Source organism: Pantoea sp. PNA 14-12 (assembly GCF_004364735.1).
In the GTDB taxonomy this organism is placed as follows: Bacteria; Pseudomonadota; Gammaproteobacteria; order Enterobacterales; family Enterobacteriaceae; genus Pantoea; species Pantoea stewartii.
Genome location: NZ_SOAJ01000008.1, coordinates 57,672 through 114,958, shown reverse-complemented (window position 1 = coordinate 114,958; position 57,287 = coordinate 57,672). Strand labels below are relative to the sequence as shown.

Genomic DNA, 57,287 nt, shown 5'->3' with positions numbered 1-57,287 from the left:
CTCTGTGCTACCGTCCGACTTGCATGTGTTAGGCCTGCCGCCAGCGTTCAATCTGAGCCATGATCAAACTCTTCAATTTAAAGTTTGATTTGCTGAAACCAGTTCAGCGATGCTCAAGGAAAACGTCGTAATGAATTTCAATACGTGTTCACTCTTAAGACTTGATATTTTTTACGTCCGGAGACGCGGATATCAATCCTGCGAGTGCCCACACAGATTGTCTGATAAATTGTTAAAGAGCAGTGCCACACTTCTCTGTGGCGCGGGCTGCATATATTACGCTTTCCGCTTTATGAGTCAAGCACTTATTTTTGCTAAACTCATCGGTTCGAATGATTCTGAACCTTACTCAACCCGGCGCTTCGTATTCCGTTGTGCCGTGTCAGTGGAGGCGCATTATAGGGAGTTCTTCGAAGCTGACAAGGGCTAATTTCAATTAATTTTCCGAGTGCTGTTTTTTTCAGCGAAAACCCGCTAAAGCGCCAGTTTTTCAAGCAACGGGAAGCCATAACGCTGTAAAACCGGCGATAATTGCGCCGCCTCTTCATCCAGCTCAGTGCAAAACGCCATGTTTTGATCCGGCGAGCGGACTTCGGGTGCTTCATTGTCCAGTAGCCAGGCAGTACGTCTGGCTATTGCGGCACCGGAGTCAATTAAACGCGTACCTTCAGGCAGGACGTGCTGAAGCTCATCGCGAAGTAAAGGAAAGTGCGTGCAGCCTAATACGACAGTATCCGGTGGCTCCGTCATACGTAACCAGGGTTGCACAATGCGCCTGACATCACCCAGTGAAACCTTATCGCCATGAAGCTTGGCTTCGGCTAACTCCACCAGCTCGGCTGAGCCCAGCATTTCAATCTTGCAGGTTTTAGCAAACTGCGACACCAGATCATGCGTGTACGAACGCCGGACCGTTGCGCGCGTCGCCAGCAGCCCGACCACACCGTTACGTGTAAGGCGTGCAGCCGGTTTGATTGCCGGTACAACGCCGACAACCGGAAAGGCAAATCGCTCACGTAATGCAGGCAAAGTGACGGTGCTGGCGGTATTACAGGCAATAATGACGAGAGAAATGGGATGACGGCGAGTAATGGCATCAACCATCGCAACAACACGCTCGACAATAAAGGTCTCGGTTTTCTCACCATAAGGAAAACCGGCGTTATCGAACGCATAAAGATAATGCAGGTCCGGCAGGAGTTGCCGAACCTCATCATAGACAGAAAGCCCGCCTACGCCGGAATCAAACACCAGCACAGTCGGGCGCAGGTCAGAAGCTGTAGCTTCCGTTGAGGTAATACTCTCTTCCTGGAGTCTGGTAGCCATACGCTGTCTCGTAATCTTTATCGAACAGGTTGGCAATTCTACCACGAACGGTCAGATGTGATGTGACAGGATACGATACGGCGAGATCAACGGTGCTGTAGGCCGGCAAACGGCGCTGCTCACTCGTGTACTGGCTCGTGTTATTGTCATAACGCTTGCCAAAATACTGGTAAATAACATCTATATCAGCCTCATAAACCATTACACCCAACTGATATTTCATCTGTTGACGAGACCGGCGAGCCAGGACTTCATCATCCGAATCGCGTCGGGCATCAAGATAGCCTAAGGTGATTTGATGATGCAGGAAAGACGTATCGAAGTCTGCGGTGGCTTCAATACCTTTCATTGTCACCGCTTTCTGATTGAAATAGCCGCCCTGGAATGTCACCGGATCGGACGCATAGTCAATCAGGTTCGTGACGTGATTACGGTAGGCCGCCAGCCGCCAGTTAACGGGGCCACTTAACCCTTCGAGCGCAGCTTCCCATTGTTTTGATTTCTCAGGCTGCAAATCGGGATTGGCGCTAATGCCAAAATGCTTTTGGCCATAAAGCTGCCCCAGCGTCGGTGCCTGGAAACCGGTGCCATAGGAGAGCGATGCCTTATAACCCGGCACAAACTCCCATCCAGCCGCCGTTTGCCAGGTACCATGACGACCATAATCCTGGTTATCGTCCCCCCGGACAGCACCTTCAAGCGTAACAGTGCCCAATTGCTGCTGCGTCGTCAGATATGCCCCGGTATTATCCTGCTTATAGCGGTCCGTTTCTCTGGGCTGGCCAGAAAAGAGTTGGCCTACTGAGCTCAACGCTTGCCGCTGCCAGTCAATCCCGGTACTCACCGTGCCATAACCGACTGCGAAGGCGTTCCCCCATTGAAGGTTGCGCTGATCCATATCATCCAGCGTATTGGAGTCTGCGTAACGTCCCTCAGCGCCAACATAATTATATATTTTGTACTTTTGGTAGCTGGCGACCAGTTGAGAAGAATAATCACCTTTAGTAAAGCGCAGGCCGGTATCAAAGGCGTGGTTATAAATCTGCTGCTCATCCGATCCGCCCGGGAAGCCAGCATCGTAGTCAGTATTCGCCGCATAACCATAACCACGAAAGAAACCGGAAAACATGTCATTGAACTTATGCTCAACCCCTGCCCAGAACGCTTTGTTGCGCCAGCCATCACGATCGCGATCGGCTGGAGACGTCGAATCAGGCTGGATGTTATAGCCATTGGTTGCCTGATAAGAACCGGCGACGGTAAGGCGGGTTTGGTCGGTCACATTCTGGTTTATGCCACCGCTGTACTCCTGATATCCCTTTGACCCCATGCCTGCAGAAAGCACATTGTGATTTTGTGGATTTTGAGTAATCACGTTTACCACTCCGCCAATGGCATCAGCGCCATAGACGGAGGAGCGCGGCCCGCGAATGAATTCAACGCGTTGTATAAGGGAGATCGGAATCAGATTGAAGTCCGCTGCACCGGTGATGCCCGGTCTGGCAAAGGGCACGCCATCCACAAGAATCAATGTCTGGCGCGCTTCAGCGCCTCGCACAAACATTGACGCACTTTGCCCAATCCCACCGTTCTGCGCAATATCCACGCCGGGCAGGCGACGAAGCACGTCTACCAGATTTTTTGCCTGCCACAGGTCAATCTCATCCCGTGTCACCACCGAGGTTGAAGCCAGCACCGACGAAACCGGCTGTTGAAAACGATTAGCCGTCACGATGAGCGCATCATCACTTCTCTGTGCAAAGCCATTTTGCGCCCAGAGGAAAATCGCCGTTGCACTGAAGGTAAACAGCGGGGTTGTTGTTTTACTCATTTTTATCGCATCCAAAAGAAAAAGGATGCCGCAGGCATACAGTCGATAGCACGCGATGACTGTACGCGTGGCGACGTCACACCGGCAGGTCTTCGGGCTGGGAATCATAGCAGGTGATGACTTCCCATCCCGCAGGACAGTGTCTGCAATCGCAATCACCCTGACATTCCTTACCGCTGCGCGTCAGCTCCAGATTCACACTGGATTCCCTGTTAACTCAAGGTTGAGGCCGGTGCCCGCAGTCTACGAAGCGCGCACGGGCAAGTCCAGATCTGCACACCCCGACGCTCTGCTCGCGCGCAGGACTGGACATCAGCAGGTGAATCCCTACAATCGCCCGGCAAGCAGGCTATTAACCAGGATTAAACATGACACCCGAACATCTCCCTGTTGAACAGTATGACGCGCAGCTGGCGGAAAAAGTCAGTCGGTTAGAAACGATGATGACGCCTTTCGCTGCCCCCGCCGTGGAGGTGTTCCGTTCACCGGTCAGCCACTATCGCATGCGTGCAGAATTCCGCATCTGGCATGATGGCGACGACATTTATCACATCATTTTCGATCAGGAGACGAAACAGCGCATTCGCGTTGACCAGTTCCCGGCGGCCAGTGCCCTGATTAACCAGATGATGCCGAAAATGATGGCGGCCATTCGCGATAATCGCATCCTGCGCCATAAGCTGTTCCAGCTTGATTATCTGTCGACGCTAAGCAACCAAATCGTCATCTCCCTGCTCTATCACCGCAAGCTGGATGAGGAATGGCAGCAGGCCGCCACAACGTTACGCGATCAGTTGCGGGCGGAAGGCGTCGATGTGCAGCTGATTGGTCGCGCCACTAAGACCAAAATTTGCCTTGATCGGGATTACGTGGAAGAGCGTTTGCCGGTCGCCGGTAAAGAGATGATTTATCGACAGGTGGAGAACAGCTTCACGCAACCCAACGCGGCGATGAACATTCATATGCTGGAATGGGCGCTGGATGTGACAACGGGTTCCCGTGGCGATTTACTGGAACTCTACTGTGGTAATGGCAACTTCTCGCTGGCGCTGGCCAGAAATTTCCGCCGCGTGCTGGCCACGGAAATTGCCAAGCCATCCGTCGCGTCGGCCCAGTACAACATTGCCGCCAACCAGATTGATAATGTCCAGATTATTCGCATGGCGGCCGAAGAGTTTACCCAGGCAATGAACGGCGTGCGCAGCTTTAACCGGCTGGAGGGGATCGACCTGAAGAGTTATGACTGCGAGACGATCTTTGTGGATCCGCCGCGCAGTGGGCTGGATGAGGAAACCGTCAGGATGGTGCAGGCTTATCGCACGATCCTGTATATTTCCTGCAACCCGCAAACCCTGTGTGACAATCTGCTGGAGCTGGCGCAAACCCATGATGTCACGCGACTGGCCCTGTTTGACCAGTTCCCGTATACCCATCATATGGAATGCGGTGTGCTACTGACGCGCAAAGCGTAAAAAAACGGGAACCCAGGGGTTCCCGTTTTTGTGATTACCGGTTGCGATTGCGCTTGTAACGCAGGGCAATCCAGAACACCAGCCCGACCATAAGAATCGTGGGGATAAAGTTAGATCCGATATCCGGATATTCGGCACGCACTAATGCGCTGTACACCAGGATTCCCAGCAGGAAGAAGGCCGCAGCCAGCCCCGGAACCCCATCGGGCATACTTTTATTCAGGTAGCGTTGATGCAGGCACCATGCCGCCAGCCCCAACGCAATCAACGGGAAAATAGAAAAAGGAACGAAAGCACTAAACAGCACAGAGAACGAGCCGTTCATAGCAAGGCCGGTAATAAAAGCCAGTAACATCGTGCCTTTATCACGGGAGCTTGGGTGGGTCATGGCAGGGTCCTTATTCATAGCTCTTCAGGTTTATCCAGGGTTACCGCCAGGCGTTCTTGTTCCCGGCGATACCAGTAATACGCGCCCTTCGCGATCATACGTAACTGCAATACCAGACGATCTTCCAGCTTACGACGCTGCGCTATATCAATATCCAGCGCCTCGGCACCGGCACTGAAGACAATAGTCACCATCGCTTCAGCCTGCGCTTCGGTGAAGCTGCGCGGCATGCGGTTTTCGACCTCAAGATAATCAGCCAGTTCAGCAATAAAATGTTGGATTTCACGCGCAACCGCCGCACGGAAAGCCGCAGACGTCCCCGAACGTTCGCGTAACAGCAGCCGAAACGCATTGGGGTTATTTTCGATGAACTCCATAAAGGTGGCGATAGAGGTTTTAATGATGCTGCCGCCTTTCGCAATACGTTGACGTGCCTGTCGCATCAACTGCCGCAGCATCAGCCCGCTTTCATCCACCATGGTTAAACCCAGCTCATCGACATCTTTAAAGTGCCGATAAAAAGAGGTTGGCGCGATGCCCGCCTCGCGGGCAACCTCACGTAAACTCAGACTGGCGAAACTGCGTTCGGCGCTGAGCTGACTGAACGCAGCTTCAATCAGTGTACGTCGTGTACGTTCTTTTTGTTGCGCTCTGACGCCCATTCTCTCTGCCTTGTGAGGTTCTGAAACAGCACTATAACAAAATATTCAGCGTACAGTCCGGCAAACTTTGTGACGACGTGTTAAACCTCACTGAAAGCCAAAACGTGATGAAAATCGCTGTTAGAATTCAGAAGTGCGCGGCGAGATGTTAGAATCTCGTTGTAAAAATGTATAAATAATAGGACGTACCGGTATGCAAAAGTCTTACGATTACGATGTCATTGTGATTGGATCAGGACCAGGCGGTGAAGGTGCGGCGATGGGGCTGGTGAAGCAAGGCGCCCGAATCGCGGTTATCGAACGCTATCACAACATAGGCGGCGGCTGTACACACTGGGGTACGATCCCCTCGAAAGCCCTTCGTCATGCTGTGAGCCGCATCATCGAGTTCAACCAGAATCCCCTCTACAGTGACCATACCCGCCTTCTCCGCTCATCGTTTGCCGATATTCTCAATCACACGGAAAGCGTGATCAGCCAACAAACCGCAATGCGTCAGGGTTTTTACGAGCGCAATCGCTGTGAGCTGTTTCAGGGCGATGCGCATTTCGTGGATGCCAACACGGTTGAAGTGGAACATCATGATGGCACGCGCGAACAGCTGACCGCCGGGAAATTTATTATTGCCTGTGGTTCGCGCCCTTATCATCCGCATGATGTCGACTTTACCCATCCACGTATTTACGATTCCGATTCTATTCTCAACCTGCATCATGAACCCGGCCACGTCATCATTTATGGCGCGGGCGTGATTGGCTGTGAATATGCTTCCATTTTCCGTGGGCTCAATGTCAAGGTTGACCTGATCAACACCCGTGACCGCCTGCTGGCGTTCCTTGATCAGGAGATGTCTGACTCGCTGTCTTATCACTTCTGGAACAGCGGCGTGGTGATTCGTCACAACGAAGAGTTTGAGAAGATTGAAGGCGTGGATGACGGCGTTATCATGCACCTGAAATCCGGCAAGAAAGTCAAAGCGGACTGCCTGCTGTATGCGAACGGCCGTACCGGTAACACCGATTCACTGTCGCTGGAAAATGTCGGTCTGGAAGCGGATGGCCGTGGGCTGTTGAAAGTGAACAGCATGTATCAGACAGCGCAGCCGCACATTTATGCAGTGGGCGACGTCATTGGTTACCCCAGCCTGGCCTCCGCTGCTTACGATCAGGGCCGTATTGCCGCACAGGCTATCATTAAAGGCGAAGCCTCAGCGCACCTGATCGAAGACATTCCGACCGGGATTTATACCATTCCGGAAATCAGCTCTGTAGGCAAAACCGAACAGCAGCTCACGGCGATGAAAGTGCCTTACGAAGTGGGACGTGCGCAGTTTAAACATCTGGCGCGCGCGCAGATTGTGGGGATGAACGTCGGTAGTCTGAAGATCCTGTTCCACCGTGAAACCAAAGAGATTCTGGGCATTCACTGCTTTGGGGAACGTGCTGCGGAGATTATCCATATCGGTCAGGCGATCATGGAGCAAAAAAATGGTGGCAACACAATTGAGTACTTTGTGAATACCACCTTTAACTACCCGACCATGGCAGAAGCGTATCGCGTCGCCGCGCTAAACGGTTTAAACCGCCTGTTTTAGCGTGGTATCGAAATAGCCTTGCATATGTGTGCGGATTGCCTCTGCCAGTTGTTCATAACGGCTGCGCAGAGGTGAGCCGGGACGGTAAACCAGCGCAATTGTACGCTGTGGTACCGGCTTATAACAGGGCAGATAACAAACCCCATCACGCACACGCTGTGGCGGGACAGCCAGAGCAGGCAGTAACGTAATACCGCTTCCTGCCGCGACCATATTGCGCAACGTTTCCAGGCTTGTCGCACGGAAATGGGTATCTTCGTCTGCACCCGCTTCAAAACAAAAACCCATGGCCTGATCGCGCAGGCAGTGGCCGTCTTCCAGCATCAGCAGTTTTTCACCAGCCAGATCGGACATGGGCACAAGATCGCGTTCGCGCCACGGATGATCCTCATAAACCGCCAGCTTCATCGGTTCATCGAACAGCGGGACTTCAATAAAGGCTTCGCTTTCTTTGACCAGCGCCAGAATCGCGCAGTCCAGTTTGCCGCTGTCGAGCTGAGCCAGCAATTGCTGGGTCTGTGCTTCATGCAGGTACATTTCCAGCTTTGGAAAAGTCTGATGCAGCATAGGAATAATTTGCGGCAGTAAATACGGACCGGTGGTGGGAATCAGCCCAATATGCAGTGGTCCTGACATCGCTTCGCCCTGCTGACTGGCCATCTCTTTCAGCACTTTGACTTCACGAAGGACAGTACGCGCCTGGTCGACCAGCAGCAAACCGGCCTGCGTAAACAGTACTTTGCGGCTGGTACGTTCCAGCAGCATGACACCTAACTCATCTTCTAATTTGCGAATCTGCCCGCTTAAGGTCGGCTGACTGACATGACAGGCATCCGCCGCACGTCGGAAGTGACGATGTTCAGCAAGCGAAACCAGATATTCAAGATCACGGATATTCATTATTACCCTCCATTCCACGATAGCTCGTGGCGATAGATAGAATAGCAACCAACGATTGGCCCTATCAAGAGCGGATGGGAATAATGCCCACATCAAATTCAGACTCATCGCCACCCAGGGAAATGTTTTCTGAATCATAAAGACAGCGTTATCCGCTGTTTTTAGCTGACGCAAATCTTCTGGCAACGCTGATAAAACAAAAAACTGAACAGGCGAAGGCCAGACGACAAGCGTAACGAATCTGAACATCGGTCGGGAGCACCGATGGTCTGATGATGTGCCTAAAATAAAAGTAGTTTCTGAAGCTAGAGGTTGGCGGGCATGGTATGCCCGCTCTTTTTTTATCTGCGACTCAGGCTAAGCGCGCTTTGGCATCCGCAATGGCACGGGCAACCTGAGACGGTGAAACGCCTCCCTGCGCATTGCGCTTATCCAGGCAGGATGACAGGGCCAGCACCGGATAGACATCGTCTTCGATAACAGCACTGAACTGCTTAAGCTGAGATAACGACAAGGCTTCCAGTGCCACACCTTGCGCGATCGCTGCAACGACCGTTTCTCCCACGATATGGTGCGCTTCACGGAAGGGAACGCCTTTTGCCACGAGATAATCGGCCAGTTCCGTTGAGTTTGCGTAACCCTGTTCGGCCGCTTCCTGGCAGCGAGGACGTTTTACCTGCAAACCTTCCAGCACCAGCACGGACATATGCAGGCAGTCCAGCCAGGTATCCAGCGCATCAAACAGCCCTTCTTTGTCTTCCTGCATGTCTTTGTTATAGGCAAGCGGCAGGCCTTTCAGCGTCATCATCATGCCGGTTAACGCGCCCTGAACCCGCCCGCATTTTCCACGGATCAGCTCCAGTGCATCCGGATTTTTCTTCTGTGGCATCAGGGACGAACCTGAGGTGACTTTATCCGAGAGTTCGATAAAGCCGGCTTCGCCGGTATTGAAGAAAATCATGTCTTCCGCAAAACGTGAAAGGTGCACCATGCCGATTGACGCATCGGAAAGCAGCTCCAGCACATGATCACGGTCGGATACGGTATCCAGGCTGTTACGCGTTGCAGACGCGAAGCCTAACCAGCCTGCCAGTTGCTCACGGTCAATAGCGTAAGCCGTTCCGGCCAGTGCACCACAACCTAACGGGCTGACATCAAGACGCTTTAACGTATCCTGCAAACGGCTTTCATCGCGCGCCAGCATTTCAACGTAAGCGAGGCACCAGTGTGCAAACGTCACCGGCTGTGCACGCTGTAAATGTGTATAGCCCGGCATCACCGCGTCCTGATTGACTTCGGCAGTCGCCACCAGCGCCTGCTGCAGCTCACGTGTGGCATCCAGCAGTGCGGCAACCTGCTCTTTACACCAGAGTTTCAGGTCGGTCGCCACCTGATCATTGCGGCTACGGCCGGTGTGCAGTTTTTTGCCCAGCGCACCGACTTTCTCAATCAACTGGCCTTCAACCCAGCTGTGAATATCTTCGGCATCGCTTTGCAGGATTTGCTCAGGATTGGCACGAACCTCCTCCAGCAGTGCGTTCAGTGCGGCTTCAAGCTGCTGCTGCTCATCACTGCTCAGGACATTTACCGTCACCAGCGCTTTGGACCAGGCCACTGAGCCAATGATGTCCTGCTCTGCCAGGCGGTAATCAAAACGCAGCGAGTCGTTGAACTGTTTGAAACGTTGATCTGCTGCCTGGGTAAAGCGTCCACCCCAAAGTGCCATGTGAATCTCCTTCAAGTCGTTAAACCAGGGGCGGCCTGAAAGCCGCCCCTGATGTCATACTGAGAGGCGAGGCGATCCCCGCCTGCGATTACTTTTTCTGCTCGTTCAGCGCACGGATACGTGAAGAGAGTGAGAACAGACGAATAAAGCCGCCTGCATGACGATGATCGTAAACTTCGTCTTCGCCGAAGGTCGCGAACTCTTCGGAATACAGGCTGTTAGCTGAACGCTTCTGCGTCGCCGTGGCCTGGCCTTTGTAGAGTTGCAGAACCACTTCGCCGTTAACCTCTTCCGCCAGCGACTCTGCCGCCGCCTGGATAGACTTACGCAGCGGTGCAAACCAGCGACCATCGTAAACCACATAAGACATTTCATGGCCCAGCTGCTCACGCCATTTGAAGCTGTCGCGATCCAGAACCAGTTGCTCTACCGCACGCAGCGCGTTAACCATAATGGTGCCGCCAGGGGTTTCGTAACAGCCGCGTGATTTAATGCCTACCAGACGGTTTTCAACGATATCGATACGGCCCACGCCATGTTTTGCGCCCAGCACGTTCAGTTTTTCCAGACACTGAAACGGGCTTAGTCTTTCACCGTTCACCGCCACCACGCGGCCTTTTTCAACGGTTACTGTCACGTCTTCTGGCTGATCGGGCGCTTCCAGCGGATCGACAGTCCAGACCCAGCAATCCTTGTTAGGCGCGTTAGACGGGCTTTCCAGCACGCCGCCTTCGGTAGAAATGTGCCAGGCGTTTTCATCACGGCTGTAGATTTTTTCCAGCGACGCGGTGGTAGGGATGTTGCGCGCTTTCAGATAATCCAGCAGCGCTTCACGCGACCGCAGATCCCACTCGCGCCATGGCGCAACCACTTTCAGCTGCGGCGCCAGTGCGGTGTAAGTGGTTTCGAAACGCACCTGGTCATTACCTTTACCCGTGGCACCGTGGCACAGCGCATCAGCACCTACTTTCAGCGCCAGCTCAACCTGGGCTTTCGCGATGATAGGACGCGCCATTGAGGTACCCAGCAGATACGTGCCTTCATACAGGGCCCCGGTCTGCAGCACCGGATAAACGTAGTCACTGATGAACTCTTCACGCAGATCGACAACGTGACATTCTGATGCACCTGACTGCAGCGCTTTCTTCTCAACGCCTTCCAGATCGCTACGTTCCTGACCGATATCCGCCACGAACGCGACCACTTCACAGCCGCCATAGTTTTCTTTCAGCCAGGGAATAATGGCCGAAGTATCCAGACCACCGGAGTAAGCCAGTACGATTTTTTTGATGTTTTGCGTTTGCATTTCGTAATCCTTGAATCTGAGTCGTTAAGCGAGAATCCGGGTGCCAATGGACACGCCGTTAAAAAGGGTAGGTAACTGCTCGGCATGACGCCAGCTGGCAATATCGACCGGACGGCCCAGCGTACGTGCCGCATCCAGCGCAGCGTTCACTTTGACAATCATGCCATCGGTGATGATGCCCTGAGCGATCAGCTGTTCTGCTTTATCTGCCGTCATTTCTTCGATGCGCTGACCTTTGCCATCAAGAATGCCGCTGACGTCCGATAACAAGACTAAGTCAGCACCCAGCGTTGAGGCCAGCGCTGTGGCAGCCTGATCGGCATTGACGTTCATGAGCTCACCGCTGTCGGTGATGCCGATTGAACTGACAACGGGCATGTAACCTGCACCCAGCAGCGTGTTAATTAATGCAGGATTGCCCGGCGTTGCGTTGCCCACATGGCCCAGCGCTTCATCTAACTGGGTGACATTGACCAGGCCCGCATCGCCCAGGCACAGACCGACGGCCTGAATGCCGTATTTTTTCGCCCAGGCCAACAGCGTTTTATTGGCGGTACCAGCCAGTGCGCCGGTGATGATGTCAATCTGATCGGCAGGCGTAACACGCAAACCGTTCTTCTTTTGCACCGGCAGCGCCAGTTTTTTCATCAGTTCATCGACCAGGCAACCGCCACCGTGAACGATAATCAGGGGGCGCTGATGAGCAGAACGGTAGGCCAGCAACGCGTCAAATAAACGGGCCAGTGCTTCTTCGCTGTCTAACAGCACACCGCCCAGCTTGATAATTAATGGATTAGTCATGGTTTAGTCGTCCGTTAAATCAGTGACTGCGTTTCAGGGAAACCGAAACGAATATTAAGGCACTGTACTGCCTGAGAGGCTGCCCCTTTAAGCAGGTTATCTTCAGCAGCCACCACAATCAGGTGTTCGCCCTGTACGGCAAAGCCAATATCGCAGTAAGGCAGACCGACCACGGCTTTCAGTGCCGGTACGCCTTGCTCGTAAACGCGTACCAGTGGCTTATCGTGGTAGGCATTGTGAAAGACCTCAGCGACATCATCACGGCTGACGCCGGCATTAAGACGGCAGGTGATCGTGGCCAGGATGCCACGCGGGAAACTGCCCAGGTGCGGCGTAAAAATTACCGGTGTACCCAGGTGCGCCACAATTTCAGGATGATGACGATGATTAAAAATACCGTAAGGCTGCAGACTGACTTCACAGAAGCTGGTACCAACATTCGCTTTGCGCCCTGCTCCACTGACGCCACTGGTGGCATTGATGACCGGCCACTGCGCCTCATTCAGTAAACCGGCATCCACCAACGGCTTGAGTGCCAACTGAGAGGCGGTGGGATAGCAGCCAGGGACGGCAATCAGCTGTGCTTCTTTGATTTTTTCCTGCTGGAACTCCGCCAGACCGTAAACGGCTTTATCCAGCCAGTCCCCATGCTGGTGCGTGAAGCCATAAAACTGCGTGTAAAACTCGCCGTCGTTGACGCGGAAAGCGCCGGACAGATCGAACACGACGCAGCCAGCTTTCAGAAATTCAGGCGCCAGGTCGTGGCTGACTTCGTGGGCCGTCGCCAGAAACACCACATCAACTTTATCTGCCCATTCGTCGGCGCGGCTCAGTGGCTGCAGCGGCAGATCCACCACGCCTTTCAGCTGTGGATGAAGATCGGACAAGCGCTTACCCGCATCGGGACTTTGCGCAGACACCGCCAAAGCGGTTATGTTGATATGTGGATGGCGATTAAGGAAGGTGGCAAGCTCTACGCCAGCGTAACCACTGGCACCAACGATCAGCGTATTCAACATCAGGCTGTATACCTTTATTACAGTCACACGTTCCGGGTCGCGGCCTTGCCCCGTTGCCCACGATGTCGTTTGCAGCGATTTAAGGTTCACATGCACACGACGTTAATGTATTTTTATTCACTATTAATGCATGAATATTGATACATCCTAACTCAAGGACCGTCAACAGTGAAGACAAAATTACCGCCTTTTATCGAACTCTACCGCCAGTTGATCGCAACACCGTCTATCAGCGCAACCGATGCCGCTCTCGATCAGAGCAATGAAACTTTAATCAATTTACTGGCTGGCTGGTTCCGTGACCTGGGTTTTACCGTGGAAGTCCAACCCGTGCCGGGCACGCGGCATAAATTTAATATGCTGGCGCGCACCGGAAGCGGTGCGGGCGGTCTGCTGCTTGCCGGGCACACCGATACCGTTCCGTTTGATGATGGTCGCTGGACTCGCGATCCCTTTACCCTGACCGAGCACGACAACAAGTTGTACGGTCTGGGTACCGCCGATATGAAAGGCTTCTTCGCGTTTATTCTGGACACGCTCCGTGATGTGGATGTGACAGCCCTGAGTAAGCCGCTTTATATTCTGGCCACCGCTGATGAAGAAACCACCATGGCGGGCGCGTCATATTTTGCCGCATCCACACAGCTTCGCCCTGACTGCGCCATTATTGGCGAACCGACGTCGCTGAAACCTGTCCGTGCGCACAAAGGACATATCTCGAATGCGATTCGCATTCAGGGTCAATCCGGCCATTCCAGCGATCCGGGTCGCGGCGTCAACGCCATTGAGCTGATGCATGAGTCGATTACCGAACTCATGCAACTGCGCAATACGCTGAAAGCCCGTTACAACCATGATGGTTTTGCAATTCCTTATCCCACAATGAACTTTGGTCATATTCATGGCGGTGATGCAGCAAACCGTATCTGCGCCTGCTGCGAATTGCACATGGACATCCGCCCTTTGCCGGGGCTGACGCTGAGCGATCTTGACGCGCTGCTGAATGAGGCACTGGCGCCGGTGAGCGAACGCTGGCCGGGACGGATTACCATCGAAGAATTGCATCCGCCGATTCCGGGCTATGAATGTCCGGTTGACCACGAGCTGGTCAAGGTGGTGGAAAAACTGCTGGGTACACCGACAGAAGTGGTGAATTATTGCACTGAAGCCCCGTTTATCCAGCAACTTTGTCCAACGCTGGTGCTGGGCCCGGGTTCTATCAACCAGGCGCATCAGCCGGACGAATTTATCGATACCGCATTTATTCAGCCTACGCGCGCCTTAATCGCTCAGGTTGTGCAGCATTTCTGTCACTAATTATCATCAAACGGGGCATTTCACTGTATTAACAGCAAAATGCCCTGCCAATCTGTGGGATTTGATAATAAGAATAACTTATCCCGCTTCGCCGCTATCAAATTCCATGAATTTCCGTCAGTTAGCTGCACGTTTCCCTCACTTTAAGTCATTTGACGAACGCCTGATTACGTGGCTAGATAAAAGACGATGTTATACCCACTGGGCAATCATCCCACTTTATTCAGCTTGCGACGGGCAGCAACTGAAGAACCCCGGTCAGAGCCGGGAGGACGACGTTGCTGGCTTTTCTGCTGCCTGAAAAGGCCGGGTATAGAGGTTTATCAAGACGATAAGGGTGTCAGGGTCACATGAACGAACAATATTCCGCAATGCGAAGTAATGTCAGTATGCTCGGCAAACTGCTCGGGGATACGATTAAGGATGCGCTGGGAGAGAATATCCTGGGCCAGGTGGAAACCATCCGTAAGCTCTCTAAGTCATCCCGTGCAGGAAATGACACTCATCGTAAGGAATTGCTGAATACGCTGCAAAACCTGTCAAATGACGAGTTATTGCCCGTGGCGCGTGCCTTTAGTCAGTTCCTCAACCTCACTAACGTGGCTGAGCAGTATCAAACGATTTCCCGCAGCGGCGATGGCGCAAACCACCCTGAACTGTTGAAAAAAACATTTGAAACCCTCAAGCAAAATAATCTCAGTGAAAGTGCGATTCATAAAGCCATTGAATCACTTTCCCTTGAACTGGTTTTAACCGCGCACCCTACTGAAATTACACGCCGCACGCTGATTCACAAACTGGGCGAGGTCAACAGCTGTCTTGAACAACTCGACCACAGCGATATCTCTGAATACGAACGCAACCAGATTATGCGCCGCCTGCGCCAACTGGTCGCGCAGGCCTGGCATACGGATGAGATCCGTAAATACCGTCCCACGCCGGTTGATGAAGCCAAGTGGGGATTTGCCGTCGTTGAAAACAGCCTGTGGGAAGGTGTACCTGCATTTTTGCGTGAGCTGAATGAGCAGGTAGAAGAGACGTTTGGCATTAAGTTACCGGTTGATTTTGTGCCGGTGCAGTTCACCTCCTGGATGGGCGGAGACCGTGACGGTAACCCGAACGTCACCGCCGCCATTACCCGCCATGTTATGCAGCTCAGCCGCTGGAAAGCCACCGATCTGTTTCTGCGCGATATTGGCGTGTTGATTTCGGAACTGTCGATGTCCGAATGCAGTCAGGAAGTTGCCGAGCTGAGTGGCGATCCTGAGGCGCTGGAGCCGTATCGCGTGATCTTAAAGCGTCTGCGCAGTCAGCTAATGTCTACCCAGGCTTACCTGGAGCGCCGCCTGAAAGGCGAGCGCTTGCCCCGCCCGGCAGACCTGCTGGTCTCCAACGCGCAGTTGTGGGATCCGCTTTTCGCTATCTATCAGTCCCTGCAGCAGTGCGGCATGGGCATTATTGCCAACGGTCAGTTACTGGATACGCTGCGCCGCGTGAAATGCTTTGGCGTGCCGCTGGTTCGCATCGACGTCCGTCAGGAAAGCACCCGTCACACTGAAGCTGTCGCTGAAATTACCCGCTATCTGGGCCTGGGCGATTATGAAAGCTGGTCGGAAGCCGACAAGCAGGCTTTTCTTATCCGTGAGCTGAACTCCAAGCGCCCTTTACTTCCTCGCAGTTGGGAACCGAGTGACGAAACCCGCGAAGTGCTGGAAACCTGCAAAGTGGTGGCAGAAGCGCCCCAGGGCTCTATCGCAGCCTATGTCATTTCGATGGCGAAAACGCCGTCTGATGTCCTTGCCGTCCATCTGTTACTGAAAGAGGCTGGCATTCCGTTCGCTATGCCGGTTGCTCCCCTGTTTGAAACCCTGGATGACCTGAACAATGCCAATGATGTGATGAGCAAACTGCTTAACATCGACTGGTACCGTGGTTTTATTCAGGGCAAACAAATGGTCATGATTGGCTATTCCGACTCGGCAAAAGATGCCGGCGTGATGGCCGCCAGCTGGGCACAATACCAGGCACAGGATGCACTGATTAAAACCTGCGAAAAGGCGGGCGTTTCCCTCACGCTATTCCACGGACGCGGCGGCACCATCGGCCGCGGTGGTGCACCCGCGCATGCCGCACTGCTGTCCCAGCCGCCAGGCAGCCTCAAAGGCGGCCTGCGCGTGACGGAACAGGGCGAAATGATTCGCTTCAAGTACGGCTTGCCGGAAGTCACTATCGCCAGCCTGTCGCTTTATACCGGCGCGATTCTGGAAGCCAACCTGATGCCGCCGCCGGAACCCAAACCGGAATGGCGTAATATCATGAACCAGCTTTCTGCCGACTCCTGCGCCATGTACCGGGGTTATGTGCGTGAGAATAAGGATTTTGTGCCTTACTTCCGTTCCGCAACCCCTGAGCAGGAACTGGGCAAGCTGCCCCTGGGCTCTCGTCCGGCGAAGCGTCGTCCGACGGGCGGTGTGGAATCCCTGCGCGCCATTCCCTGGATTTTTGCCTGGACGCAAAACCGCCTGATGTTACCCGCCTGGCTGGGCGCGGGCGCCGCCCTGCAGCAGGCGATGCTGGCAGGCCATCAGGATCAGCTTGAGGCCATGTGCCGCGACTGGCCCTTTTTCTCAACCCGCCTTGGTATGCTGGAAATGGTGTTTTCGAAAGCAGACCTGTGGCTGGCGGAGTATTACGATCAGCGACTGGTTGATAAATCGTTATGGCCATTAGGTAAACAGCTGCGTGACCAGCTGGATGCCGATATTAAAGCGGTGCTGACCATCGCCAACGATTCCCATCTGATGGCGGACCAGCCGTGGATTGCCGAATCGATTGCCCTGCGTAACGTTTATACCGATCCCCTGAACGTACTCCAGGCAGAGCTGCTTCACCGTTCACGTGCACAGGAAGCCCGTGGTGAAGAACCGGATGCGCGCGTCGAACAGGCGCTGATGGTAACGATTGCCGGTGTCGCTGCAGGGATGCGTAATACAGGTTAACTCACAGAAACAGGGCGGTTGATACCGCCCTGTTTCGTATCAGTTAACGCCATCCTCATATCGCCATTACAGGTCGCCCAACTGACGCGGGGGCAAAAGGTATCGCACCTTTCAGATTGTAGAAATGCCGGTCTTTTACCCTTTCGCGTGACAGAATATTCACCCTGTTCGTAGCAGGCTCAGGTGACCAATGGCATGCCATAGCTTCTCTGCCATTTCGCTGATCCGGGGCGGGAAGAATGAAGAGTAATCTGTCCGTTTAGCGCTGACCGGCAAAAAAACGCATCCTGCCACCACCACCCAACGCTTCCCCCCAACATAGTGAGACGTTCAGACATTCAACGTGATCGATGCTTCCCTCAGCGCCAGTCAAAATGGCGCCACAGGCAGGCAAACGTTACCGCACGTTATGACATCGGCGAGCAGAAACAGGGCAAAAAAACAGGTGCCGGAGCACCTGTGTTGAAACCTGTTTAGAGGAGTTGCGCGAGGCGATTGATATCAGACTGTATCGCGCCTGCCGTGACGTCACGACCCGCGCCAGGTCCGCGAATCACCAGAGGATTATCGCGATACCAGCGGCTGTCGATGGCAAACACATTATCGCAGGGCAGTAAGGCTGCCAGAGGATGCTCAGGACGAACGGCTTCCACACCCACACGTGCTTTGCCATTGGCATCAAACCGTGCCACATAACGCAGGACCAGCCCCATTTCCTGGGCGGCTTCAAACCGTTGCAGCATCTGCTCGTTAAGTTCGTCACCGTTCTCGAAGAAATGCTCGACGGATTCATCACAGTTCTGGGGCACCAGTGACTCGACGCGTACCTGATCGGGTTCAATGTTATAGCCCGCTTCACGGGCCAAAATGACCAGCTTACGCATCACATCTTCGCCAGACAGATCAACACGCGGATCCGGCTCGGTTAAGCCCTGCTGCCATGCCTGATCCACCAGTTCGGTAAAGGGCACCGTCCCGTCAAACTGCAGGAACAGCCAGGACAATGTGCCTGAGAAAATACCGCTAATCGACAGAATGGTATCGCCACTTTCACGCAGATCCCGCACCGTATGGTTGATGGGTAAACCTGCGCCTACGGTGGCGTTATATAACCAGTGACGCCCGGTTTTTTCGAAGGCATCGCGAATCTCACGCCAGGTTTGCGTGTCGGACGCGCCCGCAATCTTATTGGCGCTAATCACGTGGAAACCATGACTGGCAAAATCCAGATACTGCTGTGCCAGTGGTTTACTGGCGGTGACGTCCAGCACCACAAGATCATCGTAAGGATGGGCCCGCATCCACAGAAACAGCGATTCTTCATCACGTGTTTCCGCTTCATCGTCAAAGAAGGCCAGCGCGCGGCTGGCATCAAGCCCGTCATAGTTCAGCAGGCTGCGTTGACTGTCGACCACACCCGCCAGCACAAATTCAAAACCGGTTCGTGCTGACAAGGTTTCCTGCTCACGCGCAAACAGTTCCAGCCAGCGTGAGCCGATATTGCCTTTGCCAAACAGCATCAGGCCAATTCGCTTTTCGGCACGGAACAGGGAGCTGTGTAAGCCCTGAATTAAATGCTGCGTCGGCCCCACGCGCAGGACCGCCACCACGCTGATATGTTCTGGCGACTGACAAACAAACTCAACCGGCTGATCTTTCAACTGCTGCCAGAAACGGTGCGTATGCAACGGATTACGAGTTACGCCAGCTCCGACCAGCGCTACCAGCGCTAAGCCATCACGTAACTGTAAATGTCCGGGTAAGCCTGCGTCCTGCAACAACGTGAAGGCGCTGTTAACCACTTCAGAGGTGTAACAGAGTTGCAGCAGCTGACGATCAGGATGAACGCCCATTGCCAGTGGGCGCATCTGCGCGCGCGTGAGCAACTGATCGATCTCTTTGCGCAGGAGCGTAAAATCGTGCTGCCCGGGAAGCTGGATTTCGACCAGACACACATCATCGTGACTGGTCACAATGCGTGCGCCCGTTCCGGAAGCGAGGACGCGCTCAATACGGGTTGAGCCCTGTTCTGGCTGATAGCTACAGCGCAACTGCAAATCGATGTCGCTGCCGGAAACGGGCTGTAAGGTGCGGGTATGCAGCACCGGTGCGGCGAGACGCGCCAGTTCACTGGCCTCATCAAGACGCAGCAGCGGCAGCAGACAGGCATCAGAAACTTTACGTGGATCAGCACTGTAAACACCCGCCACATCACTCCAGATAGTGACGCGTCCCACACCGGCCAGCGCACCAATTTGTGTGGCGGAGTAATCAGAGCCATTACGCCCCAGCAACACGGTTTCACCCGCATCGTTGGCGCAGATAAAGCCCGTCACCACGATACGTTTATGAGGATGCTGGGCCAGCAGCGTTTGTAACAACGGCCAGGATTTTCCTTCATCAACCTGAGGCTGCGCGGCACGTTCTGCACGCAGAAAATCGCGCGCATCCAGCCAGCAGGCCTGCAGGTCGTGTTGATTCAGCACGGCGGACATTAAACGTGCCGACCAGACTTCACCATGGCCCACGACTTCCGCATAAACCGCGTCGGTAACGGTACCATCGAGTAATCCGGCAAGCTTCTCAAGATCGCGAATAAAGGCCGATATTAAAGGTTCGGCGATTTCGGCAGGCAACAGGGCACTGATGAGCTCACTCTGATAACGACGTAATGTCTGCTGCACCTGATGCGCGGACAAGCGGTCACTCTGGCTCAGTTTCAGCCAGCTAATCAGCTGATTGGTCGTTGAACCTGCGGCTGAGACCACCATCATGTCGCCTGGCTGGCTGTAATCCGCCATGATGCTGGCAACACGCTGGTAGCAGCGTGCATCGGCAAGGCTGCTGCCACCAAACTTGTGGAGCTGTCTGTTGTTTGGCGTTCCTGCGCCTGCTGAAATCGTCATGGTTAATCCTCTGCTGCGATCCGGAATGCATTATCCAAATCGGCAATTAAATCTTCGTGGTCTTCAATCCCCACAGAAATACGGAGCAATGTTTCAGAAATACCTGCTGCGGCACGGGCTTCTGCAGACATGCCAGCGTGCGTCATGGTCGCGGTATGCGAGATTAAGCTCTCAACGCCACCCAGTGATTCAGCCAGCGTAAACAGTTCAAGCGCTTTCAGGAAACGACGCAAGCGCGCTTCATCGCCATCCAGTTCGAAACTGAGCATGGCGCCAAACCCACGCTGCTGACGCGCAGCGACTTCATGCCCGGCATTTTCTGGCAGAGAAGGATGATACAACTTTTTCACCAGGGGCTGCTGCTTCAGATAAGCAACAATTTCTAACGCATTACGCTGAGCAGCGGCCATACGCGGCCCCAGCGTACGCATACCACGTAACAGCAGGTAGCTGTCAAAAGCGGAACCGGTCACGCCAATATTATTCGCCCACCACGCCAGATCGGTCGCGACCTGAGGATCTTTGGCAATGACAGCGCCAGCCACGACATCGGAGTGCCCGTTTAAATATTTGGTACAGGAGTGAATAACCAGATCTGCGCCCAGCGCCAGCGGGTTTTGCAGCGTCGGACTCATAAAGGTGTTGTCCACAACGCTTACTGCGCCTACTTTGCGCGCGGCGTCGCAGATGGCCGCGATATCGACGACACGCAGCAGCGGGTTACTGGGGCTTTCTACTAATACGAGCTGAGGTTTCTCGTCCAGCGCAGCCTGTAGCGCGGCACTGTCGCCTTGATCGACAAACTTCACCCGATAAGCACCGCGCTTGCTTAAACTATCGAACAGACGGTAGCTGCCGCCATAGCAGTCGTGCGGCGCCACCAGCAAATCGCCAGGCTTCAGGAAAACCGTTGTGACCAGATGAATGGCGGACATGCCGGTATTAGTCAATACCGCGCCCGCCCCGCCTTCCAGCTCTGCCAGCGCACGTTGCACAACGTCGCGCGTAGGATTACCACGACGAGAATAATCGTGGGCTCGCGGTTCATTGAAATCATGGAAGTTATAGGTGCTGGAAAGATGGATGGGCGGGACAACGCAGCCATATTGCTCGTCGTCATTCAAACCGCTGCGCACTGCGATGGTTGCCTGTTTACGCGTCATAGGGCTAACTGTTCCTGAAGTGAGAAATAAACTGACCACAGGATATCAGCTTACATTTAGACGTCAATACATCTGGACATCCAAATGTCTTTGCGTATAGATTGAGCATGGCCGCAATAACCGCTAAAATTATGCGCCCATGCTGGCGTTCAACCCATTTTCTTCCTGTGTTGGACGAAGAAACCCGCCAGAGAAGGGGTCCGGTAGAAGAAAATCAGGCATAATCGGCTGATTTCGTAACTTTTAACTTTTATTGATTAAGGTATCCCATGGCTGAATGGAACGGCGAATATATCAGCCCGTACGCTGAGCACGGCAAGAAGAGCGAACAGGTTAAAAAAATCACGGTTTCTATTCCGTTGAGCGTGTTAAAGATTTTGACTGACGAACGGACACGTCGTCAGGTGAATAACCTGCGCCATGCGACCAACAGTGAGCTCCTGTGCGAAGCCTTCTTGCATGCTTTTACCGGACAACCGTTACCAAATGATGTCGATTTGCGTAAAGAACGTAACGACGAAATCCCGGAAGAAGCGAAGAAAATTATGCGCGAGATGGGCATTGACCCGGACACCTGGGAATACTGAGTCAGCCAGACATAAAAAAACCCAGCCTGAGCTGGGTTTTTCTTGCCGCCGAACAAATGTTCGAATGCCGTTTCTTATTTTTTGGTGCCTGGCACGCTGAAACGCTTGTTGAAGCGGTCAACGCGGCCACCAGTGGCAACTTCACGCTGCTTACCGGTGTAGAACGGGTGGCACTTACCACAAACGTCCAGGTTCAGTTCGTGAGTCAGCGTAGAGCGAGTGTGAATCACGTTACCGCAAGTACAGTTGATGGTAACTGCTTCGTATTTAGGGTGAATACCTTGTTTCATGGGAAACCTCATAGAAGGCCGTGTCGCTCTCCGCGCCAGGACGAAACCTGCGCAGCACCACACGCGATTGAACATTAATGGTGTACTCCGGTAAGGTCTTTCCTACCGAAGGCGGCATATTATACAGGCTAATGTTTGCTGCTGCAAATGTCGCCTGAGATATCCGTCTTGTGCGCCAGCGTGTACACTAATCGCCCTGTCAGATGAACCGGAAAGAGAAAGTTATGCCCGTTGTTCAGGTTGCCCTGCCCGTTCCCCTTCCCCGCCTTTTTGACTATCTGCCGCCTGAGGGTGTGCAGCCGGTGACTGGCGGTCGCGTGATCGTGCCGTTTGGTAACCGGAAAATGATCGGCATTGTGGTGGCGTTCTCTGACAGCAGCGATCTGGCGACCTCACAGCTTAAACAGGTGCTTACCGTCCTGGACAGGGAATCCCTGTTTCCGTCCTCTCTGTGGCGTATTCTTCACTGGGCAGCCGACTATTATCACTCTCCGCTGGGTGAGGTGCTCAGCCATGCCATTCCGGTACTCCTCAGACAAGGTAAACCGGCTCAGGATGATCCCCTGTGGCGCTGGGAAATCACGGAACAGGGCCGCGCGACGTCCCCGGAAAGTCTTAAACGCGCGCCCAGACAACAACAAGGTCTGGCGGTGCTGCGCCAGCAACCGCTCTATCGTCATGAAGTCAGTGAACATGACCTGACCGAGGCGGCTATGCAGGCGTTGCGCGCGAAAGGGCTGTGCGAATTGCACGAGCACCAGCCGCAAATGCATGACTGGCGAACCGCGTTTGCGGTAAAGGGTGAGCGTCTGCGCCTGAACACCGATCAGGCGACTGCGGTGGGCGCCATCCGGGGAGAAGATGAGCACTATGCCGCCTGGCTGCTGGCAGGAATTACAGGTTCCGGTAAAACCGAGGTGTATCTCAGCGTACTGGAAAATGTGCTGGCGCGGGGGAAACAGGCACTGGTGCTGGTACCGGAAATTGGCCTGACGCCACAAACCATTGCCCGTTTCCGTGAACGTTTTGACGCGCCGGTGGATGTCCTGCATTCGGGACTTAATGACAGCGAGCGTCTGTCCGTGTGGCTGCGGGCGCGACGGGGGGAAAACGCCATCATTATTGGTACGCGTTCCGCGCTCTTTACCCCCATGGCGCGACCGGGCGTGATCATTATTGATGAAGAGCACGACAGTTCCTATAAGCAACAGGAAGGCTGGCGCTATCAGGCACGGGATCTGGCTGTCTTCCGCGCGCATGAAGAAGACATTCCTGTAGTCATGGGATCCGCAACGCCGGCACTGGAAACCCTGCATAACGTGCGTAACGGTAAATATCGCCAGCTTGATCTGATGAAGCGTGCCGGCAATGCTAAACCGGCACTGCAGCAGTTGATCGACCTGAAAGGGGCACAACTTACTGGTGGCCTGGCACCCGCCCTGATCTTCAAAATGCGTCAGCACCTGAAAGCCGATAACCAGGTTCTGCTGTTTCTGAACCGCCGCGGTTTTTCGCCGGCTCTGCTCTGTCACGATTGCGGCTGGATCGCCGAATGCCAGCGCTGCGACCGTTATTACACGCTGCATCAGCATCACCGCCAGTTGCGTTGCCACCACTGTGACAGTCAACGACCGTTGCCGCATCAGTGCCCGCAATGTGGTTCAACACATTTACTGCCGGTCGGTGTGGGCACGGAACAGCTGGAGCAACAGCTCGGCACCCTTTTTCCCGGCGTCCCTGTCTCACGCATTGACCGTGATACCACCAGCCGAAAAGGCGCTCTTGAACAGCACCTCGCCGACGTTCATCGCGGGGGCGCGCGTATTCTGGTTGGCACGCAGATGCTGGCAAAAGGTCATCATTTCCCGGATGTCACCTTAGTGTCGCTGCTGGATGTAGACGGTGCCTTGTTCTCAGCCGATTTCCGTGCTGCGGAGCGCTTTGCTCAACTGTATACCCAGGTGGCCGGACGTGCCGGACGTGCCGGTAAGCAAGGTGAGGTTTTACTGCAAACCCATCATCCTGATCATCCCCTGCTGCAAACGCTGCTGAATCAGGGCTACTTCGCTTTCGCACAACAAACGTTGCTGGAACGCCAGTCGGTCTTTTTACCTCCCTGGACGCACCATGCCTTGTTCCGGGCAGAAGACATGGATAATCATCAGGCTGCAGAATTTCTGCAACAGCTACGCAATATGCTGGAAGCCAGCCCGCATAACGATGCGTCAATGTGGTTTATGGGCCCGTTACCTGCCTTGCAGCCCAAACGCAGTGGCCGCTGGCGCTGGCAGTTACTGGTTCAGCATCCCTCGCGTAAACGCCTGCAACAGTTGCTGAGCAGTTCGTTACCGCTGGTCACAACCTTGCCTGCCTCACGAAAGGTGAAGTGGACACTGGATGTCGATCCTACCGAAAGTTAAGGCCGGCCAGGTTGCGAGCGGGATCGAAATACGTCGCATAAGTCACAATTTTTATGCAAATTAAGTAACAGCCTTGTTGGCCAATCGATAACAATAGTGCCCGGCTTGTTTTTATACCCGTCGATACGAACGTTGAATGCGCGATTACGCATCAGGAGCATGTGTTGGATCAGAATCAACCGCCGGCCGCCGCCACCATGAAAGACGTCGCAGAAAAAGCCGGCGTCTCCACTGCTACCGTGTCGCGTGCGCTGATGAATCCCGAAAAAGTCTCTTCGGCCACTCGCCAAAAGGTGGAACAGGCCGTCGCGGCCGTAGGCTATGCGTCGCAAAGCATGACACGACATTCCCGGCGCAACGACACACAAACGATTTTGTTGATCGTCCCCAATATCTGCGATCCCTTTTTCAGCGACATTATTCGCGGCGTTGAAGTCGCCGCCTCAGAAGCCGGTTATCTCGTGCTTATCGGCGATTGTGCGCATCAGAAACCGCAGGCGTGGACATTTCTCAACCTGATACTGACACGTCAGATTGATGGCATGGTGCTGCTGGGCGCGCAGTTGCCTTTTGACGTCAGCCCGGACGAACAACGTAATCTTCCGCCCATGGTGATGGCGATTGAGTTCGATCCCGAGATGTCGTTGCCGACGGTGAATATCGACAATCTTACCGCCTCATTTGTTGCCGTTAACCATCTGCTGGAGTTAGGCCATAAACGCATCGCCTGCCTGGCCGGTCCGGAAGATGTCGCCCTGTGTCAGTATCGTCTGCAGGGCTACGTACAGGCGTTACGACGCAGCGGGATTAGCGTCGATCCGACCTGTATTGTTCGGGGGGATTTCACTTTCGAATCAGGTGTGGCCGCGATCAATCAGCTCATGACCTTAGCCGAGCCCCCGCAGGCCCTGTTTTGTCACAGCGATATCATGGCCATCGGTGCCATCAGTCAGGCAAAAAAACTGGGCTTACGTGTGCCGGAAGACCTGTCCGTGGTGGGATTCGATGACATCGAGCTGTCGCGCTACTGCGAACCACCGCTGACCACGGTGAAACAACCCTGTTTTGACATTGGCCGGGAAGCGGTGCTGCTACTGCTGAACGAACTTCAGGGGAAAGGCACGCGGAGCGGGTCAAAGTTACTCGACGCAGAATTAGTGATACGCGGTAGCACAACATTGGCAAAAATGGGGCGTTGATACAGAAAATGTTCCGCTATTTTCAGGAGATTCTTAGGGCTATCATTGCTGGTCAAAGTTCCAGCCCTTAAGTAACATGGCGGGCTCCTTGCCGGGCGTGTGGTAACAACGGATTCGCCCAAATGGCATCATATTTTGAAGGGTATCAGGACGAGAGTGGCACAAAAAGATTATGTAGGCCGCGGGCGTTCAACAGGGACGCGTCGCAAGAAAAGCCCCAGCCGTGGTAAAAAAACGAAAAGCGGTTCAGGCACCTCTAAACTTATGATTGTACTGGCGGTGGCTGTATTAGTGACCTTTGCCGGTGGTTTATGGTTCCTTGCGCATCATAAGAAGGAAGATGTGCCGGTCATTACGGATCATAAAGCCAACGGTAATGGCTTGCCGCCCAAGCCTGAAGAACGCTGGAAATACATAAAAGAGCTTGAAAATCGTCAGGTTACCGTTCCAACGCCCAGCGAACCAACCTCGGGTGGCGAAGTCCAGTCACATACACAGTTGACGGATGAGCAACGTCAGTTGCTGGAACAAATGCAGGCAGATATGCGCCAGCAGCCTACCCAGTTGAACGAAGTCCCGTGGAACGAGCAAACCCCGGCACAGCGGCAGCAAACGCTGCAACATCAACAACAGGTTCAGCAATACCAGCATCAACAACAGGTGCAACAATTCCAGCGTCAGCAACAGCAGGTGCAGCAACGTCAGCAGCAGGTACAACAGCCGCGCCAGCAGATTCAGGAACAACATACGCAGCGCCAGCAACAGCAGAATACTCAGCAGCAGTCACAACCTGCGCCGGTGACACGCGAACCTACCGCCCAGCCTAAGACACAGGATACGGCGAAAACGAAACCTGCTGAAAAAGCGGCATCGCAACGCTGGATGGTGCAGTGCGGTTCGTTCAAGGGAACAGAACAGGCTGAATCCGTACGTGCTGCCCTGGCGTTCGAAGGTTTTGAAAGTCGCCTCACCTCCGGCGGCGGCTGGAACCGTGTGGTGGTCGGGCCCTTTAAAGATCGGGCCAGTGCCGACAGTACGCTGAAACGTCTGCGTGCGTCAGGCCATTCCGGCTGCATTCCGCTCGCCATTGGGGGTTGAAACCCGTCAAACCCGCCCCATATCTGTCTGCATGATCCTCCGCGCCTTGTGCGCGGAGCTTTTTTCCGACAGTAAAAGGGGTCTGCCCGTGACAACAATAGTAAGTGTTCGACGCAACGGCCAGGTAGTGATTGGCGGTGATGGCCAGGCTACGCTCGGTAATACCGTAATGAAAGGCAACGTTAAAAAAGTGCGTCGTCTTTACAACGATAAAGTCATTGCTGGCTTCGCTGGCGGTACCGCCGATGCCTTTACCCTGTTTGAACTCTTCGAACGTAAACTTGAAATGCATCAGGGCCATCTGGTGAAAGCGGCCGTTGAGCTGGCGAAAGACTGGCGCACCGATCGGATGTTGCGCCGTCTTGAAGCGCTACTGGCGGTGGCCGATGAATCCGCCTCGCTGATTATCAGTGGTAATGGTGACGTCATTCAGCCTGAAAACGATCTTATTGCCATCGGTTCAGGCGGTCCCTTCGCTCAGGCGGCGGCGCGCGCACTCCTGGAGAATACAGAGCTGGGCGCACGTGACATCGTTGAGAAATCGCTGAATATCGCTGGCGATATTTGCATCTACACTAACCACAACGTTAATTTTGAAGAATTAACGTCTAAGTCGTAAGGATTTAACCATGTCTGAAATGACTCCACGCGAAATCGTCAGCGAACTGAACCGCTTTATCATTGGTCAGGACAGCGCCAAGCGCGCCGTGGCCATCGCGCTGCGTAATCGCTGGCGCCGTATGCAGCTTGATGAAGAGTTGCGTCACGAAGTGACACCGAAAAACATTCTCATGATCGGCCCGACCGGTGTGGGTAAAACGGAAATTGCTCGCCGACTGGCAAAACTGGCTAACGCCCCCTTCATCAAGGTGGAAGCCACCAAGTTCACCGAAGTGGGTTATGTCGGTAAAGAAGTCGACTCCATCATTCGCGACCTGACGGACTCCGCGATTAAAATGGTGCGCAGCCAGGCCATTGAGAAGAACAAATACCGCGCAGAAGAAATGGCGGAAGAGCGCATCCTGGATGTCCTCATCCCGCCGGCAAAAAATAACTGGGGACAGGCTGAACACACCAGTGAGCCCTCATCTGCGCGTCAGTCTTTCCGTAAGAAGTTGCGTGAAGGCCAGCTCGATGATAAAGAAATCGAGATCGACTTAGCTGTAACAGGGCCGGGTGTAGAAATCATGGCACCGCCGGGCATGGAAGAGATGACCAGCCAGCTACAGTCCATGTTCCAGAATCTGGGTGGTCAAAAGCAAAAGCCACGCAAACTCAAAATCAAAGAAGCGATGAAGCTGTTGATTGAAGAGGAAGCGGCTAAGCTGGTTAACCCGGAAGAACTGAAACAGGATGCTATCGACGCGGTTGAACAGCACGGCATCGTCTTCATCGATGAGATCGATAAGATCTGTAAACGCGGCGGCCAAAACGCCGGTGGCCCCGATGTTTCGCGCGAAGGTGTCCAGCGCGACCTGCTGCCACTGGTAGAGGGCTGTACCGTGTCGACAAAGCATGGCATGGTTAAAACTGACCATATCCTGTTTATCGCCTCGGGCGCATTCCAGGTGGCCAGCCCGTCTGATTTGATTCCTGAGCTGCAGGGCCGTTTACCGATTCGCGTTGAACTGCAGGCGCTGACGGTCAATGATTTCGAGCGCATTCTGACTGAACCGAATGCCTCCGTCACCGTACAGTACAAAGCACTGATGAATACCGAAGGCGTGAACATCCACTTCACCGACGATGGTATTCGCCGTATCGCGGAAGCGGCCTGGCAGGTCAACGAAACGACCGAAAACATCGGTGCGCGTCGTCTGCATACCGTGCTGGAGCGCCTGATGGAAGATATTTCTTACGATGCCAGCGATCGCAGTGGAGAGTCCGTAACCATCGATGCTGATTACGTCGGCAAGCATCTGGATGAACTGGTTGCAGATGAAGATTTAAGCCGCTTTATTCTGTAACACTCCGCATCCATGCGTTGTATCAAAGCCCAGACATTACGTCTGGGCTTTTTTCTGCATGCGCTTGATGCAGGACCGTTTTTTTACGGTTGATGATTTTGCCAACAATTAGCATAAAGCGATATACTTAGCGCTCCTGTGGCAAACAGACGAAACCCTTATGAAATACGATACTTCTGAACTCTGCGACATCTACCACGAAGAAGTGAATGTTGTTGAACCGCTTTTCTCAAATTTCGGTGGGCGGACCTCATTCGGCGGTCAGATAACCACAGTGAAATGCTTTGAAGATAACGGCCTGCTTTACGATCTGTTGGAAGAGAATGGCCGGGGTCGCGTACTGTTAATTGATGGCGGCGGTTCAGTGCGCCGTGCGTTAGTGGATGCACAACTTGCGCGTCTGGCAGCACAGAATGAGTGGGAAGGCATCGTCGTTTACGGTTCAGTTCGTCAGGTTGACGAACTGGAAGAGCTGGAAATTGGTATCCAGGCCATTGCAGCCATTCCGGTGGGCGCAGCGGGCGAAGGGATTGGTGAAAGCGATGTGCGCGTGAATTTTGGTGGCGTCACTTTTTTCTCAGGCGATCACCTGTATGCAGACAACACCGGTATGATTTTGTCGGAAGACCCGCTTGATATTGAATAATGTCTGCAAACGAAAACGGGTGCCAGTGGCACCCGTTTTTGTATCAGCAGAGGCTTAAACCTCTTCCATTTTTCCCAACAAGGCACGCAGGCGTTCTTGCCAGACATGCTGCTCCTCTTTCAGATGCTGATTTTCACGCATCAGAGCTTCGTGGTTGCCGGCTGCGTTCTGCGCCTCATTACGCAGGTTGTTGTTCTGCTCTTTCAGCTCTTCAATTTCCATTTGCAGCAAGGTGATAGTATCAATCGCCTGCTGTACTTTCGCTTCCAGTTTCTCAAACACTTCAAATGACATCTTTCTGACCTCTCCTAAAATCCTGCAAGGCGTTGATGATGCCAGCTTTCGCACACAAGGCGTTTACCAGCAACGTTGTCCCGATTGTATGTAGCCTCATCCCGCAAGTCCAGCAACGCAGGCCTGCAGTCCACTGTCAGTACCACTTTTCAGCCTATCCCTAAAAACCACTTTTTGCTGCGCGCATTACTGTCAGAGCCTGAAGAAAGCCCGCAGAAAGGCACTCAATGGCGCTTAAAGAAAACTGAAACACGCGAAAACGCGCATTTTTTTGACGCGCCACACAAAAATCAATTTCGCTATTTCTCGTTTATGCTCGTTAACGATAAATTAACATCAGCCCTACAACGAAGATGGGTGACTCACGGACTGAGAACAAAAACTGATAAAATTTAACCTCGCTTCAGGAACAACTATCATGAGTCAGACTACAACCACACTCAAAGGTCAGTGTATTGCCGAATTTCTGGGTACCGGTTTGATCCTGTTTTTCGGCGCGGGTTGTGTTGCCGCGCTTAAGCTGGCTGGCGCCTCTTTTGGCCAATGGGAAATCTGTATCGTCTGGGGTTTAGCCGTTTCAATGGCGGTCTACCTCAGTGCTGGCGTATCAGGCGCCCACCTCAATCCAGCCGTTACGATTGCACTTTGTCTTTTCGCTAATTTTGAAGGCCGTAAAGTCGTGCCTTATATCCTGTCTCAGGTCGCAGGCGCATTCTGTGGCGCAGCGCTGGTATATGGTCTTTACTACAGCTTGTTTATCAATTTCGAACAAAGTCATAACATAGTGCGCGGTTCAGTTGAAAGCCTGAGTCTGGCCGGCATTTTCTCTACCTATCCAAATCCACAGATTTCCGTGGGCCAGGCGTTCCTGGTAGAAATGGTCATCACCGCGGTATTGATGTCTGTGATTATGGCGCTGACGGATGACGGCAACGGCGTTCCACGTGGTCCAATGGCACCCCTGTTGATTGGCCTGCTGGTAGCGGTGATTGGCGGTTCAATGGGTCCACTGACCGGCTTTGCGCTGAACCCGGCTCGTGATTTCGGACCTAAAGTTTTCGAATGGCTGGCTGGCTGGGGCTCCGTTGCCTTTACGGGCGGCCATCAGATCCCTTATTTCCTTGTGCCAATTTTTGGTCCACTGGTCGGTGCTTGCCTGGGTGCCTTTGGTTATCGCGCCCTGATTGGTCGCCATTTACCCGGCGCGGTGATTGCCTCACCCAGCACTGACAAACCGATTGCGTCCGCGCATGAACGTAAAGCGTAAGTTCCACTTTTATCATCAGGAATGAATTTATGACTACCACCGATAAAAAATACATCGTCGCTCTGGATCAGGGCACAACCAGTTCACGCGCTGTTGTGCTGGATCATGACGCTAACATTGTGGCGGTATCGCAACGCGAATTTACTCAAATCTATCCCAAAGCGGGCTGGGTAGAACATGACCCTATGGATATTTGGGCGTCCCAGAGTTCAACGCTCGTAGAAGTGCTGGCCCATGCTGATATTCGTTCTGATGAAATCGCCGCTATCGGCATTACGAACCAGCGTGAAACGACCATCGTCTGGGATAAAGAAACGGGCAAACCGGTTTATAATGCCATTGTCTGGCAGGATCCCCGTACCGCTGACTACTGTCACAAGCTGAAGAGTGAGGGGCTGGAAGAATACATTCAGCACACCACGGGTCTGGTGATTAACCCCTACTTCTCCGGCACCAAAGTGAAATGGATTCTTGATAACGTTGAAGGTGCGCGTGAGCGTGCAAAACGTGGCGAATTGCTGTTCGGTACTGTGGATACCTGGCTGGTCTGGAAAATGACTCAGGGACGTGTGCATATCTCCGATTACACGAATGCCTCACGTACCATGTTGTTCAACATCCACACACTTGAGTGGGATCAACGCCTGTTGGATGTTCTTGATATCCCGCGTGAAATGTTACCCGAAGTGAAATCTTCGTCTGAAGTATACGGACAGACTAACATCGGTGGTAAAGGCGGTACGCGTATTCCTATCGCCGGTATTGCAGGCGACCAGCAGGCTGCGCTTTACGGTCAAATGTGCGTGCAGCCGGGAATGGCGAAAAACACCTACGGCACCGGCTGCTTTATGCTGATGAACACCGGTACCGAAGCGGTGACTTCAACGCACGGTCTGCTGACGACTATTGCCTGCGGCCCGCGTGGAGAAGTGAACTACGCGCTGGAAGGTGCCGTCTTTATCGGTGGCGCAGCCATTCAGTGGTTACGCGATGAGATGAAGTTGATTAGCGATGCAGCTGACTCTGAATACTTCGCGATGAAAGTGAAAGATTCTAACGGCGTATATATGGTGCCAGCCTTTACCGGTCTGGGCGCACCTTACTGGGATCCCTATGCGCGTGGTGCGCTGTTCGGTCTGACACGTGGTGCGAATGCAAACCACATCATCCGTGCAACGCTGGAGTCCATCGCTTACCAGACGCGTGACGTCCTGGAAGCCATGCAAAACGATGCTAACACACGTCTTCAGTCACTCCGTGTCGACGGTGGTGCGGTTGCCAATAACTTCCTGATGCAGTTCCAGTCTGACATTCTGGGTACGCGCGTTGAGCGTCCTGAAGTGCGCGAAGTCACAGCACTGGGTGCCGCGTATCTGGCGGGTCTGGCCGTTGGCTTCTGGAAAGACCTGGATGAAGTCCGTGCTAAGGCTGTCGTTGAGCGCGAATTCCGTCCAACGCTTGAAACCACAGAGCGTAACTTCCGCTACGCCGGCTGGAAAAAAGCCGTTGCGCGCGCGCAAGCGTGGGAAGAAAAAGAGTAATCTGCCCTATGCCCGTGACCTCGGCTGTCACGGGCCTTTTCCACGCCTTCTCCCTCCGCTACACTGCCTGCCTGTTTTTTGTCAGGTGCCTACAATGAAACGAGAACTTGCCATTGAATTTTCCCGCGTAACCGAAGCTGCCGCGCTGGCAGGCTATAAATGGTTAGGACGCGGCGACAAAAACGCGGCCGACGGTGCGGCGGTCCATGCCATGCGTCACGTCTTAAATACCATCCAGATCGATGGCCAGATTGTGATTGGCGAAGGGGAAATCGACGAAGCCCCGATGCTTTATATCGGCGAGAAAGTGGGAACCGGCCAGGGTGACGCGGTAGATATTGCGGTCGATCCCATTGAAGGCACACGCATGACGGCGATGGGACAAGCTAATGCGCTTGCCGTCATGGCCGTAGGCGATAAAGGCACCTTTCTTCATGCGCCTGACATGTATATGGAGAAGCTTATCGTGGGTCCGGCGGCGCGCGGCCATATAAATCTGGACCAACCGCTTGAGCTTAACCTGCGTAATATCGCGATCGCCATGAATAAACCGCTCTCAGAGCTCACCGTATCGATTCTGGCCAAGCCGCGCCATGACGCTGTCATCCAACAGCTTAAAGCGCTGGGCGTACGCATTTTTGCCTTTCCCGATGGCGACGTTGCGGCATCCATACTGACCTGTATGCCGGACAGTGAAGTTGACGTGATGTACGGGATTGGCGGCGCGCCTGAAGGCGTGGTTTCAGCCGCCGTTATCCGTGCGCTGGATGGTGATATGCAAGGCAGATTACTGGCACGTCACCATGTGAAAGGTGACACGGAGGAAAACCGCCGCATTGGCGAATATGAGCTGAAACGGTGTGCTGGTATGGGAATCGAAGCCGGAAAGGTTCTGCCACTTCAGACGATGGCGCGCAATGATAATGTCGTTTTTGCGGCTACTGGCATCACCAGCGGCGACCTGCTGAAAGGTATTACTCGTCAGGGCAATATGGCCACCAGCGAAACGCTGTTAATACGCGGCAAATCGCGCACAATTCGCCGCATTCAGTCTGTACATTATCTCGACCGTAAAGATCCAGCTCTGCACCCTTTTATCCTGTAACCGCCTGATTGTCACCTGCTGGCTGGCGCGAAAGCGGTAGCCAGCAGAGCAGCATCACCAGCGCCGTGACGAACATCAGCATGCCAAGACTGAACTGATCGCGCTGTGGCATCAACGCCGACAAAGAAGCGACCAGCCCGGACCCCAGGTTCTGCATACCACCAATCAATGCACCCGCGCTTCCTGCCAGCCAGGCATAGGGTTCCATGGCACCCGATGTCGCCAGGGGAAACAGCATCCCCGCGCCAAAGAAGAACAGCGATGCCGGTATCAATAACGTCCAGATAGTCATGATGCCAAACCAGGCAGGCACCCACATCAGCACTGCTGCCAGCAGGCAACTGTTGACGCCAAACCACATCAGGCTGTGCCAGGAACGCTGCTCACGCCCGGCAAACCATGCCCCAAAGAAGGCGGCCGGGATGGGCAGAATGAACAAGATACTGACGGTAAAACTGTTCAGACCCAGTACGCCGCCCAGCAGCACACCACAGCTGGCCTCAAAGACGGCAATGCCTGACAGCGCACCAATCAGCAGCACCAGATAGCGGACAAAATTCGCATCGCGTAACAGACGAATGTAACGTTTAAGGAACGGCGTTACTTCGGCGCTGACCGGGCGTGTTTCCGGCAACCAGCACGCCATAGTCACCGTCACGATCATGCATAACAGCAGTAAAAAAGCGAAACAGGCATGCCAGCCAAACAGTTGTGTCAACGCTGCGCCAATCACTGGCGCGACTAACGGGCTGGCAAGCACGCCCATGTTGAGCCAGCTGTTCGCCTGACGTAACGCATGGCCATTATAGAGGTCGCGCGGCATGGTCCGCGCCATCACCCCGGCCACGCCAGTGCCCGCGCCCTGAATCGCACTGCCAATGACCAGCATATCCAGTGATGAAGCCAGTAAGGCGATCATTGATCCGATCATAAAGATCGCCATGCCCGCCAGGATCACCGGACGGCGTCCTACGCTGTCAGACAACGGGCCATAGATCAGCTGCGATCCACCATAGGTCATTAAATAGGCCGCCATGACATGTTGCATCATGCCGTTACGCACCTGCAGTGCGTCCGCCATTGCCGCCATTGCCGGCACATAAATGGTCTGAGCCATCTGCCCTACTGCGACCAATGCGATGAGCATGATCAACAACGGGCGATTTTCTATCTTCTTCATCATCATTGAACAAAAATTCTGTATGAAAAGGAACGTTTAAACAGCACAACTAACGGCTGAAACAGGTTGTGGCAGGAAAATATCAGGATTACGTGACAAAGCGAGTGATTCACACAAAGTGGGTGCGCCATTCACGTCAATAAATGCAACCAGGATGTAAACTTAATATTACAGTTTGTCGATTAGAGCCTTTGCCCCGTTACCGACTGGTAATCTGTCAGAGCAGTAGCGAAGATGATTATCCGCCTGACTATCAACGCTTAAGGAGTCACTATGGCCGAGTGGATCAATGCGCAAGTGAAGGAAGTGAAAAACTGGACCGATGCGCTGTTTAGCCTGCGGGTTAAGGCACCGATTGCCCCCTTCCATGCCGGACAGTACGCAAAACTGGCACTCGAAATTGAGGGCGAACGTGTGCAGCGAGCTTACTCTTACGTCAATGCACCCAATGACGACCTGCTTGAGTTCTACTTAGTCACCGTACCCGACGGCAAATTAAGCCCGCATCTGCAGGCGCTGCGCCCCGGTGATCAGGTGATGATCACCAAAGATGCGGCGGGCTTTTTTATTCTGGATGAAGTCCCTGAGTGTCAAACATTATGGATGCTGGCGACCGGTACCGCCGTGGGCCCTTACCTGTCGATCCTGCAACAGGGCGAAGGCCTGGATCGCTTCGATAATATCGTCCTGGTCCATGCCGCCCGTTATGCCGCCGACCTGAGCTTTTTACCGCTGATGCAGCAACTCCAGCAAATCTATAACGGTAAGTTGCAGATCATCACGGTTGTCAGCCGTGAGGAAAGTCTGGGGTCGCTGACGGGACGCATTCCGGCCCTGATTGAGAATGGCAAGCTGGAGCAGGCAGCAGGGTTAGCCATTGACGCAGAGACCAGCCATGTCATGGTTTGTGGTAATCCACAGATGGTACGTGATACGCAGCAGTTACTGAAAGAGACGCGCGGTATGCGCAAGCACCTTAAGCGCAAACCCGGCCATATCACCAGCGAAAACTACTGGTAAGGGGCGCGTTTCAGACGCAAGGGCACCGGCGCGGCACCAAAGCGGTTGTCGCCGACGGTGCCACGAAACACCCCCAGATCCAGAATCAATCCGGCCAGGATAATAAAGGGCAGTACGCGCCCGATGAGCCACTGTAACACTTCTCCCGTCATGCTCCAGTTGCCTGCCATCAGTAGCCAGGCGGCAATCAGCAGCAGAGCCCAGTAGCCCCGGCGATCGCGATCGTGCAGGCGTTTAACCACAATCGCGCTGGCAGGCCACAATAAGCAGACGATGCCAAACGCAGCCATCTGTGTGTCCAGCAGATCGTTACCTGCCAGGAAAAACAGCAGGCTGGTTAGCAGTACCCAGATTGCCTGCCAGAGCCAAAAATCCCGACGCCCTACGCGCCCGCGAAAAGAGAAAAACCATTGCTGGATTATCATGCACTTTCCTTAGACAAAATTTTACGCTGCACACTTTTGACCTTGAAGATAAAAACCGTTCTAATTTGGCATCGAGTTTATTGGTCAGAGCCGACAAAATGAAGAATTTGCCAGGCGTACTGTTGCTGAGCGTCGCGCTGACGGTTCCGGTATTTGCCGCCGATCCGCAACCCCTCGACAAGGCTGAACACATGCCAACCGCACCCTATCTGTTACCGGGCGCACCCACGCTGGACATGACCATCGGCCAGTTTCGTGAAAAATACAATCTGGCCAATCCCCAATTGCCGCTCAGGGAATACAGTGCCATTGATACGCGCGATGAAAAGAGCGATCTGACACGCGCCGCCACCAAAATTAATGAAACCCTTTATTCTTCTACGGCGCTTGAGCCGGGCACGGGCAAAATCAAAACGTTGCAGATCACGTGGCTGCCGATTCCGGGGCCTGACCAGAGCGCCTCGCAGGCTAAGGCGCTTGATTATATGACCGCCATGTTACGTTTTTTTGTGCCGGGACTCACGCAGGAAGAAGGGCGAAAAAAGCTGGAAACGCTGCTTAAAGCCGGTAAAGGCTCACGATACTATGAGCACGTTGAAGGCGCACTGCGTTTCGTGGTTTCAGATAACGGGGATAAAGGACTCACCTTTGCCATTGAGCCGGTAAAACTGGCGCTGGCTACGCCCTGATGGACGTGGCAAAAATGACGAAAAGCAAAGCCATGGCATTATTTGATCTCTATACTGTCTGGCAGACAACGTTGCCCCAGGGCAGCGCCATTTCATGTATCGCGTTATGCGGAGGATAGAATGCGACATCCACTGGTTATGGGTAACTGGAAGTTGAATGGCAGCAAGCATATGACAGCCGAACTGATCGACGGTCTGCGCAAAGAACTGTCGGGCGTGGAAGGCTGTGGCGTTGCTATTGCCCCCCCTGCGCTCTATCTTGATCAGGCTAAACATGCTGTCTCCGGTAGCCATATTGCACTGGGTGCTCAAAACGTTGATGTAAACCTGTCTGGCGCATTTACCGGCGAGATTTCCGCTGAGATGCTGAAAGATATTGGCGCGAAGTACATCATCATTGGTCACTCAGAACGCCGCACTTACCATAAAGAAAGCGATGAATTCATTGCGAAAAAATTTGCCGTCTTAAAAGCAGCGGGTCTGGTGCCGGTTCTGTGCATCGGCGAAACCGAAGCCGAAAATGAAGCAGGCAAAACCGAAGAAGTGTGCGCACGTCAGCTTGATGCTGTACTGACCACTCAGGGTGCCGAAGCATTTAAAGATGCGGTTATCGCTTACGAACCCGTCTGGGCGATTGGCACGGGTAAATCAGCCACCCCAGCGCAGGCGCAGGCCGTTCACAAATTCATTCGTGACCATATCGCGAAAAAAGATGCTGCTGTCGCTGAGCAAGTGATTATTCAGTACGGTGGTTCAGTCAACGATAAAAATGCAGCCGAGCTGTTTACGCAGCCGGACATTGACGGTGCCCTGGTTGGCGGTGCGTCACTGAAAGCCGATGCATTTGCGGTCATCGTTAAAGCAGCCGCGGCAGCCAAACAAGGCTGACCTGGCGCTTAGTCCATTCTGAGCGGCCAAATCAGGCCGCTTTTTTTATGGGCTGCAGTAACGCGCAGTCGTGATCCTGCACTTCCTCAGCGGAACCTTTATTTAACAACAGCCAGTTGCGCTCCACTGCCATCAGTATCAACCGCCCATCAGACAAGCGCGCTAACGCGAGGCCGTAGCGGCCCATCTGATCGCGTGCATGCGGTATCTCAGCGGCCAGACGGATAAATACGCTTTGCTCTGCCAGCTCGGCTTCACTCAGCGTACGCACGTGATAAGAATGACTGAGAAAGGTGACGGCTTTCCATTCCGGTGTGAACGTGGGTGTCAGCGCATCCAGTTGCTTTCTCACATCAGGCCGAAGGCATGAAAGATGAATATGAAGCTGATTCTGGGTACGGCCGTACTGGGAATTGATGGCCAGTGACAGCACACTGTCGTTGATAGGCTTGCCATATTTTTGCGCCACGACGCCTCTGTCCTGCCAGGACAGGTCAAAATAATTCGGCGTGTCTGAACGGAGCAACTGTGGGCTTTCGATTCCGGTGATTTTATCAATGGGGATGAGCAGATACTGAAGGGGGCCGTTTCGGTCTTTCAACAGCGCGTAGCGGTGCTGCAGATCAACGCGCTGACACGGCGCGGGTTGACCATGCGTGAGCTGATCGGGCAGACACTTTTCACTGACGATTTGCCAAAGCGCATCCGCATTCGTTTTAACATGCGTAGCTGCAACAAGGATCCCTGCGCCAATCAATACCAGCAGAAGCGCAATGATGATGAAGGCCCGACGATTTGCCTGCATTGTTATCTTCCCCTGACTGTTTTCATTCGCATCCTCACCTGACAGCGCGTAAATGTCACGCATAAAAAAACCAGCGTTTCCGCTGGTTTCAAGAATAACTGGTAAGGATTACGGCTTCATGATCTGATCATAGGTGCCGCCATCAGCGAAGTGCGTTTTTTGCGCCTTCGCCCAGCCGCCAAACTTATCGTCGATGGTAAACAGTTTTACCGGCGCAAACGTACTGGCGAACTTCTTCGCGACCTCTTCATTGCGCGGACGATAATAGTTTTCAGCCGCAATCGTCTGCCCTTCCGTCGAGTAGAGATATTTCAGATAGGCTTCCGCCACCTGACGCGTTCCCTTCTCATCGACCACCTTATCCACGACGGACACAGTTGGCTCCGCGAGAATCGATTCACTTGGCGTCACAATTTCAAATTTGTCTTTACCCAGTTTATTGACCGCCAGGTAGGCTTCGTTTTCCCAGGCGATCAGGACATCACCAATACCACGCTCTACAAAGGTATTGGTTGCGCCGCGCGCACCGGAATCCTGCACTTCAACATGCTTAAACAGATCTTTCACGTAACGCTGTGCTTTTGCCTGATCGCCGTTGTTATGATCCAGTGCCCAGCCCCAGGCAGCCAGGTAATTCCAGCGAGCGCCGCCTGACGTTTTAGGATTTGGAGTAATCACCGAAACGCCGGGCTTGATAAGATCGCTCCAGTCATGGATGCCTTTAGGATTGCCTTTACGCACCAAAAAGACAATCGTGGAGGTATAAGGCGCGGAGTTGTCGGGCAGACGTTTAATCCAGTCTTTATCAATGCGACCGCGATCAGCAATTGCATCAACATCCGACTGCAGCGCCAGCGTCACCACATCAGCACGAATACCGTTGATGACAGAAGTCGCCTGTTTACCTGAACCGCCGTGCGACTGGCGGATGACCACGTTGTCGCCCGTTTCCTGTTTGTAGTGCGCGCTAAAGGCCTTGTTGTACTGCTCGTAGAGTTCCCGGGTAGGATCATAAGAAACGTTTAGCAGCTGAATATCCTTCGCCAGAACACTGCCAGATGCCAGTAACAACCCTAAACCCACGGCCCATTTATTCATTGCGCACTCTCCCCATTCATGATGAGACAAGCGTGACATAAACGCGATTATAGCTAAAAGAATTAAAAATAAGCGGTTATAACTTTGGGGAATATGAGGAAGGCATAAGGGCATGCCGTTAAGCATGCCCGGTAATACTTAGTACAGCTGCTTAGCCGTATCCATCCAGTCACGCTTAAAGGGACGTTTCATATTTTCAATGGCATCAATGATATCGTGATGGACCATCTTGTCATTCTGGATACCTACACACCGGCCACCGTAGCCCTGCATCAGCAACTCAATCGAATAGGCACCCATGCGCGACGCAAGAATGCGGTCATAAGCGCAGGGCGCGCCGCCGCGCTGAATGTGACCAAGTACCGTGGCGCGCGTTTCGCGTTTGGTTTCTGTTTCGATGAAACGCGCCAGGTCGTCGATATCACAGATGTGCTCCGTAATAGCTACGATCGCGTGCTTTTTACCTTTCGCAATACCGGCTTTAATCTCTGCCACCAGTTCCTCACGAGTGTAAGGAATCTCAGGTAACACGATAAATTCACATCCCCCGGCAATAGCCGCAGCCAGCGTCAGGTCGCCACAGTAACGGCCCATGACTTCAACAATCGAGATGCGCTGATGCGATGACGACGTATCACGCAGGCGGTCAATGGCTTCGACGACCGTTTCCAGCGCCGTAAAGTAGCCGATGGTGTAATCTGTCCCGGCCACGTCGTTGTCAATCGTGCCTGGCAGACCGATACACGGAAAGCCCATTTCGGTGAGCCGCTTGGCCCCCATATACGAACCGTCGCCACCGATCACTACTAAGGCATCAATGCCCCGCTTTTTCAGGTTCTCGATTGCTACCTGGCGGACATCATCATTACGAAACTCAGGAAAACGTGCAGAACCCAGGAACGTGCCGCCGCGATTGATCATATCTGACACACTGTAGCGGTCGAGGTTGATCATGCGATCTTCATATAAACCCTGATAGCCGTCATAGATACCAAAAACTTCCAGCCCTTCGCTTAATGCGGAGCGAACTACACCGCGAATGGCTGCGTTCATGCCTGGGGCGTCACCGCCGCTGGTCAGTACACCAATTTTTTTGATCATGACAACCTCTGGATTGTTCAAAACTAAGGGTTAATCCGGCCTGTGCAACGCTGATGAACACTGATGTGGTAAGCGCGACATATGATGGCAGATAGTATATCAAAGGCCTGATGCTGAATTGATTCAGGTCAGACAACTTTTCACTAATTTTTTTAGCAATGTTAGCTGCATGTCATTTTCATCTTTCTAACGTCTTTCCTGTGCGTCAGAAATTGAATGCATCCTGTTTCTCTGACGGTACCACAGAACAGGGATCCTGATGAATAATGACGTCCGACCCGGGAAAGGCTTCGCGTAATGCTTTTTCAACCTGATCGGCGATTCGGTGTGCCTGCACTAACGGTAATTGATCTTCCAGCTCTACGTGAAGCTGAATAAATTTCGTCGGGCCAGACTGACGCGTCCGCACATCATGAACGCCTTGCACACCGGGCCAGTTTGATGAAATCGCAATAATATGTTGTCGTTCTTCATCGGGTAAGGCTCTGTCCAACAGGGACTGAACGGCTTCATAGCCCATCCGAAGTGCGCTGACGAGAATATACACGCCAATGCCCAGCGCAAACAGCGCATCGGCACGAGCGAATCCGTAGCTGGTTAACACCAGCGCGACCAAAATTGCCCCGTTCATGAAAACATCGGATTGATAATGCAGCATATCGGCCCGAATCGCCTGACTGCGTGTTTTTCGTACGACCCAGCGCTGGAAAGCCACCAGCAGTAATGTCGAAATGAGAGCCAGCACCGTCACGATAATGCCCATACCGGGCGATCGCAGTTCATTCGGGGAAGCGAGATGCTGAATACCCGTCAGAAAGAGGAAAAGTGCCGAACCTGAAATGAACATGCTTTGCGCCAGGGCGGCCAGCGATTCCGCTTTACCGTGGCCAAAGGTGTGATCGGCGTCAGCGGGCTGAAGGGAATAGCGCACCACCAGCAGGTTTGTCAGGGAAGCGGCAATGTCCACCAGCGAATCAACCATGGCAGCCAGCAGGCTAACCGATCCGGTATACCACCAGGCAAAAATCTTGATAATTAACAAGGTTGTCGCCAGCAGCGTCGCCGCAATCGCCGCAGATTTAACCCACTTTCCATACGAAGCCTGCATGCCACACTCCATGAACATCATGACTGAAGAGGTAAAATAACAGCAGAGAAGGGCTAAGTTTAACACTGACGCAGGCGATGCGCCCGACTGATACCGTTCGGACAGCGTGATGAGGGATAAGACGGGAAGAGATAATACGACTTCGCCCCATCGGGTAACGATGGGGCGAAGGATTGCTTACCTAAGTAAGCGCCAAATCAACGTGCAGATTTGGTTCAGTGCTCAGCAAAATTATTTTTTGCCGCCTTTCTTGCCCGCTTCGGAGGCTTTTTCGGGGTTATTTTTGAAATTACCGCCGCCGCCGTTGCCGCTGCTCTTTCCGCCTTTTTTACCGGCTTCAGAGGCTTTTTGCGGGTTGTCTGCGAAATTACCTGAACCACCACGATGCTCTGCCATAATTTACTCCATTAATAGATTAATTCGGACTACATGATGTGGTTGCTGCTCTCCGTTAATTTCAGAAGTGCATCGGCTTCCTTGCTGAGACAATATAAGTGTAGGCGAGGCCGGATAAGGTGCAAGCGGAGCGGGATAATTACAGCCCCTTGAAAAGAAAGGAAAATGCACAAATAAATTAATGTAATCTTTATATTTATCAATCGATTGGAAATAACTCACGACCTGTAAAACAGATCGGCAAGACAGTAATAACAGACAGGAAAGCGTGCGTAAGAAAAATAAAAAAACGTTGCCATTCAATCGTCCAGATCATTTTTTCGCGCACTGTAAAACTACAGTAAATAATGGCGAAAAACAGATAAAAAAAACCCCCTCATCATGAGGGGGAAGACAGGGATGTGTCTATGGCAAGGAAAACAGGGATACTATTTACTACTGGTTACTACTGGTACGACTTACGGGTTGCAGCGTCGAAGCTGGCTGCAAACTTGAGAGCTTACGCATGGCATTCAGGCGCTGCTCATAATTCTTCTGTAACGCGGCCTGCTGCTCGGGCGTTAACAGGTGGTACATCTGATTACGCACTCTCGCCATCTCAACTTGCTGTTCAACCTGAACTTTGGCGATGGCCTCTGCCTTGTCACGTATGGCCGCTTCGTTAAATTTATCTGCCGTCACCAAATCGTGCATAGCTGCGATATCATCAATATTCGTTGCCGGACGGTCATGTCGGGCTTGCTGCATAAGGTCACGCATTTGTTGTCGTTGATGTTCCGTCAACTCAATGCCGTCGAACATGTGACTTTGCGAATTTTGCGTCATACTGCCTGTCGTAAATCCGCCGTGATGCACCTCGTCAAGCGCCATCGACTCTGCTGCTCCTGCGCTGGCGTGACTGAGAACCATCGCTGAGGCAAGAACGACGGCGGTTAATTTGCGCATCGTTTACTCCAGTTCGTTCTGTTTTGCGATTCAACGATAGCCAGTGTACGGCGATAGCTGCAAACATCCGTCAGGGGGTGTAAAAGTACGTAAAGCGATGGATTGGTATCATAGGAACACGCTATTTTGCCTGCGGAGGGCTACAAAAATGAATAAAATCCTGTTGGTAGATGATGACCGCGAATTGACTTCGCTTTTAAAAGAACTGTTAGAAATGGAAGGGTTTGAAGTGGTGGTTGCCAGCGATGGTGAGCAAGCACTGAATCTGCTCGATAACTCAATTGATTTGCTTTTACTGGATGTCATGATGCCCAAGAAAAACGGTATCGACACCCTGAAAGAATTACGCCAGCAGTATCAAACACCTGTGATTATGCTTACCGCCCGCGGAAGCGAGCTTGATCGTGTGCTGGGCCTTGAGCTGGGCGCCGATGACTATCTGCCTAAGCCCTTTAACGATCGGGAGCTGGTTGCGCGCATACGCGCTATCCTGCGCCGTTCGAACTGGAGCGAACAACAGCAGCAGCACGATAACAGCTCACCTACGCTGGAAGTGGACTGCCTGCGCCTGAACCCGGGCCGTCAGGAAGCCAGTTTCGATAACGAAACGCTGGATCTCACCGGCACAGAATTCACCCTGTTGTACCTTTTGGCTCAGCATTTAGGTCAGGTTGTCTCGCGCGAGCATCTTAGCCAGGAGGTGCTGGGTAAACGCCTGACGCCTTTTGACCGTGCCATCGATATGCACATCTCGAACCTGCGCCGTAAACTCCCTGAACGTCGCGATGGGCATCCGTGGTTCAAGACCTTACGTGGCCGCGGTTATTTGATGGTTTCGGCATCATGATAGGCAGTTTGACTACCCGCATCTTTGCTATTTTCTGGCTGACGCTGGCACTGGTATTGATGCTGGTGCTCATGGTACCCAAGCTTGATTCACGCCAGATGACGGCGCTGCTGGAAAGCGAGCAGCGCCAGGGCACGATGATCGAGCAGCACGTTGAAGCCGAGCTGTCACGCGATCCGCCTAATGATTTGATGTGGTGGCGGCGCTTATTTCGCGCTATTGAGAAGTGGGCTCCACCCGGCCAACGTTTGCTCCTGGTCACCAGTGAAGGCCGGGTCATCGGCGCACAGCATAATGAAATGCAGGTCATTCGTAACTTCATCGGTCAGTCAGATAACGCCGATCACCCACAGAAGAAGAAATATGGCCGGGTAGAGATGGTAGGTCCTTTCGCCGTCCGGGACGGAGAGGATAACTATCAGCTGTATCTGATCCGCCCCGCCAGCAGCTCTCAGCTGGATTTTATTAATCTGTTGTTTGATCGCCCTTTGCTGCTGCTCATTGTTACCATGCTGATCAGCTCACCGCTTCTGTTGTGGCTGGCATGGAGCCTGGCGCGTCCTGCACGGAAACTTAAATATGCCGCGGACGAAGTCGCCAGCGGTAATCTGCGCCAGCATCCTGAACTGGAATCAGGCCCACAGGAATTTCTGGCGGCAGGTTCCAGCTTTAACCAGATGGTCAGTGCGCTGGAACGGATGATGAACGGTCAGCAGCGCTTACTGTCTGATATCAGCCACGAATTACGCACGCCATTAACGCGATTACAGCTGGCGACTGCGCTGCTGCGCCGCCGTCATGGTGAAGGCAAAGAGCTGGAACGTATAGAGACGGAAGCACAACGCCTCGATGGCATGATTAATGACCTACTGGTGCTGTCGAGGACCCAGCATAAGAACGCGCTGGTCAGCGAGGCCATGAAGGCAAATCAGCTGTGGAACGGCGTGCTGGAAGACGCCCGATTTGAAGCGGAACAAATGGGTAAGACACTGGAGATCCCTTATCCTCCGGGGCCATGGCCTTTGTATGGTAACCCCCATGCGCTTGAAAGTGCGCTGGAGAATATCGTGCGGAATGCGTTGCGCTACTCTCATACCCATATCAGCGTCAGTTTTTCCGTTGATATTTCAGGCATTACCGTTCACGTTGACGACGATGGTCCCGGCGTGAGCCCGGAAGATCGTGAGCAGATATTCCGACCGTTTTACCGCACTGACGAGGCGCGCGACCGAGAGTCCGGCGGCACCGGCCTGGGGCTGGCCATTGTGGAAACGGCCATTCAGCAGCACCGTGGCTGGGTAAAAGCAGATGACAGCCCACTGGGTGGTCTGCGTCTGACAATCTGGCTGCCACTTTACTCCTCTGGCAGACAATAATTTGCTATGCTTCGGCCCTCGTTACCGGGGGCCTTATGCTTAACATCGTACTCTTTGAACCAGAAATTCCACCCAATACAGGTAATATTATTCGCCTGTGCGCCAATACCGGCTTCCAGCTTCACCTTATCGAACCGCTGGGTTTTGCCTGGGACGACAAGCGCCTTCGTCGCGCGGGACTGGATTACCACGAGTTCACCGCCATTAAGTTCCATGCTGATTTTCAGGCGTTCATGACGACCGAGCAACCTGCGCGGCTGTTTGCGTTGACAACGAAGGGGACGCCCGCGCACAGTGCCGTCGCCTGGCAGCAGGGAGATTATCTGCTGTTTGGTCCAGAGAGTCGGGGCTTGCCCGCAGAGGTGCTACAGACGCTGCCTGCAGAGCAAAAAATACGGATTCCCATGCGGGCGGAAAGCCGCAGTATGAATTTATCAAATGCGGTATCCGTGGTGGTATACGAAGCCTGGCGCCAACTCGACTACGCTGGCGCGTTGATTAAGTCCTAAATTCCGTCACCAAACTGAAAACCTGCGCCATTGCCGCTGAAATGCTGGTCCATATCCATGGACGGCTTTTCACTGCCGGGCTTGCCAACGATGCGCGCAGGCACGCCAGCGGCGGTGGTGTGAGGCGGAATGGGTTGCAGCACAACAGAGCCAGCACCAATCTTGGCACCGCGACCAACTTCAATATTGCCCAGAATTTTTGCACCTGCGCCAATCATGACGCCTTCGCGAATTTTCGGATGACGGTCGCCGCTGGTTTTACCGGTCCCGCCGAGCGTCACCGACTGCAGGATGGACACATCGTTTTCCACGACGGCCGTTTCACCGATCACAATACCTGTAGCGTGATCCAGCATGATCCCGTGTCCAATTTTTGCGGCCGGATGAATGTCCACAGCAAAGGAAACGGACACTTCATTTTGCAGGTAAACGGCTAAGGCGCGTCGGCCTTCATTCCAAAGCCAGTGCCCGATACGATGGGCCTGAAGCGCATGAAAACCTTTCAGATACAGCAGCGGCGTCGAATATTTATCAACCGCAGGATCGCGCTGGCGCACGGCCTGAATATCGCAGGCAGCGGAAGCAATCATTGAGGGATCTTTTCGGTAGGCCTCTTCGACAACTTCACGAATCGCGATAGCAGGCATGATTGGATTCGCCAGCTTATTGGCCAGCATATAGCTCAGGGCGCTGCCCAGATTCTCATGCTTAAGCAATGTCGCATGATAAAAGCTGGCCAGCATTGGCTCGCAGTCTGCCAGCGCGCGTGCTTCTGCCTTAATGTTGTTCCAGACCAGTTCTAACTCATCAGACGACATGCTGTTTTCTCCCGATAAAAAAAGCGCCTTGACCGGCGCTACAGGTGATGACGCTTGGCTTCCTGCTTTAGTTTGTGCTGTTTTCGTCCTTCCGTGAACGCCCCAGCAGGCTTAATGCTGCATCTCGTGCCGGTTTTCCGCAATAGAGCACCTGATAAATCTGTTCGGTGATAGGCATTTCAACCCCTGTGCGTGCAGCCAGCGCTTTGACTTCTTTGGTATTTCTGTAGCCTTCTACAACTTGTCCGATAATGCGTTGTGCGCTATCGACATCTTCACCCTGCCCGAGCATCATGCCAAAACGACGATTACGCGATTGGTTATCAGTACAGGTCAGCACCAGATCGCCCAAACCGGCCATGCCCATAAATGTTGTGGCATCTGCGCCTAATGCCGCACCCAGACGACTCATCTCGGCCAGCCCGCGCGTAATTAACGCCGTGCGTGCATTCGCACCAAAGCCGATGCCATCAGACATGCCAGCACCGATAGCAATGACGTTTTTCACCGCGCCGCCCAGTTGAACCCCAATAAAATCGGGATTGTTATAGACGCGAAAGCTTTTGCCGCAGTGCAGTCGCTGTTGTAAATCTTCTGCGAACTGCGCGTCAGTAGCCGCCAGCGCAATCGCTGTTGGTAAACCCGCTGCCAGTTCTTTTGCAAAAGTGGGGCCGGAGATGACGGCCAGTGGAATCGTTTCGCCCAAAATGTCGCGGGCAACATCCTGCAGCAGACGACCCGTTTCCTTCTCCAGTCCTTTCGTTGCCCAGACGATGCGTGAGTCATCACGTAAACCGGGCTTTATCTGCGTCAGCACATCGCCGAAAACATGACTCGGTACAACAACCAACAAATCGCGGCTGGCGGCTATAACGGTATTCAGGTCAGGTTCAACAGTCAGATTATCGGGAAACGTTACATCTGGCAGGAAAGCACGGTTGCAGCGGTCGGACTGAAGTTGTGCCATATGGGCAGGATTGTGCCCCCACAGCAGCACCGGGTGGCCATTGCGGGCCAGCGTAATCGCCAAAGCGGTGCCGTATGAACCGGCACCGATGACGCTAATCGAAGCGTGAGTGGTCATCAGGCATCCTGATGTTGCGCTTCTTCGCCTTGCTGCTGCTGCAGATAATTCATAAACAGCGCATCAAAGTTCACTGGCGCAAGGTTAAGCTGCGGGAAGGTACCACGTGAAACCAGGCTGGTGATGCATTCGCGGGCATAAGGGAACAGGATATTTGGGCAGTAAGCGCCAAGGCAATGCGCCATCTGGGTACCTTCAATGCCACCGATGGTGAAAATACCTGCCTGCTGAACTTCACACAGGAAAGCGGTATCTTCGCCAACGGTTGCCGTAACGGTCACACGCAGCACCACTTCATACACTTCATCAGCCAGCTGCGAAGAGGCAGTATCCAGATCCAGCTTAACGTCTGGCTCCCACTCTTTCTGAAACACCTGCGGCGCATTGGGCGCTTCAAAAGAAATATCCTTCGTGTAAACGCGCTGAATCTGGAATTGCATTTCGTTAGTGTTATGTTCTGACATGTGACTAAGTCCTGTAAGTTAAAATGTCTGGCGTAAAACTACGCCTGAAGTAACGGATCTAAACCCTGACGATCGTTAAGTGCCATCAAATCGTCGCAGCCACCAATATGCTGGCCATCAATAAAGATCTGAGGCACTGTCGTGCGGCCGCTGCGCTTAATCATCTCTTCACGTTTTGCCATGTCCCCATCAATGGGGATCTCCTGGAACGCCGCGCCTTTCTCATTCAGCAGCGCTTTTGCGCGATGACAATACGGACAGGTTGGTTTGGTATAAATCTCAACGTTTGCCATAGGGACCTCAGGATGGTTATTTACCGCGAACTAACGGCAGATTTTCGCCGCTCCAACCGCTAATACCGTCTTTGAGCACGCTCACCTGATTGAAACCTGCCGCGCTCAGATGTGCAGCAGGATCGGCCGCGCTCTGCCCGGTAGCGCATACCACAATTATGGGCTGTGTTTTATGCTTTTCCAGCTCGCCAAAACTGCCTTTCTTGATATCAGCTGCAGCGACGTTGACCGCGCCCGAAATATGCCCCTTGCGGTAATCGTCGCGCGAACGCACGTCTACCACCACCGCATCCTCTTTGTTAATAAGTCGGGTTGCTTCGCCTCGACTGATCGTTTTTACTTTAGAGAACATCCCTTTAACGGTGGTCACAATCACCAGTATAAGTAAAACGACCCATGCCAGACTCAGGATGGGGTGATTGCTTGCAAACTGCATAATTTCTTGCATGAGGGGTAACGACTCCAGACCGGGCTAATAAGCTAAAACAAGGCTTCTGAGTATACCTGCGCCACTTCGCATGTACAGACGCTAAGCGGGCAGAGTGATAATTTGTGCGTCATTTTCCAAAAAAATTCACCGAATGGCAAAAATGTCGTGACGCTTATGCCTTGTACTGTTGAAAATGGTCACGTTTAGGGAAGCAAAAGCCGGTCGGCAATGCTGGTAAGCAACTGTTCATCGTGGAATAATCATCGACCTATGAAGGGAAAGACAACTGCTCTGCCAACATGGACCCGTCACAACGGCGTTACCGTGCCGCTGTTTACACGCTTGTCCGTTCTGTCTTTTAGCCTGCTTTATGCGGGCCTGTTGTCATTGCCCTTACCCGGGCTGGCCGCTGATGATAACAAAGCGCAACTGAAATCCATTCAGCAGGAAATTGCTGAAAAAGAAAAAAGCGTTAAGGCGCAAAAAGCCCAGCGCAGCCAGTTGCTTAATCAGTTGCAAAGTCAGGAAAAAATCATTGCGCAGGCCAGCCGGCAGTTGCGTGAAACGCGCAATAGTCTGTCCGCCTTAAACAATGACATCGTGCAGGTCACCGCCTCCGTTGCCCACCTTGAGAAACAACAGGCTCAGCAGGAAAAACTGCTGGCAGAGCAACTGGATGCCGCTTTTCGTCAGGGCCAGCACAAGGGCCTGCAACTGCTGTTAGGTGGCGAAGAAAGTCAGCGCAGCGAGCGCATCCTGGCCTACTTTGGTTACCTGAACACGGCACGTCAGGAAAATATCACCGCCCTGCAAACTACCCGCAAGGAACTGGCTCAACAGCGCGCATCGCTGGAACAAAAACAGCAGCAGCAAAAATCGTTGTTAACTCAGCAGCAAGCACAGCAGGACAAACTTCAGCAAGCCAGCGCCGCCCGCAAAAAAACGCTAACTTCTCTGGAAAGTGCGCTGCAGAAAGATCAGGCTGATTTGGTCGAGATGCGGCAGAACGAAAGCCGCCTGCAAGACAAAATTGCCCGTGCCGAGCGAGAAGCGCGTGAACGCGCCGCACGGGAAGCGCGTGAGGCTGAAAAAGTCCGCCAGCGTCAGGTGCAGGCAAAAGCGAAAGGCTCCAGCTATCAGCCAACCCAGAGTGAACGCGAACTGATGGCGCGCACAGGCGGGCTTGGGCGGCCAAATGGTCAGGACATCTGGCCAGTAAGAGGACGGATTGAGCATCGCTTCGGTGAGGAGCTTCAGGGCGAATTACGCTGGAAAGGGCTGGTCATTAACGCGCCTGAGGGCACAGAAGTTAAAGCCATTGCCGATGGTCGCGTGTTAATGGCTGACTGGTTACAGGGTTATGGCCTCGTCGTCGTGATTGAACATGGCAAAGGGGATATGAGCCTCTATGGTTACAACCAAAGCGCACTGGTCAGCGTCGGCGCTCAGGTAAAAGCAGGTCAGCCTATTGCCCTGGTCGGCACCAGCGGTGGCCGTGGTACACCTTCGCTCTACTTTGAAATCCGGCGTCAGGGTAAAGCGGTTAATCCACTTCCGTGGTTAGGAAAATAAGTGTTACGTCAGCGAAAGACCCTGGTTGCACTGCTGAGTGGATTGCTGCTCAGTTTCGCAGCCCAGGCCGGTAAACTCGCCATTGTTATTGATGATGTCGGCTACCGGCCTACAGAAGAGAATAAAGTGTTGCAGATGCCGCAGGCGATATCGGTTGCCGTCCTCCCCGATGCGCCCTATGCACGTCAAATGGCAATCAAAGCGCATCAGGGCGGACACGAAGTCCTGATCCATCTGCCCATGGCCCCTCTCAGTAAGCAACCTCTTGAAAAAAACACGTTAACGCCCGAGATGAGCAGCGCCGAGATTGATCGCATCATCCGGAGTGCAGTAAATAACGTGCCTTATGCGGTGGGGTTGAATAACCATATGGGCAGCAAAATGACGTCCAGTCTGCCGGGTATGCAAAAAGTCATGCAGGCTCTTAACCAGTACAATCTGTACTTCCTTGACAGCATGACGATTGGCAACAGCCAGTCTGTACCCGCCGCCCAAGGCACGCATGTCAGAGTGCTAAAGCGCAGGGTCTTTCTGGACGACAGCCAGGACATCAACGCCATCCGTCAGCAATTTAGTCGGGCAGTGAAACTGGCCGAGCGGGATGGCTATGCGATTGCGATTGGTCACCCGCACCCGAACACTGTGCGCGTGTTGCAACAAATGCTGCCCACTTTGCCTGCGGATATTACGCTGGTGACACCGGGTCAGTTATTAAATGAGCCGCTGCGTAACGGCAGTGCTTCGCCGGCAAAAACCCTGCCGCGCAATAAACCTGCGCAAGGCTTCCAGGCGCCAGGCGAATGTAAAGTGAAGCAACCACTGTCACCTGTGCCTGCTACGCGTGCACTGGGCGTGATTGGTGAGAGCATCGCTGAGAGCCCGCTGTATCGCCGTATTAATGCACTTTTTTGACACACTCAGCATCGGCCTTAAACCCGATGCTGAGCGTCAACGTTAAAAAAACAAAGGGCAACATTACGTCCAGCTCAGAATCACCTTTCCTGATTGCCCCGACCGCATATCATCAAAACCTCGCTGAAAGTCATCTATATCGTAGCGATGTGTAATGATCGGGGTGAGATCCAGACCTGACTGTATCAGTGCGGCCATCTTGTACCAGGTTTCAAACATCTCCCGCCCGTAAATGCCTTTAATAAACAGCCCTTTAAAAATCACCTGATTCCAGTCGATGGCCATTTCACCGGGCGGAATGCCCAGTAAGGCAATACGACCGCCGTAATTCATGACGTCAAGCAGGGTCCGAAAAGCAGGCGGTGCGCCCGACATTTCTAAGCCCACGTCAAAGCCCTCTCGCATATCGAGCGTATGCATGACCTCACGCAAGTCATGTTTCGCCACGTTGACCGCACAGGTCACGCCCATTTTACGGGCCAGTTCAAGGCGATAATCATTAATGTCTGTGATGACGACATTTCGTGCACCCACATGACGACATACCGCCGCCGCCATGATTCCAATCGGCCCTGCCCCAGAGATCAGAACGTCTTCTCCCACCAGATCGAAGGACAAAGCGGTATGAACTGCGTTGCCAAACGGGTCAAAAATCGACGCCAGTTCGTCTGAAATATTGTCAGGAATTTTGAAGGCATTAAAGGCAGGGATCACCAGATATTCAGCAAAGCATCCCTGCCGGTTGACACCTACACCTTGCGTATTGCGGCATAAATGTGTCCGCCCTGCCCGGCAGTTACGGCAGTGCCCGCAGGTAATGTGACCTTCACCCGAAACGCGATCGCCAATCTGAAACCCTTTCACTTCCTGCCCCACAGCCACCACTTCGCCTACATATTCATGGCCAACAATCATGGGCACGGGGATCGTTTTACGGGACCAGTCGTCCCAGTTGTAAATATGTACATCGGTGCCGCAGATCGCGGTTTTGCGGATTTTGATCAGCAAATCGTTGTGGCCAGGCTCCGGCATGGGCGCATCGTTAACCATCCAGATACCCTGCTCTTTTTTCAGTTTCGCAAGTGCTTTCATGGTCTGTCCTCAGGCGATCACGCCAAGTTGCTTACCAATCCGCGTGAAAGCGGCCACAGCGGTATCGAGCTGCTGCTGGCTGTGCGCGGCTGAAATTTGTGTGCGAATACGTGCCTGACCTTTTGGCACTACCGGATAGAAAAATCCGGTCACATAAATCCCCTCCTGCTGAAGCAGATGTGCAAACGCCTGCGCTACGCTGGCTTCGCCCAGCATGACCGGAATGATGGCGTGATCGGCCCCCGCCAGCGTAAAGCCCGCTGCCGTCATTTTTTCGCGGAACAGGCGTGCGTTTTCCCAGAGGCGCTGACGCAGTCCGTCGCCTTCGCTTAACAGATCTAGAACGCGCAATGAGGCAGCCACGATTGCGGGTGCCAGTGAATTAGAGAACAGATAAGGTCTTGAACGCTGACGTAGCCATTCTATAACCTCGGTTTTGGCTGCCGTATAGCCACCGGAAGCACCCCCCAGCGCCTTACCCAGGGTGCCGGTGATGATGTCTACCCGCCCCATGACATCACAATACTCATGCGTTCCCCGCCCTGCCTTTCCCACAAAACCCACCGCATGGGAATCATCGACCATGACCAGGGCAGAGTATTCGTCTGCCAAATCGCAAATGCCTTTCAGATTGGCAATTACGCCATCCATAGAGAAGACGCCATCGGTTGCAATCATGATGGTCTTTGCGCCGTTATCTTTGGCTTCCTGCAGGCGGGCACGTAACTCGTTCATGTCATTATTGGCGTAACGGTAGCGTTGTGCTTTACACAGACGCACACCATCAATAATCGACGCGTGATTAAGTGCGTCAGAAATGATGGCATCCTCAGCCCCCAGCAGTGTTTCAAATAATCCGCCATTCGCATCGAAGCAGGAGGAGTAAAGTATGGCGTCTTCCATACCCAGAAAATCAGCCAGTTTTCTTTCCAGTTGTTTGTGCTTATCCTGCGTACCACAGATAAAGCGCACCGATGCCATCCCAAAACCGTGCGAATCCATTCCCTCTTTCGCGGCCTGAATCAAAGCAGGATGGTTAGCCAGCCCAAGGTAATTATTTGCACAGAAATTAATGACAGCGTGATGATGCCCAACGTCGATTTCAGCCTGCTGCGCGGAAGTGATAATACGTTCTTTTTTGAACAGCCCTTCTTGCTGGGCGATAGCCAGTTGCTGACGAATATGCTGATAAAAATGCGCTGACATTATTACACTCCTGAAAAGGTAGGAAGGGGCAAATACGACTGAACATATCGCCTTTTAACGCCTAATCGACCAAAATAATGTTAATTATGTAGCACAGTTCACGTCACAGGCATTTTAGGTCCTGACCTTACGGAGTCATCTGGCTGTCTGTGACGGGATGAAATGTTATGATGGTGACATTACGCGTGAGACGTCCCGTTTCACCACAAAACGTTAAAGGTAGCAATATGATTATCGTAACCGGTGGCGCAGGTATGATCGGCAGCAATATCGTTAAGACGCTGAACGATCGTGGCCATACAGATATTCTGGTCGTAGATAATCTGAAAGATGGCACCAAGTTCGTGAATCTTGCCGATCTGGACATCACAGATTACATGGATAAAGAAGAGTTCTTAACCTACATCATGTCGGGTGAAGATCTTGGTCCGATTGAAGCGGTGTTCCATGAAGGTGCCTGCTCAGCCACAACGGAGTGGGATGGTAAGTACATGATGGATAATAACTATCAGTACTCAAAAGACCTGCTGCACTTTTGCCTTGAGCGTGAAATCCCCTTTCTGTATGCCTCTTCGGCAGCCACCTATGGTGGACGCAATGAGAATTTCATCGAAGAGCGTCAGTACGAGCAGCCGTTAAACGTTTACGGCTACTCAAAAATGCTGTTTGACCACTATGTACGCCAGATTCTGCCAGAAGCAACGTCACCAGTCTGTGGTTTCCGTTACTTCAACGTTTACGGACCGCGCGAAGGCCACAAAGGCAGTATGGCGAGCGTTGCCTTCCATCTGAATACGCAGATCAGTAATGACGAAAATCCAAAACTGTTCGAGGGCAGCGACAGCTTTAAACGCGATTTTATTCATGTTGATGATGTTGTGTCAGTCAATCTGTGGTGCTGGGAGAACGGCATTTCCGGGATTTATAACTGCGGCACAGGCCGCGCCGAATCGTTCCAGGAAGTTGCGGACGCCGTGCTTAATTTCCATCAGAAAGGTGAAATTGAATACATTCCTTTCCCGGAAAAACTGAAAGGCCGTTATCAGGCTTATACCCAGGCTGATCTGACGAAACTGCGTGAGGCAGGCTACGACAAGCCTTTTAAAACAGTGGCACAGGGCGTGTCTGAATATATGGCCTGGTTAAACCGCAACGTCTAAGGAACGGATACCGGTAATGAAAATTCTGGTGATCGGCCCGTCGTGGGTCGGCGATATGATGATGTCGCAAAGTCTCTATCGTACGCTCAAGGCCGAACATCCTGATGCGGTGATTGATGTGATGGCACCTGAATGGTGCCGTCCTTTACTTTCCCGAATGCCTGAAGTGAATCAGGCGCTGGCCATGCCACTCGGCCATGGTGCGCTGGCGATAGGCGAGCGCCGCCGTTTGGGTAAATCACTGCGCGATCAGGGTTATGATCGCGCTTACGTGTTGCCCAACTCATTCAAATCGGCATTGGTGCCCTTTTTTGCGGGTATTCCTCGCCGCGTCGGCTGGCGCGGAGAAATGCGCTATGGTCTGTTGAATGATGTGCGGGTACTGGATAAGGCCGCGTTTCCTTTAATGGTAGAGCGTTATGTTGCGCTGGCCTATGACACGCCTTTCCGTTCAGCCCGTCAACTGCCACAACCCTTGCTGAAACCGCAGTTACAGGTCAGCGAAGCGGAAAAAAGCGTAATGGCTGCGCAGTTTCAACTTTCCTCTGAGCACCCGGCTATTGGCTTTTGCCCCGGGGCCGAATTTGGTCCGGCAAAACGCTGGCCGCATTTTCACTACGCCGCACTGGCAGAACAGTTAATTCGCGAAGGGTTTCAGATCCTGCTGTTCGGTTCAGTAAAAGATGGCCCCACTGGCGAAGAAATCATCGCGTCGCTGCCCGAGAAAAGTCGTAAGCATTGCCGCAATCTGGCAGGTCAAACCCAGCTGGAACAGGCTGTCATTCTGCTGGCCCAGTGCCGGGCGGTAGTGAGCAATGATTCTGGTCTTATGCACATTGCCGCCGCGTTGAACCGCCCACTGGTGGCTTTATATGGTCCCAGTAGCCCGGACTTCACCCCGCCGCTGTCGGATCAGGCGCGTATCATCCGTTTAATCAGCGGTTACCATCGCGTCCGTAAAGGGGATGCTGAGCAGGGCTACCATCAAAGCCTGATTGACATCCAGCCTTCACAAGTCCATGAAACATTACGCAGTTTGTTGCGTGAAGCCCAGGAGAGTTCATGCACGTCCTGATTGTTAAAACCTCGTCAATGGGGGATGTGCTCCATACGTTACCTGCCCTGACTGATGCTATGCATGCCCTTCCCGGTATTCGTTTTGATTGGGTGGTAGAAGAAAATTTTGCCCAGATTCCTGCATGGCATCCCGCCGTTGATAAGGTTCTGCCCGTTGCAATCCGTCGCTGGCGTAAGCACTGGTTCGGCAGCGAGCAGCGTGAAGAACGGGTTCGATTTAAACGCGATTTACAGTCTCGCCACTATGATGTGGTGATTGATGCTCAGGGGCTGATTAAGAGTGCCGCACTCGTGACGCGTCTGGCTAAAGGTGTCAAGCACGGTCTGGACAGCCGCAGTGCGCGTGAACCCTTTGCCAGTTGGTGGTACGACAAAAAGCACGAGGTCAGTAAGCAGCAACACGCAGTGGAGAGGACCCGGGAACTGTTCGCGAAAAGCCTGGGTTATGAGAAGCCGCAAACGCAGGGAGACTATGCTATTGCTGGCCATTTCCGCAATGTGGCATTACAGGGTGAAAACGCTTATCTGGTCTTCCTGCATGCCACGACCCGTGATAACAAGCACTGGCCAGAATCCCACTGGCGCGAGTTAATTGAACGGCTCCAGCCGACAGGTTTGCGCGTAAAACTGCCCTGGGGCGCTGAACATGAGCATCAGCGTGCGATCCGGCTGGCTGAGGGTTTTGAGCATGTAGAGGTATTGCCCAGGCTCACTCTTGAAGCGGTTGCTCAGCAGCTGGCAGGTGCGAAAGCTGTTGTCTCAGTAGACACAGGTTTGAGCCATATGGCAGCAGCACTGGACAGACCCAATATAACGTTATACGGTCCGACCGATCCCGGCTTGATTGGTGGTTACGGACAAAATCAGCATGTTTTGCGGCCTGCAGAGGGCAGCAAATTGGCAGATATTAGCGCTAAGGACGTGGCAGATATGGTTTTTGAGATTACCGCATGAAGAAACTTCATATC

General features: G+C 53.2%; 54 protein-coding genes, 1 rRNA gene and 1 riboswitch (1 of these 56 only partly in view). Of the genes, 26 read left to right on the top strand and 29 right to left on the bottom strand.

The window, feature by feature from the left end:
• From C7434_RS21135 to btuB, 3 genes are all read right to left on the bottom strand, one after another.
• Positions 1 to 79 (bottom strand): 16S ribosomal RNA (locus C7434_RS21135); the annotation flags it as partial.
• A gap of 395 nt (positions 80 to 474) precedes the next feature.
• Positions 475 to 1,326, bottom strand: a complete 852-nt coding sequence (gene murI, locus C7434_RS21125; protein ID WP_033738123.1) for a glutamate racemase — start codon at positions 1,324 to 1,326, stop codon at positions 475 to 477.
• A complete protein-coding gene (gene btuB / locus C7434_RS21120) occupies positions 1,271 to 3,157 on the bottom strand; it encodes a TonB-dependent vitamin B12 receptor BtuB (protein WP_133745884.1) in 1,887 nt (628 codons plus the stop codon). Before btuB ends, murI begins: the two co-directional genes overlap by 56 nt.
• Positions 3,158 to 3,222: 65 nt before the next feature.
• A riboswitch (cobalamin riboswitch) is annotated at positions 3,223 to 3,406 on the bottom strand.
• A 119-nt stretch (positions 3,407 to 3,525) separates the two neighbouring features.
• Here btuB and trmA point away from each other — a divergent pair.
• Positions 3,526 to 4,629, top strand: a complete 1,104-nt coding sequence (trmA, locus tag C7434_RS21115; protein ID WP_039342545.1) for a tRNA (uridine(54)-C5)-methyltransferase TrmA — start codon at positions 3,526 to 3,528, stop codon at positions 4,627 to 4,629.
• Positions 4,630 to 4,663: 34 nt separating this feature from the next.
• Here the strand turns inward: trmA and C7434_RS21110 are convergent, their stop codons facing one another.
• Positions 4,664 to 5,017: a YijD family membrane protein gene (locus C7434_RS21110; protein ID WP_006121168.1), complete on the bottom strand. Its 354-nt coding sequence runs from the start codon at positions 5,015 to 5,017 to the stop codon at positions 4,664 to 4,666.
• A gap of 14 nt (positions 5,018 to 5,031) precedes the next feature.
• Complete coding sequence (fabR, locus tag C7434_RS21105; protein ID WP_006121169.1) at positions 5,032 to 5,679, bottom strand: HTH-type transcriptional repressor FabR; 648 nt, start codon at positions 5,677 to 5,679, stop codon at positions 5,032 to 5,034.
• A gap of 193 nt (positions 5,680 to 5,872) precedes the next feature.
• Here fabR and sthA point away from each other — a divergent pair, with 193 nt between their 5' ends.
• Complete coding sequence (sthA, locus tag C7434_RS21100; protein ID WP_033738119.1) at positions 5,873 to 7,273, top strand: Si-specific NAD(P)(+) transhydrogenase; 1,401 nt, start codon at positions 5,873 to 5,875, stop codon at positions 7,271 to 7,273.
• On the opposite strand, the gene oxyR is transcribed toward sthA, so the two are convergent.
• The 5 genes from oxyR to argC all read right to left on the bottom strand — a co-directional run bounded on the left by oxyR (position 7,256) and on the right by argC (position 13,025).
• On the bottom strand, positions 7,256 to 8,173 hold the full coding sequence (gene oxyR / locus C7434_RS21095) for a DNA-binding transcriptional regulator OxyR (protein ID WP_133745883.1): 918 nt from the start codon (positions 8,171 to 8,173) through the stop codon (positions 7,256 to 7,258). The two genes, sthA and oxyR, sit on opposite strands and share 18 nt — an antisense overlap.
• Positions 8,174 to 8,525: 352 nt before the next feature.
• A complete protein-coding gene (gene argH / locus C7434_RS21090; protein WP_033738117.1) occupies positions 8,526 to 9,899 on the bottom strand; it encodes an argininosuccinate lyase in 1,374 nt (457 codons plus the stop codon).
• Positions 9,900 to 9,987: 88 nt separating this feature from the next.
• Positions 9,988 to 11,205 (bottom strand): argininosuccinate synthase, encoded by a 1,218-nt coding sequence (locus C7434_RS21085; RefSeq protein WP_033738115.1) that lies wholly within the window; start codon positions 11,203 to 11,205, stop codon positions 9,988 to 9,990.
• 24 nt (positions 11,206 to 11,229) lie between these two features.
• Positions 11,230 to 12,006 carry an acetylglutamate kinase gene (argB, locus tag C7434_RS21080; protein ID WP_006121174.1) on the bottom strand — a complete coding sequence of 259 codons (777 nt, stop codon included), beginning with the start codon at positions 12,004 to 12,006 and terminating at the stop codon, positions 11,230 to 11,232.
• 14 nt (positions 12,007 to 12,020) lie between these two features.
• Positions 12,021 to 13,025, bottom strand: a complete 1,005-nt coding sequence (gene argC / locus C7434_RS21075; RefSeq protein WP_006121175.1) for an N-acetyl-gamma-glutamyl-phosphate reductase — start codon at positions 13,023 to 13,025, stop codon at positions 12,021 to 12,023.
• A gap of 168 nt (positions 13,026 to 13,193) precedes the next feature.
• Between argC and argE the strand changes: the two genes are divergently transcribed.
• Together argE and ppc are read left to right on the top strand one after the other, a co-directional pair.
• Positions 13,194 to 14,342 carry an acetylornithine deacetylase gene (gene argE / locus C7434_RS21070; RefSeq protein WP_033738113.1) on the top strand — a complete coding sequence of 383 codons (1,149 nt, stop codon included), beginning with the start codon at positions 13,194 to 13,196 and terminating at the stop codon, positions 14,340 to 14,342.
• Positions 14,343 to 14,692: 350 nt separating this feature from the next.
• Positions 14,693 to 17,341 (top strand): phosphoenolpyruvate carboxylase, encoded by a 2,649-nt coding sequence (ppc, locus tag C7434_RS21065; protein WP_033738111.1) that lies wholly within the window; start codon positions 14,693 to 14,695, stop codon positions 17,339 to 17,341.
• Positions 17,342 to 17,814: 473 nt separating this feature from the next.
• On the opposite strand, the gene C7434_RS21060 is transcribed toward ppc, so the two are convergent.
• Both C7434_RS21060 and metB read right to left on the bottom strand, forming a co-directional pair.
• Positions 17,815 to 20,247, bottom strand: a complete 2,433-nt coding sequence (locus tag C7434_RS21060) for a bifunctional aspartate kinase/homoserine dehydrogenase II (protein WP_133745882.1) — start codon at positions 20,245 to 20,247, stop codon at positions 17,815 to 17,817.
• A 2-nt stretch (positions 20,248 to 20,249) separates the two neighbouring features.
• Entirely contained in the window at positions 20,250 to 21,410 is a 1,161-nt protein-coding gene (gene metB, locus C7434_RS21055; protein ID WP_006121311.1) for a cystathionine gamma-synthase, read from the bottom strand.
• Positions 21,411 to 21,679: 269 nt separating this feature from the next.
• Here metB and metJ point away from each other — a divergent pair, with 269 nt between their 5' ends.
• Positions 21,680 to 21,997, top strand: coding sequence for a met regulon transcriptional regulator MetJ (metJ, locus tag C7434_RS21050; RefSeq protein WP_006121309.1), 318 nt, complete (start codon positions 21,680 to 21,682; stop codon positions 21,995 to 21,997).
• A 74-nt stretch (positions 21,998 to 22,071) separates the two neighbouring features.
• Here the strand turns inward: metJ and rpmE are convergent, their stop codons facing one another.
• Entirely contained in the window at positions 22,072 to 22,287 is a 216-nt protein-coding gene (gene rpmE / locus C7434_RS21045; RefSeq protein WP_006121308.1) for a 50S ribosomal protein L31, read from the bottom strand.
• A 224-nt stretch (positions 22,288 to 22,511) separates the two neighbouring features.
• Here rpmE and priA point away from each other — a divergent pair, with 224 nt between their 5' ends.
• From priA to rraA, 6 genes are all read left to right on the top strand, one after another.
• On the top strand, positions 22,512 to 24,707 hold the full coding sequence (gene priA, locus C7434_RS21040; protein ID WP_133745881.1) for a primosomal protein N': 2,196 nt from the start codon (positions 22,512 to 22,514) through the stop codon (positions 24,705 to 24,707).
• Positions 24,708 to 24,871: 164 nt separating this feature from the next.
• Complete coding sequence (gene cytR / locus C7434_RS21035) at positions 24,872 to 25,906, top strand: DNA-binding transcriptional regulator CytR (RefSeq protein WP_006121306.1); 1,035 nt, start codon at positions 24,872 to 24,874, stop codon at positions 25,904 to 25,906.
• A 156-nt stretch (positions 25,907 to 26,062) separates the two neighbouring features.
• A complete protein-coding gene (ftsN, locus tag C7434_RS21030) occupies positions 26,063 to 27,004 on the top strand; it encodes a cell division protein FtsN (RefSeq protein ID WP_006121304.1) in 942 nt (313 codons plus the stop codon).
• 88 nt (positions 27,005 to 27,092) lie between these two features.
• Positions 27,093 to 27,623, top strand: a complete 531-nt coding sequence (gene hslV / locus C7434_RS21025) for an ATP-dependent protease subunit HslV (RefSeq protein ID WP_006121303.1) — start codon at positions 27,093 to 27,095, stop codon at positions 27,621 to 27,623.
• Positions 27,624 to 27,633: 10 nt separating this feature from the next.
• The gene (hslU, locus tag C7434_RS21020; RefSeq protein WP_006121302.1) at positions 27,634 to 28,971 is read left to right on the top strand and encodes an HslU--HslV peptidase ATPase subunit; all 1,338 of its coding nucleotides are present in this window, start codon (positions 27,634 to 27,636) and stop codon (positions 28,969 to 28,971) included.
• 160 nt (positions 28,972 to 29,131) lie between these two features.
• Positions 29,132 to 29,617, top strand: a complete 486-nt coding sequence (gene rraA / locus C7434_RS21015; protein WP_006121301.1) for a ribonuclease E activity regulator RraA — start codon at positions 29,132 to 29,134, stop codon at positions 29,615 to 29,617.
• A 54-nt stretch (positions 29,618 to 29,671) separates the two neighbouring features.
• Here the strand turns inward: rraA and zapB are convergent, their stop codons facing one another.
• Positions 29,672 to 29,911 carry a cell division protein ZapB gene (gene zapB / locus C7434_RS21010; protein WP_006121300.1) on the bottom strand — a complete coding sequence of 80 codons (240 nt, stop codon included), beginning with the start codon at positions 29,909 to 29,911 and terminating at the stop codon, positions 29,672 to 29,674.
• Between the two features lie 418 nt (positions 29,912 to 30,329).
• On the opposite strand from zapB, the gene C7434_RS21005 reads away from it, so the two are divergent.
• From C7434_RS21005 to glpX, 3 genes are all read left to right on the top strand, one after another.
• Entirely contained in the window at positions 30,330 to 31,178 is an 849-nt protein-coding gene (locus C7434_RS21005) for an MIP/aquaporin family protein (protein WP_033738104.1), read from the top strand.
• 29 nt (positions 31,179 to 31,207) lie between these two features.
• On the top strand, positions 31,208 to 32,719 hold the full coding sequence (gene glpK, locus C7434_RS21000; RefSeq protein WP_039342527.1) for a glycerol kinase GlpK: 1,512 nt from the start codon (positions 31,208 to 31,210) through the stop codon (positions 32,717 to 32,719).
• Between the two features lie 94 nt (positions 32,720 to 32,813).
• Complete coding sequence (glpX, locus tag C7434_RS20995) at positions 32,814 to 33,824, top strand: class II fructose-bisphosphatase (protein ID WP_006121296.1); 1,011 nt, start codon at positions 32,814 to 32,816, stop codon at positions 33,822 to 33,824.
• Here the strand turns inward: glpX and emrD are convergent.
• The gene (emrD, locus tag C7434_RS20990; RefSeq protein ID WP_269751336.1) at positions 33,814 to 35,007 is read right to left on the bottom strand and encodes a multidrug efflux MFS transporter EmrD; all 1,194 of its coding nucleotides are present in this window, start codon (positions 35,005 to 35,007) and stop codon (positions 33,814 to 33,816) included. The two genes, glpX and emrD, sit on opposite strands and share 11 nt — an antisense overlap.
• Positions 35,008 to 35,277: 270 nt before the next feature.
• On the opposite strand from emrD, the gene fpr reads away from it, so the two are divergent.
• Positions 35,278 to 36,024, top strand: a complete 747-nt coding sequence (gene fpr / locus C7434_RS20985) for a ferredoxin--NADP(+) reductase (protein ID WP_033738099.1) — start codon at positions 35,278 to 35,280, stop codon at positions 36,022 to 36,024.
• Here fpr and C7434_RS20980 read toward each other — a convergent pair.
• Positions 36,015 to 36,449 (bottom strand): DUF805 domain-containing protein, encoded by a 435-nt coding sequence (locus C7434_RS20980; protein WP_006121293.1) that lies wholly within the window; start codon positions 36,447 to 36,449, stop codon positions 36,015 to 36,017. The genes fpr and C7434_RS20980 overlap by 10 nt on opposite strands.
• A gap of 98 nt (positions 36,450 to 36,547) precedes the next feature.
• Here C7434_RS20980 and C7434_RS20975 point away from each other — a divergent pair, with 98 nt between their 5' ends.
• Together C7434_RS20975 and tpiA are read left to right on the top strand one after the other, a co-directional pair.
• The gene (locus C7434_RS20975; RefSeq protein WP_006121292.1) at positions 36,548 to 37,138 is read left to right on the top strand and encodes a DUF1454 family protein; all 591 of its coding nucleotides are present in this window, start codon (positions 36,548 to 36,550) and stop codon (positions 37,136 to 37,138) included.
• 120 nt (positions 37,139 to 37,258) lie between these two features.
• Positions 37,259 to 38,026 carry a triose-phosphate isomerase gene (tpiA, locus tag C7434_RS20970; RefSeq protein WP_033738096.1) on the top strand — a complete coding sequence of 256 codons (768 nt, stop codon included), beginning with the start codon at positions 37,259 to 37,261 and terminating at the stop codon, positions 38,024 to 38,026.
• A 31-nt stretch (positions 38,027 to 38,057) separates the two neighbouring features.
• Here tpiA and C7434_RS20965 read toward each other — a convergent pair whose 3' ends face one another.
• The 6 genes from C7434_RS20965 to cpxP form a co-directional block, all read right to left on the bottom strand.
• Complete coding sequence (locus C7434_RS20965) at positions 38,058 to 38,831, bottom strand: CDP-diacylglycerol diphosphatase (RefSeq protein ID WP_133745887.1); 774 nt, start codon at positions 38,829 to 38,831, stop codon at positions 38,058 to 38,060.
• 108 nt (positions 38,832 to 38,939) lie between these two features.
• Positions 38,940 to 39,929: a sulfate ABC transporter substrate-binding protein gene (locus tag C7434_RS20960; RefSeq protein ID WP_033738094.1), complete on the bottom strand. Its 990-nt coding sequence runs from the start codon at positions 39,927 to 39,929 to the stop codon at positions 38,940 to 38,942.
• 138 nt (positions 39,930 to 40,067) lie between these two features.
• A complete protein-coding gene (pfkA, locus tag C7434_RS20955; protein ID WP_006121288.1) occupies positions 40,068 to 41,030 on the bottom strand; it encodes a 6-phosphofructokinase in 963 nt (320 codons plus the stop codon).
• A 205-nt stretch (positions 41,031 to 41,235) separates the two neighbouring features.
• On the bottom strand, positions 41,236 to 42,138 hold the full coding sequence (gene fieF / locus C7434_RS20950) for a CDF family cation-efflux transporter FieF (protein ID WP_006121287.1): 903 nt from the start codon (positions 42,136 to 42,138) through the stop codon (positions 41,236 to 41,238).
• A 231-nt stretch (positions 42,139 to 42,369) separates the two neighbouring features.
• Complete coding sequence (locus C7434_RS20945; RefSeq protein WP_028723167.1) at positions 42,370 to 42,534, bottom strand: KGG domain-containing protein; 165 nt, start codon at positions 42,532 to 42,534, stop codon at positions 42,370 to 42,372.
• Positions 42,535 to 42,969: 435 nt separating this feature from the next.
• Complete coding sequence (gene cpxP, locus C7434_RS20940) at positions 42,970 to 43,479, bottom strand: cell-envelope stress modulator CpxP (RefSeq protein ID WP_033738090.1); 510 nt, start codon at positions 43,477 to 43,479, stop codon at positions 42,970 to 42,972.
• A 148-nt stretch (positions 43,480 to 43,627) separates the two neighbouring features.
• Here cpxP and cpxR point away from each other — a divergent pair, with 148 nt between their 5' ends.
• From cpxR to trmL, 3 genes are read left to right on the top strand one after another with little or no spacing between them, the layout of a single operon-like run.
• Positions 43,628 to 44,326 carry an envelope stress response regulator transcription factor CpxR gene (cpxR, locus tag C7434_RS20935; RefSeq protein ID WP_006121283.1) on the top strand — a complete coding sequence of 233 codons (699 nt, stop codon included), beginning with the start codon at positions 43,628 to 43,630 and terminating at the stop codon, positions 44,324 to 44,326.
• A complete protein-coding gene (gene cpxA / locus C7434_RS20930; protein WP_006121282.1) occupies positions 44,323 to 45,702 on the top strand; it encodes an envelope stress sensor histidine kinase CpxA in 1,380 nt (459 codons plus the stop codon). Before cpxR ends, cpxA begins: the two co-directional genes overlap by 4 nt.
• A 35-nt stretch (positions 45,703 to 45,737) precedes the next feature.
• The gene (gene trmL, locus C7434_RS20925; RefSeq protein WP_006121281.1) at positions 45,738 to 46,211 is read left to right on the top strand and encodes a tRNA (uridine(34)/cytosine(34)/5-carboxymethylaminomethyluridine(34)-2'-O)-methyltransferase TrmL; all 474 of its coding nucleotides are present in this window, start codon (positions 45,738 to 45,740) and stop codon (positions 46,209 to 46,211) included.
• Here the strand turns inward: trmL and cysE are convergent.
• The 5 genes from cysE to C7434_RS20900 form a co-directional block, all read right to left on the bottom strand.
• Complete coding sequence (cysE, locus tag C7434_RS20920; protein ID WP_006121280.1) at positions 46,208 to 47,029, bottom strand: serine O-acetyltransferase; 822 nt, start codon at positions 47,027 to 47,029, stop codon at positions 46,208 to 46,210. The genes trmL and cysE overlap by 4 nt on opposite strands.
• 67 nt (positions 47,030 to 47,096) lie before the next feature.
• A complete protein-coding gene (gpsA, locus tag C7434_RS20915) occupies positions 47,097 to 48,113 on the bottom strand; it encodes an NAD(P)H-dependent glycerol-3-phosphate dehydrogenase (protein ID WP_199227875.1) in 1,017 nt (338 codons plus the stop codon).
• Positions 48,113 to 48,577, bottom strand: a complete 465-nt coding sequence (gene secB, locus C7434_RS20910) for a protein-export chaperone SecB (RefSeq protein WP_006121277.1) — start codon at positions 48,575 to 48,577, stop codon at positions 48,113 to 48,115. The genes gpsA and secB overlap by 1 nt, the downstream gene beginning before the upstream one ends.
• A 38-nt stretch (positions 48,578 to 48,615) precedes the next feature.
• Positions 48,616 to 48,870, bottom strand: coding sequence for a glutaredoxin 3 (gene grxC, locus C7434_RS20905; RefSeq protein ID WP_033738087.1), 255 nt, complete (start codon positions 48,868 to 48,870; stop codon positions 48,616 to 48,618).
• Between the two features lie 16 nt (positions 48,871 to 48,886).
• On the bottom strand, positions 48,887 to 49,318 hold the full coding sequence (locus C7434_RS20900; RefSeq protein ID WP_006121275.1) for a rhodanese-like domain-containing protein: 432 nt from the start codon (positions 49,316 to 49,318) through the stop codon (positions 48,887 to 48,889).
• A gap of 252 nt (positions 49,319 to 49,570) precedes the next feature.
• On the opposite strand from C7434_RS20900, the gene envC reads away from it, so the two are divergent.
• Positions 49,571 to 50,872: a murein hydrolase activator EnvC gene (gene envC / locus C7434_RS20895; protein ID WP_133745880.1), complete on the top strand. Its 1,302-nt coding sequence runs from the start codon at positions 49,571 to 49,573 to the stop codon at positions 50,870 to 50,872.
• The gene (locus C7434_RS20890) at positions 50,873 to 51,784 is read left to right on the top strand and encodes a divergent polysaccharide deacetylase family protein (RefSeq protein WP_039342504.1); all 912 of its coding nucleotides are present in this window, start codon (positions 50,873 to 50,875) and stop codon (positions 51,782 to 51,784) included.
• A gap of 63 nt (positions 51,785 to 51,847) precedes the next feature.
• Here the strand turns inward: C7434_RS20890 and tdh are convergent, their stop codons facing one another.
• Both tdh and C7434_RS20880 read right to left on the bottom strand, forming a co-directional pair.
• A complete protein-coding gene (gene tdh / locus C7434_RS20885; RefSeq protein ID WP_133745879.1) occupies positions 51,848 to 52,876 on the bottom strand; it encodes an L-threonine 3-dehydrogenase in 1,029 nt (342 codons plus the stop codon).
• A 9-nt stretch (positions 52,877 to 52,885) separates the two neighbouring features.
• Complete coding sequence (locus C7434_RS20880) at positions 52,886 to 54,082, bottom strand: glycine C-acetyltransferase (RefSeq protein WP_039342497.1); 1,197 nt, start codon at positions 54,080 to 54,082, stop codon at positions 52,886 to 52,888.
• Positions 54,083 to 54,309: 227 nt separating this feature from the next.
• Between C7434_RS20880 and rfaD the strand changes: the two genes are divergently transcribed.
• The 4 genes in view from rfaD to C7434_RS20860 are tightly spaced (at most 16 nt apart) and all read left to right on the top strand, a layout consistent with a single transcriptional unit that may run on beyond the window.
• Positions 54,310 to 55,242 (top strand): ADP-glyceromanno-heptose 6-epimerase, encoded by a 933-nt coding sequence (rfaD, locus tag C7434_RS20875; RefSeq protein WP_033738074.1) that lies wholly within the window; start codon positions 54,310 to 54,312, stop codon positions 55,240 to 55,242.
• Between the two features lie 16 nt (positions 55,243 to 55,258).
• Entirely contained in the window at positions 55,259 to 56,317 is a 1,059-nt protein-coding gene (gene rfaF / locus C7434_RS20870; RefSeq protein ID WP_133745878.1) for an ADP-heptose--LPS heptosyltransferase RfaF, read from the top strand.
• Positions 56,305 to 57,273 (top strand): lipopolysaccharide heptosyltransferase RfaC, encoded by a 969-nt coding sequence (gene rfaC, locus C7434_RS20865; RefSeq protein ID WP_054632875.1) that lies wholly within the window; start codon positions 56,305 to 56,307, stop codon positions 57,271 to 57,273. Before rfaF ends, rfaC begins: the two co-directional genes overlap by 13 nt.
• On the top strand, positions 57,270 to 57,287 hold the 5' portion of the coding sequence (locus C7434_RS20860) for a glycosyltransferase (protein WP_054632874.1). Its footprint extends 1,152 nt past the window's final position; only the first 18 of its 1,170 coding nucleotides appear in the window; the start codon lies at positions 57,270 to 57,272; its stop codon lies off the right edge, out of view. Before rfaC ends, C7434_RS20860 begins: the two co-directional genes overlap by 4 nt.

Excerpts from the sequence above, each read along its gene's own strand:
- murI (WP_033738123.1), bottom strand. The coding sequence starts at position 1,326 with ATGGCTACCAGACTCCAGGAAGAGAGTATTACCTCAACGGAAGCTACA.
- btuB (WP_133745884.1), bottom strand. The coding sequence starts at position 3,157 with ATGAGTAAAACAACAACCCCGCTGTTTACCTTCAGTGCAACGGCGATT.
- trmA (WP_039342545.1), top strand. The coding sequence starts at position 3,526 with ATGACACCCGAACATCTCCCTGTTGAACAGTATGACGCGCAGCTGGCG.
- C7434_RS21110 (WP_006121168.1), bottom strand. The coding sequence starts at position 5,017 with ATGACCCACCCAAGCTCCCGTGATAAAGGCACGATGTTACTGGCTTTT.
- fabR (WP_006121169.1), bottom strand. The coding sequence starts at position 5,679 with ATGGGCGTCAGAGCGCAACAAAAAGAACGTACACGACGTACACTGATT.
- sthA (WP_033738119.1), top strand. The coding sequence starts at position 5,873 with ATGCAAAAGTCTTACGATTACGATGTCATTGTGATTGGATCAGGACCA.
- oxyR (WP_133745883.1), bottom strand. The coding sequence starts at position 8,173 with ATGAATATCCGTGATCTTGAATATCTGGTTTCGCTTGCTGAACATCGT.
- argH (WP_033738117.1), bottom strand. The coding sequence starts at position 9,899 with ATGGCACTTTGGGGTGGACGCTTTACCCAGGCAGCAGATCAACGTTTC.
- C7434_RS21085 (WP_033738115.1), bottom strand. The coding sequence starts at position 11,205 with ATGCAAACGCAAAACATCAAAAAAATCGTACTGGCTTACTCCGGTGGT.
- argB (WP_006121174.1), bottom strand. The coding sequence starts at position 12,006 with ATGACTAATCCATTAATTATCAAGCTGGGCGGTGTGCTGTTAGACAGC.
- argC (WP_006121175.1), bottom strand. The coding sequence starts at position 13,025 with ATGTTGAATACGCTGATCGTTGGTGCCAGTGGTTACGCTGGCGTAGAG.
- ppc (WP_033738111.1), top strand. The coding sequence starts at position 14,693 with ATGAACGAACAATATTCCGCAATGCGAAGTAATGTCAGTATGCTCGGC.
- C7434_RS21060 (WP_133745882.1), bottom strand. The coding sequence starts at position 20,247 with ATGACGATTTCAGCAGGCGCAGGAACGCCAAACAACAGACAGCTCCAC.
- metB (WP_006121311.1), bottom strand. The coding sequence starts at position 21,410 with ATGACGCGTAAACAGGCAACCATCGCAGTGCGCAGCGGTTTGAATGAC.
- metJ (WP_006121309.1), top strand. The coding sequence starts at position 21,680 with ATGGCTGAATGGAACGGCGAATATATCAGCCCGTACGCTGAGCACGGC.
- rpmE (WP_006121308.1), bottom strand. The coding sequence starts at position 22,287 with ATGAAACAAGGTATTCACCCTAAATACGAAGCAGTTACCATCAACTGT.
- priA (WP_133745881.1), top strand. The coding sequence starts at position 22,512 with ATGCCCGTTGTTCAGGTTGCCCTGCCCGTTCCCCTTCCCCGCCTTTTT.
- hslU (WP_006121302.1), top strand. The coding sequence starts at position 27,634 with ATGTCTGAAATGACTCCACGCGAAATCGTCAGCGAACTGAACCGCTTT.
- rraA (WP_006121301.1), top strand. The coding sequence starts at position 29,132 with ATGAAATACGATACTTCTGAACTCTGCGACATCTACCACGAAGAAGTG.
- zapB (WP_006121300.1), bottom strand. The coding sequence starts at position 29,911 with ATGTCATTTGAAGTGTTTGAGAAACTGGAAGCGAAAGTACAGCAGGCG.
- C7434_RS21005 (WP_033738104.1), top strand. The coding sequence starts at position 30,330 with ATGAGTCAGACTACAACCACACTCAAAGGTCAGTGTATTGCCGAATTT.
- glpK (WP_039342527.1), top strand. The coding sequence starts at position 31,208 with ATGACTACCACCGATAAAAAATACATCGTCGCTCTGGATCAGGGCACA.
- glpX (WP_006121296.1), top strand. The coding sequence starts at position 32,814 with ATGAAACGAGAACTTGCCATTGAATTTTCCCGCGTAACCGAAGCTGCC.
- emrD (WP_269751336.1), bottom strand. The coding sequence starts at position 35,007 with ATGATGAAGAAGATAGAAAATCGCCCGTTGTTGATCATGCTCATCGCA.
- fpr (WP_033738099.1), top strand. The coding sequence starts at position 35,278 with ATGGCCGAGTGGATCAATGCGCAAGTGAAGGAAGTGAAAAACTGGACC.
- C7434_RS20980 (WP_006121293.1), bottom strand. The coding sequence starts at position 36,449 with ATGATAATCCAGCAATGGTTTTTCTCTTTTCGCGGGCGCGTAGGGCGT.
- C7434_RS20975 (WP_006121292.1), top strand. The coding sequence starts at position 36,548 with ATGAAGAATTTGCCAGGCGTACTGTTGCTGAGCGTCGCGCTGACGGTT.
- tpiA (WP_033738096.1), top strand. The coding sequence starts at position 37,259 with ATGCGACATCCACTGGTTATGGGTAACTGGAAGTTGAATGGCAGCAAG.
- C7434_RS20965 (WP_133745887.1), bottom strand. The coding sequence starts at position 38,831 with ATGCAGGCAAATCGTCGGGCCTTCATCATCATTGCGCTTCTGCTGGTA.
- C7434_RS20960 (WP_033738094.1), bottom strand. The coding sequence starts at position 39,929 with ATGAATAAATGGGCCGTGGGTTTAGGGTTGTTACTGGCATCTGGCAGT.
- pfkA (WP_006121288.1), bottom strand. The coding sequence starts at position 41,030 with ATGATCAAAAAAATTGGTGTACTGACCAGCGGCGGTGACGCCCCAGGC.
- fieF (WP_006121287.1), bottom strand. The coding sequence starts at position 42,138 with ATGCAGGCTTCGTATGGAAAGTGGGTTAAATCTGCGGCGATTGCGGCG.
- C7434_RS20945 (WP_028723167.1), bottom strand. The coding sequence starts at position 42,534 with ATGGCAGAGCATCGTGGTGGTTCAGGTAATTTCGCAGACAACCCGCAA.
- cpxP (WP_033738090.1), bottom strand. The coding sequence starts at position 43,479 with ATGCGCAAATTAACCGCCGTCGTTCTTGCCTCAGCGATGGTTCTCAGT.
- cpxR (WP_006121283.1), top strand. The coding sequence starts at position 43,628 with ATGAATAAAATCCTGTTGGTAGATGATGACCGCGAATTGACTTCGCTT.
- cpxA (WP_006121282.1), top strand. The coding sequence starts at position 44,323 with ATGATAGGCAGTTTGACTACCCGCATCTTTGCTATTTTCTGGCTGACG.
- trmL (WP_006121281.1), top strand. The coding sequence starts at position 45,738 with ATGCTTAACATCGTACTCTTTGAACCAGAAATTCCACCCAATACAGGT.
- cysE (WP_006121280.1), bottom strand. The coding sequence starts at position 47,029 with ATGTCGTCTGATGAGTTAGAACTGGTCTGGAACAACATTAAGGCAGAA.
- gpsA (WP_199227875.1), bottom strand. The coding sequence starts at position 48,113 with ATGACCACTCACGCTTCGATTAGCGTCATCGGTGCCGGTTCATACGGC.
- secB (WP_006121277.1), bottom strand. The coding sequence starts at position 48,577 with ATGTCAGAACATAACACTAACGAAATGCAATTCCAGATTCAGCGCGTT.
- grxC (WP_033738087.1), bottom strand. The coding sequence starts at position 48,870 with ATGGCAAACGTTGAGATTTATACCAAACCAACCTGTCCGTATTGTCAT.
- C7434_RS20900 (WP_006121275.1), bottom strand. The coding sequence starts at position 49,318 with ATGCAAGAAATTATGCAGTTTGCAAGCAATCACCCCATCCTGAGTCTG.
- envC (WP_133745880.1), top strand. The coding sequence starts at position 49,571 with ATGAAGGGAAAGACAACTGCTCTGCCAACATGGACCCGTCACAACGGC.
- tdh (WP_133745879.1), bottom strand. The coding sequence starts at position 52,876 with ATGAAAGCACTTGCGAAACTGAAAAAAGAGCAGGGTATCTGGATGGTT.
- C7434_RS20880 (WP_039342497.1), bottom strand. The coding sequence starts at position 54,082 with ATGTCAGCGCATTTTTATCAGCATATTCGTCAGCAACTGGCTATCGCC.
- rfaD (WP_033738074.1), top strand. The coding sequence starts at position 54,310 with ATGATTATCGTAACCGGTGGCGCAGGTATGATCGGCAGCAATATCGTT.
- rfaF (WP_133745878.1), top strand. The coding sequence starts at position 55,259 with ATGAAAATTCTGGTGATCGGCCCGTCGTGGGTCGGCGATATGATGATG.
- rfaC (WP_054632875.1), top strand. The coding sequence starts at position 56,305 with ATGCACGTCCTGATTGTTAAAACCTCGTCAATGGGGGATGTGCTCCAT.